Genomic DNA, 57,671 nt, shown 5'->3' with positions numbered 1-57,671 from the left:
CGCCGCCACTGCAATAGCAATTAAAGTCGCGATAACCATGGCAATCCAAGTCCAAATAGTCGCCGTTGATACATTGCCGCTTACATCTTGCTGTAAGTCAAAGGCAAGGACAGTTGCTTGATCAACAAGCTCTTTAAGTTGTTTTAGGGCTTCGGTCGTTGATTTTTCTGCATTGGCTAGTTCAGATTCAGTTTGTGCAATTGCATCAATTAGGCGTTTTTTATTTGCAGATAAACTGTTGTTGCCGCGCACGTTATTGGCAAGGCTTTCAAAATAACCATTTAGGTCATTATATAAGTCAGCATTATTATCAATGATAGCTGGGCGGATAAGGCCAAGGCTTCGTTCAACTTCTTCCAAGTAGTAAACTTGCTCGTTTTTAACAATATCTAACGTGTTAAGGGTTTTAACCGTTAACATATCGGTACTATTAGTGACGACTGACTGGAAGTTGTTTTCCATGTTGTTAGCAGCTTGATAAGCACGTGAGTGGTTTTCTTCAAGGCCATCAATATCAATGATATCTAGCACAACTGAGTTAGCATCTTCAGCGCTGATCTCGATACTTTCAAGCTGCGTGCGTAGCGTTTTATTCAGTTCTAGCTGAGTTTGTTTATCTGCGAAAAGGTTATCAACAGATTTAGCAAAACGTTTATAAGTTTGTTCAACTTCTTGGCTGCTTTGTTTCAGTTTAGGATCGTTACTCACTATCTGCTGTAGCTCTTGATAAGAGCTATCGTAACGCTTTTTCTGTTCAGTAAAATTCTTGCGAAGAGCCGCTAACTCATCTTGTGATGTGGTGTAAAAGCTGGCTTGTGCCGATTTACTCATCAAAATGAATTCAACCTGCAACTCATAACTTTTATCGAGAGCCGGTAATGACAGCTGATTAACTCGCTGCGTTGATTGATCAATGTTGGTAATTCTGATCAACGAGTTACCACCAATAAATAGCAGGAGTAACGTAATAACAATAAAGCCACCCCAAATACGCTGTCTAACGGTTAAGTTCATATGTAATTCCAGAAAATAGTACTAATCAACACTTATCGGCAAGGTTGCCAATTAGTTAAGTATTTAAATTTAATTAGCTTTAAATTAAATTAACTTTAATTGTTATAAATCTAACAGATGTTCAGCTATTTTTCAGTTTATTTAGATAAAAGAGTGGGATTTTTCGACAAAACAGCCTTTTTGGCTGAGTTCCATGAGTGTCATAGCACCTCCCCATACACAGCCGGTGTCGAGAGCGTGAATATTTTTAGCTTTAACTTTACCTTCTAAAGCAGCCCAATGACCAAATGTGATTTGTTGTTTGAGCTTACTAATGTTCGGATGCTCGAACCAAGGGATTATTGAGCTATCTTCACTAATGCTGGTTTTGTTACTGAAATCGAGTTCACCAAGCAAATTAACAAAGCGCATGCGCGTGAAGTAATTAACGATATAACGAAATTTAGCCTCGTTAGGTAATGTTGATTGCCATTCTAATGGATGGGGGTCATACATATTGGCAAAGTAATGACTTGCATCAGCACCTTGATAGCAACGCTCTGCAAAGCGAGCACGCTTTAGTGCTTTTTTTATCGACCAATTAGGGTTTAAGCCAGCATGGCTAATGAGCATGTCATAGCGTTCAAGCCAAATAGCTAATGGCTGTTGTTGCAAAAAGTGAATATATTCAGCGCGTTTTGGGCTATTAAAAACATCAGCAAGTTTATCTTTTGGGTTTGCTGGTTTATTTAGATAATGACAAGCAATAAGGTGTAAATCATGATTACCAAGGGTAATACTGACACTGCCTTGCATTGTATATAGGTGCTCGAGGCAGGCGAGTGAATCAGGGCCTCGAGCGACAATATCGCCGACTAAGTAAAGATGATCTTGGCTTGGGTTAAAATCGATACGTTTTAAGAGCGTATCAAATTCACTATAACAGCCCTGTAAGTCACCAATTGCGTAGTCAGCCATTGTTACCTAGTGCAAAATGTTTGGACGGGCTAAACGAAACACCTCGATTGGTGCTTCAAATTCAGTACCAAACTCGTTGCGCATGGTGTAGTGGCCTTGCATAGTCCCTACAGGGGTATCAAGTACCGCACCGCTGGTGTATTTGTAACTTTCACCAGGGGCAATGGTCGGTGTTTCACCAACAACGCCTTCACCTTGTACTTCCACTTCTTTGCCGTTGGCATCGGTAATTAACCAGTAACGACTCAAAAGCTTAGCACTACATAAACTGTGGTTTTTTATGGTGATTGAGTAAGCAAAAACGTATTTATCTTGTTCAGGCTCTGATTGACCTTCTACATAGAAGGTCTCAACCGACACCTTAATTGGAGAACCTAAATTACTGCTTGTTGTCATAAATCCAATTAGCTATATCAATAAATTGTTGTAAAGACAGGCTTTCTGCACGAAGAGTGATATCAATACCGATACCTGTTAGCTCTTCAGCTGTAAGCAAGTTAGCTAAGCTGTTACGCAGTGTCTTACGGCGTTGATTAAATGCTTCTAAACATACCGTATTTAATAGTTTAGTGCTTTTAGCTGTGCGTTGCTCTGGCTTTTTCGGGATCAAGCGAATAACCGCTGAATCAACTTTAGGAGCTGGCTTAAAACACTCTGGTGGCACATCAATTACTGGCATTGCGTGGCAGTAATATTGTGTCATTACACTTAAACGGCCAAACGCTTTACTACCCGGGCCTGCTACCATACGCTTGACCACTTCTTTTTGTAGCATAAAGTGCATATGCTCAACGTTATCTGCGAACTCAAATAAATGGAATAGCAGTGGGGTCGATACGTTATAAGGTAAGTTACCAAAAATCTTTAATTTTTCGCCAGACTTGATCAGAGTGCTAAAATCAAACTTCATTGCATCGCCTTGATGCACCGTTAATTTTGGCCCTAAGAATGGGTGGCTTGTTAAACGTTCTGCTAAGTCTTTATCTAGCTCAACAACAGTTAGGTGGCCACTTAAATCAGCGACTGGCTCAGTGATTGCACCAAGACCCGGGCCGATTTCTACTAAATTGTCTTCAGGTTTAGGATCGATAGCCGTGACGATTTTGTCGATGATCATGTCATCGTTTAAAAAGTTTTGACCAAAACGCTTACGTGCGCGGTGTCCTAAATGTACTTTATCTGTCATTGATTCTGTGCTTTTTCATGGGCGAGCTTAATTGCTTCGCGGATCGCTAATTCAAAACTACCTACATCAGCAGTACCCGTGCCGGCTAAATCGAGCGCCGTACCATGGTCTACTGAGGTGCGAATAAATGGCAGGCCAAGGGTGATGTTGACCGAATTGCCGAAACCTTTGTATTTTAGCACAGGTAATCCCTGATCGTGATACATTGCTAGCACTGCATCTGCTTGCGAAAGGTATTTATCTTGAAAAAGGGTATCAGCAGGCAATGGTCCAATTAAGTTCATGCCTTGGTTATTTAACAGCTCTAACGTTGGCGCTATGGTATCAATTTCTTCAGTGCCTAAATGACCATCTTCGCCAGCATGTGGATTGAGGCCACAGACGAGGATACGTGGTTTTTCAATACCAAACTTAGTTTGCAAGTCATGGTTTAAAATAGTGGCAACTTTACTTAAACGCTCAACGGTGATTGCGCGCGATACGTAAGCAAGCGGTATGTGCGTCGTGACAAGTGCTACGCGCAAGCCTTCGGTTGCTAACAACATCACGACATCAGCAGTATTCGATTGCTGTGCAAAATACTCAGTGTGACCGCTGAATGAGATACCTGCTTTGTTGATAATTCCTTTATGTACTGGGCCTGTAACAACTGCGGCAAAGGTACCGTCCATATTTTTTTCACTGGCGATACGCAGTGTATCTAGTACATATTGACCATTGGTGTCATTTAGTACACCTACTTCAACGTTTGTGCCTAAATCTACTTGGTGTAAGTAAACACTGCCAGCAGGCGCAATACTAGGCGCTTGGCTATCATCGAAGTCAATTAAGTTAATGTCTAAGCCAAGCAACTTGGCACGCTGTTTTAACAGCGCACCATCAGCAATCACCACCAGTTGGGCATCCCACTGGTGCTGCGCTAACTTGATAAGTAAATCAGGGCCAATACCGGCTGGCTCTCCTGGGGTAATTGCAATTCTAATGGTCATAATTTTTATTCTGTTGGGAAAATATCAACGTGTGCTTGCTCACGCATTTCTTGCTGCCAGTTGAAACTTTCTTCTTTAAATTTACGATTAAACAGGAGTTGGTGAGCGCGGTTACGCTTAGCTTGCTCTGTTTTATCTGCTACACGCTTATCAAGTAGCTGTACAATGTGCCAACCAAACTGTGTTCTGAACGGCTCACTGATTTCATTTTTTTCTAGCGAAAGCAGAGTATTTTTGAACTCTGGTACATAAGTACTTGGGTCTGTCCAATCGTACTCACCGCCTTTTAATGCAGATCCTGGATCTTCAGAGTACTCTTTAGCAAGCTCAGCAAAGTCAGCCTTACCTTCACGAAGGTCTTTTGCAAAGCCTTTAAGCATGTCACGGGCTTTTTCTTCGCTTAAAATAATTGATGGTTTTATTAGGATATGACGAGAGCGAACCTCTGTTGTTTCAACTACTTGACGACCACGAATATCCTGAACTTTAATGATATGGAAACCAGCGCCTGAGCGAAGCGGGCCAACGATATCATCTTTTTTATGGCCTTTAACTGCCTCAGCGAATAGTGATGGCATTTCGTTTATGCTCATCCAACCAAGCTGACCACCTTCAAGTGCTTTTGAACCGCTAGAAGATGAAATAGCAATGCGTTTAAACTCTTTGCCTTCTTTTAAAAATTCGATAACTTTATCCGCGCGAGTTTTGGCACTAGCGATCTCTTCAGCTGTCGCATCTCCTGGAATATCAATTAAGATGTGGCCAATATCATATTCTTCAGCATTCTTGCCTTGTGTTTCCATAATTTTTAAAAGGTTATCAATCTCTTGTTCACTAATATATATACGGCGATCGACATTCATACGAGTAACTTGCTGCGTGGTAATTTCTTTACGGATTTCCTCACGGTAGGCAGGATAACTGTCTCCAGCAGCTTCAATTGTACGACGTAAATCAGCAATTGTACCGCCTTGCTCGCGCGCCATGTTTTCTAGCGTTTGGTCTAACTGAGAGTCTGAAATTTCTAGGCCCATTCTTGATGCAAGTTGCATCATTAATTCTTGACTAACTAAACGTTCAATCGCTTGAATACGAAGCGTGTCATCAGAAGGTAATTCTTGACCTTGCTCTGCAGCTTGAGTTTTTACTCGGTTGATTATGGTATCTACTTCACTTTGTAAAATAACACCTTGGTTAACTACACCAACGACTTTGTCGATTTCGACAGGTTTTGCGAAAACGCTTTGGCAAAGGCCAACTGTTAATAATGCAGATGCAAATAATTTTTTTAAATTCATACTTTTTCTAATACTCTTGCTAATAGTACTGCGGTACTAGTTATTAAGAAAATACGGTCTACGATAGCCAAAAATACCTTGTTGTAATAATTTTTGTGCATCATAACGGCTTTTACTTCCAAGCCCTTTTAATACGATATTGAAGCCAATACTGGTATCAAAGGTTGCTTGCTCTTGACCAATCGCCTGGTTCAAATCTGTTTCGATTTGACGACGGCCTGTGATTTGAAACGCCCAACAGCACGATTCATACTGAAGACCGCTGAAAACCTCAATACTACGACCACTTTCTAAATCGCGGTGATAGCTGCCAACAAACTGCCAATCTTGCGATAGCGGAATGCTAGTAAATAGACCAACTTGCTCGATTGTATTGCCTGAGACATCATTTGCATAGCGATGGTTCAATTGCACGAGCTGTTTATCGTCACCTTTATAATCTAAGGTGATATTTGATTGAATAATTTCTTTACCATCAGTGTCGTATTGAATACCACCTGATAAATACCAGCGACGGTGCCAATGTAACATGGTTTGCGCTGCGAACAAGGCATTGTAGTTAGTATCAACATTAATACCTTGTGATGTAGGTTTAGCATCATCACTTAAATAGAATATTTGGCCAGCGCTGAAATTAAATACTTCTTCGTTTTCACTGCTAAACAGGCGAGTTGTCGCACCTAACGTAAATTGGTTCGCAGTGGCAATGCGGTCGATGCTTGAGAATCGACGGTCTCTAAATAAACCAAAAAAGTCGTCTTGTAATTTTGTTGTATCGTAAAGGCCAATGTTTGATTGGTCTTTATTAGGGGTGTACAAGTACTGAATTTGTGGTTCAAGTGTTTGAATACCATCTTTAAAGAAAAACGCAGTTTCACGCTCAAAATTTAATTGGCTGTATAATCGCACTTTTGGCAGGGTACGGGTGACTTTTTCGTCGTAGTCGGTACCTGTTAAATCACCATGCTGATTATATTCTGTATGCAGTAAACTGAATTCAGATAAAAACGACCAGGCATATTCTTGATAACCAAAACTTGCTTTCGGTTCTATGTGAACACGGCTTGCTTCATCAATGACGGCATCATCATTCGTGAAGTAGCTAAGCTCACCATCTAAGGTTAAATCAACGCCATAAAAGTTATAGGCATCAGTTTGCGAAAAGCTAATTTGTGGCAGCGCCGCGTATGATTCGCGGTGATCACCAAGCACTTCAAAACTTTGCAACTTGATATTAGTACGCCAAGTGTCACCTAAGTGGGAGAGTGAACCTGTGCGGTATAACTGAGTGTCTGTACGGGTCGCATAACCAGAATTTAAATCGGTTAAGTAGTTATCATCACTAACGTTAGTAATATCGATATTACCGCGCCAGTTCTCACCAAAGTAGCTTTGCTGCTGCCAATGGAATAGATAACGCGAGTCAACATTTGGCTCTTCATCATCTTTATCTAAGTATTCAACGGCAATGAGACCGTTGTTTTGCTCAGTTAAATAACGAAACTCACCAATCATTTGTAAGCCGCGCTTCGACATATAGCGAGGCGTAATGGTGGCGTCGTAATTAGGTGCAATATTCCAATAATACGGAGTGATAGTTTCAATACCGTAGCGACCAGAACTTGAGAAATTAGGTGTTAATAAACCTGATTTACGGCGGTCATCTAACGGAAACGTAAAATAGGGAATATAAAGCACGGGCGTATCAAATACTCGTAATACGGTATTGTGGGTTTCGCCCCAGCCATCTTCACTTGATAAGTCAATTTCGTCAGCTTCGATTGCCCACACCGGTGTTTCGCCGGGGCAGGTAGTAAAGCTTGCGTTCATCAGGTTTAGGCCAGACTCGTTGACTGTTAGTTTTTCTGCGCCACCATGACCTAGTTGGTCGGTGAGCTTATAATCAGCACCAAGCAAGCTTAATTCAGAATTATTTAAATCCGCATTGAGCCCAGAGCTATTAATTTGGCTTACTTTATCGCGATAAACGATAGGGCCGGTTGCATTAAGTAACCCACGTTGTTTGTCAATCAGTGCACTTTGTGCGGACAAATTCATCGTTAGGGTGTTAATATCTACATTACCGGTAAATTCTGCGCTTTGGGTACCCAATAGTTCAATATCATCGGATTTGATATCGATCATATTAAGTTCAAGGCCAGGGAGCGGTTGCCAAGCTCTGGTTTGCATTGAAGTGCCACAAAAATTGTGTGTCAGTTCAGTTTCGGCGAACGATGGTGCGCTAAGTACGCTTAGCATCATTATGCCCCAGGTTTTGCTCATTTAATGACCTTAATGCTCTTTGGTTGGATATAAGCTAGACATAATAAAGGAAAACAATGGCAAATACAGTAATTGACTTAGTGAAAAATAGATATCTTACTAAATGAATCGTTATAAAAGTTTACAGCAGTTTTTAAATCCTCACTTTAAAGAGGATGAATATCAATTAGCCGCCATCACTGGGGATGCGAGTTTTCGCCGTTATTTCCGTGTAAATACAGGTGATCAAAGCTATATTGTCATGGACTCAGATCCAGACAAACTAGATAACACACCTTATATAGAACTTAACAAAGTATTTTCTCAGCATGGGTTTAAATTACCAAAAATTCTTCAGGCAGATGAAAAGCAAGGCTTCTTCTTGCTGAGTGATTTAGGCAATACTCATTTGGCTGATTTACTGGGCGACGAAGACCGCACTTTACACTACAAACATCTAATAAAGTTAAGTGCACAGTGGGCGCAAATCCCGCCTGCCCAATATATGAAAGTATTTGATGGCGATTTTTTACAGTTTGAGCTAAGCATTTTTAGAGATTGGTTAGTCGATAACTTTATTGGTGAGCAACTCTCTGCTGATGAGCAGCAAATGTGGCAACAAGCCTGTGAGTTATTAATTAATAATGCGCTTGAGCAACCAATTGTTACGGTGCACCGAGACTTCCATAGCCGCAATATTATGCGCACAGGGCAGCAATGGGCAATCATCGATTATCAAGATGCCGTACAAGGGCCGGTGTGTTATGACCTTGTTTCGTTATTAAGAGATTGCTATTTCAAGCTACCAGAGCAAGAACTCGACTACCTTTTACATTACGCTTATGACGAATTTAGCGAGCAGCAGCTATTGCAAGACACCTCATTTGCGATGTTTAAACGTTGGTTTGACTTAACCGGCGTGCAGCGTCACTTAAAAGCTGCGGGCATATTTTGCCGCTTAAAATTACGTGACGGTAAGTCTGGCTATTTGAATAATGTGCTGCCAACCCTTACGTACATCAGTAATGTCAGTAAAGAATACCCAGAGTTAACAGCCCTTGGTCAGTGGATAGAGCAGACAATTATTCCACAGACCAAGCAGCGTTTAACGAAAGAGTCGAAATGAAAGCAATGATCCTAGCGGCAGGGCGTGGTAAACGCATGATGCCGCTAACCGAAACGCAACCAAAGCCGATGCTAAAGATTAACGGCAAGCCACTATTAGAGCATCATATTAATAACTTACGTCAAGCCGGGGTTACCGATATTGTTATTAACCTTGCCTGGCAGGGCGACAAAATAACAGAGTATTTCGGTGATGGTTCGCAGTTTGGTGTATCGATCACTTACAGCCAAGAGCAGGCTGGGGGGCTTGAAACCGCTGGTGGTATCATTCAAGCATTGCCGTTATTGGGTGAGCAATTTATTGTTATCAATGGTGATGTGTTTACTGATTACGATGTGACTTCGTTAATGCAGTTGCACCTGCAAGTCGGTGAGGCGCATATTGTCCTTGTTGAAAATCCTGCGCATAATCCTGATGGTGATTTTGCGCTGAGTCATCTAAGCCCTGATAGTCAAAAGTATACTTTTTCCGGTATAAGTCGTTATCATGCTGATTTCTTTAAAGGTCTCAGCACTGGTATTCGTCCACTTGGGCCTATTTTGCGAGAAAAGCTCAGTGAGCATCAGGTTTCGACTGAACTTTATTTAGGTCAGTGGGATGACATTGGCACACCAGCCAGACTCGACGAAATCAATCAGCGTTTCGCTGTGTAATAACAACAGAGGTTTGCCAAATTATGTGGGGAAAAGTACTCGGTTTTTGTTTTGGCTTTATGTTTGGCAAATTTATAGGAGCCTTACTGGGTCTTTACCTAGGCCATATGTTCGATCGCAGCTTAAAACAAGATTTTGATAAAGCCGGTGGTTTCTCTGGTTTGTTTAAAGGCGATGATATTAACGAACGCCAAGCACTTTTCTTTTCGAGCTGTTTTGCAGTGATGGGGCATATTGCCAAATCAAATGGCCGTGTTAGTGAAACGCATATTCGTGCTGCCAGTGTCTTTATGGACGAAATGGGGCTCTCAGGCGATGAGCGTCGCGAAGCACAAGATGCCTTTCGTAGTGGTAAAGAAGCTGACTTTTCACTAAAAGAAACGGTTCATGACTTTAAAGAGCGCTTTGCTCGACGTCATGATTTATTGCAACTATTCCTTGAAATACAAATTCAAATGGCCTTTTCTGATGGTCACCTTGCAGAGCAAGAAAAGCAGCTTTTGCAAGAGGTGAGCAAGCAGTTAGGTATTTCGCGTACGCAGTTTGCAATTTTATTAAAACGTTACCAAGCCGAATTTGCATTTCGCCAGCAACAGCAACGTTTTTATGAACAGCAGCGTCAACAAAGCCAGCAAAATCGCAGCACCCATAGTGAAGAACGTGGTCATCGTGTGCCACCTAATAATGCGATGAATCGCGCCCAAGCATTAGCCCTTTTAGGCTTAAACAGTGATGCATCGGCACGAGATATTAAAGTAGCTTATCGAAAACTCATGGCTCAACATCACCCCGATAAGCTGGTATCACAAGGTCTACCAAAACATATGATGGAAGTTGCGGTAAAGAAAAGCCAAGATATTCAAGCGGCTTACGAGTATTTAAAAAAGGCGGCGTAAAAAGCCGTCTACTTCTTTGAGCAGCCGCTGATGCTGCTCAGGCTCTGAAGGAACACCAAATAACTCTCTTTGTCGGTAGTCATATTTAGCGTGTTTTCTTACCCAGCGTTTTCTGTCTTTTACACTTTGCAGCGTGTCAGGGTTACCCTCACTATAAAAAATATCCAGTAGCGGTGGGCTGATAGTCGAAAGCGTGGCATTGAGATGCTGGTTACGAACACTGTTAGGTAAATAACTACCTAGGCTAATAAAAGCGTTTAATTCGTTATTTGGAAAGCTAGCATAATGCTCAATCAATAGCCCCGCACTGGCACCTTGCGCCACGACAATAATATTGCCACCTTCATCCATGGCACTGTTATACAAGGCATTGAATCTGGCAATTAGCTTTAATTTATAATCATCAAGCACGGCTTCACTAATATTAGGTTCACCTGTAACAAAGTGAGGCGCTTGTTGTGTTTCGGCTAGTGGAGCAGGAGCTGCTTGTTCATCACTTTGTGTCGTAGATTCAGTTTTAGAGCTTTCTGATGGCTTAGGCGTTGCCATATCAGCAGGGTGCCAATCAATGTCAGGCATGGTCATGGCAAGTGTTGCATAGCCAATTTCGTTTAACTGCTTACGCAAAAAGTTAATACCGGCATTATTAGTGGGTAGGTGCTGCCAATCAGGAATAATGAGCACAATCCCGCGTTGGCTTGCTGCCATCGATTGACGATATAAGCTAATGAACTCATCTTCACCGGCAAGCAGAGTACGTACTTCATCACTTGGTAAAAAGCGTTGAATATCGTTAGTGACCAAGCTTGACCAAGGGGTCGGTTTAATAAAATCGGCAGCATTCACATTGCCCATCAACGCAAAACAGGCTGCGTAAGCTAAGCGATGTGCGGGTTTTAAATTCATGCCGATATTACCTGAGTCTTTAATTAAATCAGTGATTAATTAACTATCGGCAGTCTTTATTAAATATTTAGCGAATTGTCTTAAAACTCAGGAGCAGCTTCAAAAATCAGTGTTTCGCCGCTGACTGGGTGAGCTAAAGTTAGCATTTCGGCATGCAGTTGTAAGCGAGGAGCCATGGCAAATGCCTCGGGATGCGCATACAACTTATCGCCTAAAATAGGGTGACCTAATGACAGCATGTGCACACGTAGTTGGTGAGAACGCCCAGTAATAGGGGTCAGCTCGACACGAGTTGCATCCTGTTCACGCTCAAGCACTTTAAAGTGGGTTAATGACGGTTTGCCATTGTCGTGATCAACCATTTGCTTTGGGCGGTTCGGCCAATCACAAATAAGTGGCAAATCTACCGATCCTGTTTGTTGCTCAAGCTTACCAAATACACGAGCAATGTAGCGTTTCGCGGTTTTTCTATCTTGAAATTGAATGCTTAAATTACGATGCGCTTCTTTGTGCATGGCTAAGCAAATAATGCCAGAGGTTGCCATATCTAAGCGATGAACAATTTTCGCAGTTGGAAATACACGATTAACGCGTGAAATAAGACAATCGGCGTGTTTCGGATCTTTTCCCGGCACAGTAAGTAAACCACTTGGTTTATTCACAATAAGTAGGTCATCGTCTTGATAAACAATACTTAAATAAGGTGTCATTGGGGGATTATAATTGAGTAACACAGCCAGCCTCGATGATATGCAAGGGCGCTATTTTAAAGGAGTATGAGCGCATACACAATGCCAGTGCAGGTTTTCGAGTATATGCTAACGAGTCGGACTCTCTTTATTTCGGCTTGTTGTAGTTAGCGTAAAAAACGCGATGTGAAAGCACATCGCGTTTTTTGCAGACGTATAAAAATCTTAATCTTTACTACTTATGATAGCTTAAGCACGTTTCCACTTCGTTCTTCGAGCCTAAGATCACCGCAACACGTTGGTGAATTGCATCGGGTTGAATGTCCATGATGCGCTCATCAAGTAGTAAAATGTTGGGCAGCTCGTTACACCAGCAGGCATTAATTTTATCGGCTTGGCAGTGAATGGTTGCTTTGCATAATGAGCAAGTAATGGTTTTCATTTAGTAAAAAGATGCTTTGAGATTGAAAGGTAAGCATAGCAAATATATTGAATAGGAAATTAATTATATTTGTACCTATATTTTGACTAAAATATTTGGTGTATGTATATTGAGCATTCTATTTTAAAAAGGAAATTTAATATGAAAATAAATTTAAAGTCCCTATTTTGTATCTCATTAGTTTTTTCTTCATACAATTCTATGGGATTAGAATTAAGGCCTATGGCAGGTTTTGAAGACACAGGCCCCATAGATTACAGTCAGGCAGTTTCTTGTCTTGATTATATCGGTGCTAATAGGAATGATGATTTAGGCATAAGAAATTGCATCATAGACAAGCCAAGTCAGGAGTGGTTTTTTACTGAGTGGTTTGATGGTAGTTATAGGATTGAAAATGGAGAGGGTGGCTGCTTAGATGATCTCTATGGTAGCAAGTATGTTGGAGTTTGGGGGAAATGCCATACGAAAAGTAACCAGAAATGGAGGTTAATTAAAAATGATGCAAGTTCTACCTACTTGATTAAATCAGAAGAAGGAAATTGTTTAGATTTAGGTGACAATGGAAAGTTATATGCTTGGAAGTGCCATGGTAAACTTAATCAAAAATGGTTAATTACTGACGGTGGTTATATAATTACCGACTTTTAATTGATTATTGCCTATTGGTATATGATCAGCAGGAAACTTCATAAGTCTGAGGTTTCCTGCTCAAATAATCCTTTTCTTACTACTTATGATAGCTTAAGCACGTTTCCACTTCGTTCTTCGAGCCTAAGATCACCGCAACACGTTGGTGAATTGCATCGGGTTGAATGTCCATGATGCGCTCAGTGCCTGTTGAGGCAATACCGCCAGCCTGTTCAATTAACATTGCCATTGGGTTTGCTTCGTATAGTAAACGTAATTTGTTCGGTTTATTTGGATCTTTCGTGTCGGTTGGGTAAGTAAAAATACCACCACGACATAATACACGGTGCACATCACCGACCATTGCAGCAATCCAGCGCATGTTAAAGTTACGACCACGTGGGCCTGTGTCACCAGCAATTAGGTCATTGATGTAATTTTGCATCGCTGGTTGCCAATGACGTTGGTTTGAAGCATTGATTGCAAATTCGCTAGTTTCTTCAGGTACGCTTGCAAAATCTTGCGTTAATAAGAAGGTACCGTGCGTTTTATCTAAGGTGAAAAAGCGTGTGCCTTTGCCGGTTGTTAACGCCAGCACGGTAGATGGGCCATATAATACATAACCCGCTGCAACTTGGTTTTTACCCGGTTGCATAAAAATACTAGGATCAGCCGGATCAGCCCCTTCAGGCGCCGCCATAATTGAGAAAATCGTACCAACGAGTGAGTTGATATCAGTATTTGATGAGCCATCAAGTGGGTCGAATGCAACAATGTAGTTGGCATCTGGATTACCCGCAACGGTGAAGTCCTCTTCTTCAGAGGCAATGGCTTTTACGTAGCCCGATTCTAATAAAATATCTTTTAAAAGTTGGTTAGTTAGAACGTCGAGTTTTTTCTGTGTTTCACCCTGAATGTTTTCGTCTAGGGTTGAGCCTAATACGCCAGATAGGGCGCCTTGACCAACACGAAATGAAATTTCTTTACATGCCGCAAGTACCGTTCTGATCAATGAGATCAGTTCACGAGGGCAACCATCTTCTAACAATACCGGTGGGAGTCTACGCATTCTATTTTCCTGATAACGTTGTAGCCAGACATTTTTAGTGTGAGAGAGAATGTCTTAGCAAGCGCTGAATTTCGTCTTAAATAGCTGATTTTTCTTGGCGGTACTTTATACTGCTTAATACCTATACAGTATTTAAAACGCGAATAACAAAGATAAGATTATGCAAAAAATACCATTACTACGATATCTGCTCTTAGCTGTGCTACTTACTATGATAACTCAAGCACACGCAGCAATTAAGTCTATAAATGATTTTACTGAAAAAATGACTCATTTTTCAGGCTATTTTTCATTTTACTACGACACAGAAAACGGCAAATTGTACCTTGAGGTGGATAAACTCGAGCAACAATTTTTACTACAACAAAGCCTACCTTACGGTGTTGGTTCAAATGATATTGGCTTAGATCGTGGTCAGTTAGGTGACACTCATTTAGTACAGTTTGAGCGTTTTGGCGATAAGGTGATGTTAAAAGCTATCAATACTTATTACCGCGCTAATACTAATAATCTTGCAGAACAACAAAGTATTAAAGAGGCGTTCGCATCGAGTATTTTAGCGGGTTTTAGTGTTGTCGCTCAGTCAGACACTGCGGTACTCGTTGATTACACCCCTTATTTATTAAGCGATGTTCATGGTGTAAGCCGTCGTTTATCGGCAACCGGGCAGGGAAGTTTTAATTTAGATAGCAACCGCAGTGCGGTTTATTTAGCACGTTCAAAAGCGTTTGAAAAAAATACTGAATTAGAAGCCGTGCTTACTTTTCAAGGTAGTAACCCAGGAAAGTATGTTCGCCAAGTGAGCGCAGACCCTTATGCGTTGACAGTACATATGCATCACTCATTAATTGAATTACCTGATGATAACTACACCCCGCGCAAGTTCCACCCTCAAGCAGGTTTTTGGAGCATTGAGCACAAAGATTATGCGGCAGCGCTGGGCGAGTCTATGTATGTGCGTTACATCCCGCGTCATCGTTTAGCGAAAAAAGATCCGAGCTTGCCAATCAGCGAGCCCGTTGAGCCGATTGTTTATTACTTAGATCCGGGCGTACCCGAGCCAGTTAAAACAGCGTTACTTGATGGGGCTAAATGGTGGAATGATGCCTTTAATGAAGCAGGTTATAAGAACGCATTTATCGTTAAAGTGCTCCCTGATGATGCCGACCCTATGGATATTCGCTACAACGTAATTCAATGGGTGCACCGTGCAACACGTGGTTGGTCATACGGTAGCTCCGTGATTGACCCTCGAACTGGCGAAATTATCAAAGGCCATGTGACACTGGGTTCACTTCGTGTACGTCAAGATATCCTAATTGCAGAAGCATTAGCAGCTCCCTATTTTGAAGGCAATGAAGTGGCTAAGCGTTTACAAGCCATGGCACTTGATCGTATTCGTCAATTAAGCGCTCATGAAGTCGGGCATACTTTAGGTATTTCGCATAACTTTGCAGCGTCAGTGGCAGACAGAGCCTCTGTAATGGATTATCCACACCCACTACTGAGCTTTGATGAGCAAGGTAAATTAGATGTAAGCCGAGGCTATGCTGCTGGTATGGGTGTGTGGGACACCCAAGTTATTAAATATGGTTATAGTGATTTCACTAATCAAGATGAAGCACAGCAATTGGCTGCTATTTTAGCTGAGAACAAAAGCAAAGGGTTGGAGTTTATCTCAGACAGTGATGCCCGCGCCCAAGGTGGCGCTCACCCAACTGGGCATTTATGGGATAACGGCAGTTCACCGAGTGATGAGCTAATGCGTGTACTTGATGTTCGTAAACAAGCGCTGACGAGCTTTGGTATTGAGAACATCAAAACGGGCACTGCTTTATCACAATTAGAAGAAATGCTGGTGCCGCTTTATTTGTTCCATCGCTATCAAGTTGAAGCGGCGGTTAAATTAATTGCCGGTGTAAATTACGAATACGAAGTACGCGATGGCTCACAACCAAAAGGGGCGCAGGTTGTTACAAAGCAAACACAACAAGCGGCAGTTGATGCAGTGCTTGCGACACTAAAAGCTGAGAACCTTGTTTTACCTGAGTCGGTATTAGCGCTTATTCCACCAAAAGCGTATGGTGAATCAAAATCACGGGAGAGCATTGTTGGTCGCACAGGCCTCACGCTTGATGCGATGGCGCTGCCAGAGGTTGCTGCAGCACATACCTTGAGCCTACTTTTTAATAGCCAACGCATTAACCGTTTAGCGCAGCAGCAAGCACGAAGCGATGCATTTTATGGTTTAGATGCGCTATTAGCACAAACTTATCAGCAAGTTTTCGAGCAAAAAATTGCTTCTGGGATGGCAGGTAAAATTAGTCAACGTGTGCAACTTTTAACAGCAAAACAATTTGCTGACCTAGTTGCAAGCAATGAGGTAGCACCCGAAGTACAAGCACAGCTTCGTTATTACTTAGCTAAACTTGCAAAGAGTTACCAGCAAGAATCAATGCTAGGCAGTGCATCCGTTGGTAACAGTGCATTTAAGCAATATTTAAGCGAGCAAATCAGTCACTTTTTAGAAAGCGGTGAATGGCCTGCAAACTTTAAAGTACTGCCAATGCCACCAGGCTCACCAATTTAATCCACCTTTCTTTTAAGACGCCTAGCATAGCTAGGCGTTTTACTTGCATAAAATTGGATATTTGCTAATCTAGCGGCCTTCCTTTTTTGTCTTTTTGAGGTGTATATGGCGTTCTTTTCTCGCTCGTTGTTAGCAGCGGCCATTACATTCTCTAGCTTTTCCAGCTACGCAACCCTAGAAAAAAAGCAATGCGATGTAGAGCTAAGCCATGGCTTAATCATCACCGATGATGTCATTCGTATTGTTGATAAAGGTCAAACTCGCGTACAAATCAACAACGATAACCAATTGTTTATACGGGGTTATTGGGTTGATTTAAGCCCTGAAGAAAGCAAAGTTGTGGAGCAGTTCAGTCGAGGGATTAGGCAAACCGTCCCTGAACTTGTTGATCTGGCGACCGATGGTGTAAACCTTGGCTTAAGTGCCATCGAGCAAGTTGTTGAGGGCATGTCAGACAAAGAGCCTGAAGTACTAAAAACTCAGCTGCAATATGTTGAGCGTGCACTGATGGATAAATTTAAGCGTGGTGATGACTTTTTCTTTATTGCCCCGCAGTCACTGTCGAAAATCGATGACTTTTTTACCAAAGAAATCAGTCAAAAAATTCACTCAGCAGTTCACGGTTCACTTGGCGCTATTTTAGTTTCGCTAGGCGATGCTTTTAAATCGCGCGAAGGTAACATCGAAGACCGTATCAATGATATGGGGCAGCGTATGGATATCATCTCAAAAGAAATTGATAAATCACTGCAAAAGAAAGCAGAGCAATTAGAGATGAAGGCCTCAGAGTACTGTGAGTGCTTGAACTCGTTAGATGTCACCGAATCACGATTACAACAAATGGTGCCGGGGATGGCCGATTTTGATTTGGTACAAATAAAGTCTTAATACGAATTTAAAACGAGAAAGCCCAGCAGTTGTTGGGCTTTTTCGTTTTTACTTGTTTGAATTAGCTAAACTTAGCGGTTTCAGTTTCTAAATCGCTAGTAAGGCCTTTGATCAAATCGGTTGCAGTATGAGCCTGATTAGATACATTAGCCGTTTGTGAAGCCGTGTCGGAGATAGTTACGATGCGCTTGGCGGTGTCTTCACCAGCATCAAGCTGTTCTTTTGCAGCAATGGCTATTTGATGGCTCATTTGTGCAATTGCGCTGAGTGAGCTGGCAACCCGTTTTAGTTCTTCATTGGCTTTAGTCGACTTTTCAACGGTTTGTTCGCTGGTACTAATACTAAGCGAAACAGATGATTTGGCATCTTGGGTTGCAGCCTGCAGTTTGCCAATCATATTGCGGATTTCTTCAGTGCTGGTTTGTGTGCGCTGGGCAAGCCCGCGAACTTCATCAGCAACCACTGCAAAACCGCGTCCTTGCTCACCTGCACGGGCAGCTTCTATCGCCGCGTTAAGCGCAAGTAAGTTCGTTTGTTCGGCAATGCCTTGAATAACAGTAAGTACATTTGCGATGTTATTTACTTCATCATCAAGTACTTGAATGTTATTACCAGCGCTGTCAATTTGCTGCTCTAAAAGCGCAATGGTATCAGCAGCCTCGCTAGTTAAGTGGCTAGCACTTTGACCTTGCTGCTCCGCTTCTTGTACTGAGTAAGCCGCTTGCTCAGCATGTTCTACAACGGTTTGTGCTGAGGCTGTTAACTCGGTGATAGCAGAAGCAACCATTTGTGTTTCTTCGTTTAGGCTACGAGTCAGTTTATCGAGCTCAACAGAGCGATATTCGTTATCGACACTTTGGTTTTTTAAGCTATCTGTAACACCTTTAATGCCGCCAACAACGCCACGTAAACCTTGCTGCATGTAATGCATGGCAGCAATAATGCTCTCTGGTGGAGCATCTTGGCGAATATGTGAGTTTAAGTTGCCGCGAGAGACGTTTTTAACAATACCAATTACTTCGTCAATTTCGCCGCCCAAGGCATTGGTGAGCGATGAGCCAAAGCGAGCAATGGCAAAAGTCAGCGCAATGGCTATGAGCATAGATAAGCCCAGCAACCACTTTGCAGTATTCCAATAACGTTCATCAACTTCTTTGGCGCTAATGCCTGTACCAACATACCAGCCAAACAGCGGTGTTTTTTGAACGACAGAAGTTAGATCAACGGTTTCCCCATTACGCACCGAATCCCAGTGATAGGTGATGATTTTTTGGTTGTGTTGCCTACTAGCTTTTCGACCATACGGCCGATGCTGTTGCCGCTAGCATCTTTGAAGTCGTTAAAGCTGGTGCCGTGCAGTTCAGGGTCGTGCGGCGTAGCGACAAAATCTAAGTTGTTGTCGACGACATACACATATTCTGAGTCGTGGTATTTATTTTCTCGAAGTACCTGAATAGCGAGTTTTTTTGCTTGTGCTTCTTCGAGTTGATTGTTTTTAACCATCAACTCAAATTGCTCAACAATATTAGTGGTGCTCTTCATGAGCTGGTTGATACGCGCGATGTTGTCGCTTTCGCTGGCATGGCGTAAAGATTGTAAGCCGAGTAACGCTATCGCAGATAACGCAATAAACATAGCGATAGCAAATAAGGTGATTTTTGTTTTTAAAGCTAATCCTGATAACACAGTCAGCCTCCTTTATTATTTCCCCTGTTAACTTCTACCACGTTTATCTGGTTTTATTAAGGAAAAATGACAGCGTTATCATGATTTTTACTCAAGTACCTATTTAGAGCTTCAGTTCGGCTTCTGTTAGGGCACGATATTCACCGCTTGCAAGGTTTTCATCAAGGGTGATGTCAGCTATTTTTTCACGATGTAATTCAACAACTTTATTACCTACAGCCGCAAGCATCCGCTTAACTTGATGGTATTTACCTTCGCAAATTGAAAGACGTAAGCTGTAGCTTGCAAGTTTTTCAACAATCGCAGGGCGAGTGAGCTCTTTTTCGTTGTGCAATTGCACCCCTTGCTCTAACGCTGCAATCGCTTCATCATCAATAGTGTCTTGAATTTCAACTAAATATGTTTTGAATTTGTTGTGCTTTGGTGCTGTAATTTTATGTGACCAGTCGCCATCATTGGTGATGATCACTAACCCTGTGGTATCGATATCTAAGCGACCTGCAACATGAAAGTCGCTCATATTTGGTTCATCAAGTAAATCAAATACTGTTGGGTGAAGGTCATCTTTGTTGGCACACACATAGCCCGCAGGCTTATTAAGCATGTAGTAGCGCTTACCTAAAAATACCAGAGGCTCGCCTTGCCAGCACACGTCGTCATCTTGGTTGACCGAATAGTCAAATGAGGTGATCACCTCGCCATTAACGGTGGCGTATTTACGTTTGATACCTGCTTTGGTTTTACTGCGAGGTAACTCGGCAATATGGCTGATAAATTTATCTAAACGGCATGGAAATTTCATTGGGATCACATTTTTAGTCGGCTACAATGGCGGCGAGTATAGCGGATACTAGTTACCTATGACAGTACAGCAAGGACAAATATTACAGTATTACCAAGCGCAAATAGCCAAAGGTGATTTGCAAGAAGACCATGCCCAGCGCACAGCGATTAATGCTCTTGATAAACTAGCCTCCGAACTGGCTGCACCAAGCCATTGGTGGCAAAGCACAAAGCCAGTAAAAGGGGTTTATTTATATGGTCCTGTAGGGCGTGGTAAATCCATGTTAATGGACGTGTTTTTTAAGCTTGTTAATATTGACGCTAAGCAGCGTTTGCACTTTCACCATTTTATGAAGCAAGTGCATGAGCGTTTGACTCAGCTGCAAGGGCAGAAAAACCCGCTGACGGTGATTGCTAAGGAGTGGGCAGAGCACATTCGCTTGATTTGTTTTGATGAGTTTTTTGTGTCTGATATTGGCGATGCCATGATCTTAGGTGGCTTATTCAACGCCTTGTTTGAGCAGCAAGTAGTGTTAGTGGCGACCTCAAACTGCCAACCGGAGCAGTTGTATCCTAACGGTTTACAGCGAGCACGATTTTTACCGACAATCGATTTATTAAATGAGTATTGCCATATTTTGAGTGTTGAAGGCGACAAAGATCATCGTTTTCGCTTTGGCAAACAAACCGAACACTACTTTATCGATAACAATGAGGCGCTAACAGAGCGCTTTTTAAAGCAAGAGCAAGCGGTACAAAAGCAAACAACGATAGAAGTTTGCCATCGCAAGCTAAGCTGTATCTTGCTCGCTCAAGACGCCATTATGTTTGATTTTATGGCGCTTTGCTCAGGACCTAGGAGCACCGCGGATTATATTTATTTGGCTGAGCGTTTTCAGCGCGTTTATTTAGTCAATGTGCCGGTCATGGGGCGCGGAGCCACGGGCAAACAAATTGTGCATGGTATTGAAGATAGCTATCAGCGAGAAAAGCAGGATTTACAAGAACACTTTTTAGATGATGAAGCACGGCGCTTTATTGCTTTGGTTGATGAGTTTTATGATCGCAGCCGGTTGCTGGTGATTTCGGCTGAAATGGGTATTAGCGATTTATATCAAGGCCAAAAGCTGGCATTTGAGTATGCGCGTACCGAGTCTCGATTAGTTGAGATGCAAAACTGGTAGAATTCGAAAAGATAAAAGGCGCATTAAAAATGCGCCTTTGTTGTCAGCCTAGCTGGGGATCTTCATATGTGCTTAAAAGCTATATTGAGCACCTACATACACGTAGCGACCTGCACCACCGCCGTATGCGCTATAGTAATTACCGCGTCCTGAAGGGTAGAAATCCCCTTTATTATCGAACACGTTATTTACACCACCGAATACGCGCAGTTGGCTCTGCTCACTCAGTGACATGATGTAAGACGCTGAAATGCTGTGTTTTAAGAACGAGCCATAATCTTGGTAGGCAAGTTTCTCTGGATTACTGATACAGGTATCTTCACCAGCCTCACAGCGGGCATCATTTTCGGCAATATACTCTTGGTAATCCTCTTCAAGACTTTGGCTTGCAATGAATGAGCCTAAGTAATTAGTGCGCCAGCGAATACGTAAGTTGTCGTTACGCCATGTTACTGACATTGAAGCTTTATCTTTGCTGCTACCGTAACCTGCGTAGTGGCTAGTCACTAAGCTGCCATCAAGCCCTTCATAGGTTTGTGAGTTTTCGATTACATGGTTGTAATCTAGTTTAAACGATAACTGACCTAGGTTATCTAAATCGAGTTTGTACTGTGCAACTACATCGTAACCGCGAGCAGTTAGCTCATCGAGGTTATATTGACGTTGTAAGATTTTAATAATATTACCTTCGCTGTTGCGGGTAATGTCATTACAAAATACGTTGTCTTCGCCCCATGCAGCTTCAGAGTTGTAGCACTCACGCATGATGTTTTCATTACTGATCTGCGAAATCGCATCAACAATGGCAATATCGTAGTAATCAACGGCAAGATTAAAGTTTTCTAAAAATGCTGGAGCGACGGTGATACCAAAGGTGTAAGTATCTGCGGTTTCCTCCTTTAGATTTTCGTTACCAGTCCCCGGTGAGTAGCTGTTGTTCTCATCGCTAAATTCAAAGTCTGGATCAGCAGCAAGTTGCGCAGCTAACGTCGGCTCTTTGCGGCAGTTATCGTGACCTGGTTTGGTTGATGTTGCCGTTAAACCGTCACAAATATCATCATAGCTGTCGTAATCGCCACGCGGTGGTGACATAAGCTCTGTGATTGTTGGCGCACGTTGAGCACGGGCGTAGTTTGCTCTAAATGCATAGCCTTCGACTGGCTCCCAAAATACGCCTAGCTTGTAGCTGGCAACGGTATCCACATTATCCATGCTGTAATTTGCTAAACGTAATGAGGTTTCTGCGCTTAGGCTTTTTGCTAAAGGGGCATCTTTTAACAGCGGGATCGCAAGCTCTGCAAAGGCTTCATAGACCTCAACTTCACCATAAAAATTTGGTACATAGTTAAAGGTAATACCGCCTGCTTTCATGTCGTCGCTGGTTGATAGGTCTTGGCTGTCTTTACGGTATTCACCACCAAATACCGCAGATACGGAGCCAGCTGGTAATTCAAATAAATCACCCGCAACGTAGCCAACCACACCGTATTGTTTTATTTCGGTATCAATAATTGGGTTGGTACGGATCCAAGCAGCCATCTCTTCGGTGATAGATCCCTCACCAAATAAGTTAATTGGCACACAGCCTTCAGCACGAGCTGCTTCATCAATACATTGAATGGTGCCATCCGCTAATTCTTCTGCTTGCAAAGCTTGATTAAGTTTTACAGTATTTAATTCATTGCTACGAATTTGGTGTTGGGTAAAACGACCATAACTTGCAGATACATCCCAGTCCCACTCGCCGTTAAATAGGGTGCCTTGAAGACCTGCCCAGCTACGAATCGTTTTACGGGTATTATCGGTGCTGATATTACCCACTTCACTGAAGCGGCGATCCCAATAAATGCGATTTTTATATGGGTTAGCATCAAGGATTTCTTGTGGCACATACGGGTTGTCGATTGGGATATAACCTGGTGCCACATCTGCAAGGGGCTCGCCAGTGGTAGGGTCGTAACGTGGTACATAGGCACCTTCGTATTCATCTTCAGGTGACTTATCGTTAAACGAACCGCTTTCACTGTATTGTACTTGTGCGTAGAACATTACATCGTCAGTTAAGTCGTAATCGATTTTCACTGCCGCTGAAACGTTATCGCTTGGAACATCAAGCATCACGTATTGATTTGAATTCACACCGTAAATTTCTTCGTTGTCTTTCCAATCATTACGTAGAGTTTGACCGTCATACCAAAACTGAGTGTCGTTGTTACTATTTTCTAAGAACACACCGCCCGGAATACCGTCGCTCTTACTCACCCAATCAGCTTGTGTGATATCGCGCATACACTGATAACCATCTTTAGTCAGCATTTGGTTACACATCTGCTCATCATCATAGCGATAAGCGTCTTCTACTTGCGCGCGTTTACGGTCGTAATAGCTCATACCGAAATCACGGTCCCAGTTGGCACTGAAGTAAGCATAACCACGTTCGTCAGCAAACGAGGTACCGTAGTTTAAATCAAGGGTAAACTCTTTACCGCCGCCATCGGTGGTTTCACCTGTGTTTGCTTTAAAATCAAAGCCTTCTTTTTTTGATTGGGTGATGATATTCACTACACCTGCTACAGCATCTGCACCATAAGTTGCAGATGCGCCACCACTGATTATTTCAACGCGCTCAACCATGCCGCTCGGAATGGTATTTAAACTGACATAGTTGCCGCTATAGCTATTAGAAACAACACGACGACCATCAATCAGTGTGAGGGTACGGTTTGCGCCTAAATCTCGAAGTTGAACCGTCGATAAACCGGTCGCTGAAACACTTGATTGGCTGGTGGTATTACCTATGCTCTCGCTAAGAGCAGGCATGTTATCAACCAAAATATCAGATAAGTTGGTTAAACCTGTATCGGCAATGGCTTCACGGTCCATTGTGACCAGCGGTGTCGGAATTGAAAAGCTATCGCGTTTAATACGTGAACCCGTTACAACGATTTTTTCCGGCTCTTCAGTTTGTTCATTGGCTGTTGGGGTGGTGTTGGCAGTGCGGGCAATCTCAGCCTCATTGGCAAATGCATGTTGGCTAAAACCACTGGCAACAGCAAGTGCAATAGCACAAGGTTTGGTTAGTAGATTTCTCACAGGCGTTCCTAGTTGTTTTATTTTTAGTTTTTGGAACCAGAGTGATGCTCTTTTAAGGGCAGTTAAAATATACAGTGAGCAGCACTCTGGTTGGTCGGTATTGACGTGAAAATATTTATAGAAATGTGAACTTAACTACAATATTAGGTGGCTCGTTTATGTCTCTATTTTACATCTATTGAATATCTATTCTTTATAAATCAGTGATTTGAAAGGTTGATGTTGTTAACTGTTTTGCAACGTTAAAGCTGGTGAAAGGGCCATTTTTAAGATAAATTGATAGGGCTTTATACTGCTGTACTTCTAAAATGGGGTTTTATTTAGAGTTAATGGAAACATCTAATCGCGCTTATCAGCTGGGCTCATGCATTGTTAACCCGCTCGAAAATAAACTGATCTGTAATGGCTGTGAACAGCTTTTGCAGCCTAAGTTTATTGAGCTGTTAGCTTGCTTAGTGGCGCGATACCCTGAACCCATCACCCGTGAAGAGCTCATCAATCATGTATGGGAAGGCAATTTTTACGTAGGTGAAAAAGCCCTAACAAATGCAATTTGGCATTTACGAAAAGCATTCAAAGAACTCGATCCAGAACAAACTTACATAGAGACATTACGTAAAACGGGTTATCGCGTTTTGTTAAAGCCCGAGCCAATAGACGCAGCGGATAAAGAAAACCCTATAGGCTTTAGTGTAACAGGGGCGCAAATTCGCCAGCTGTTTGTGGCTTTGTGTGTCATTAGCTTGGTGGTGATGTATTGGTTGTTCTCTTCGCCTGCTAAGCAAACAAATACAAGCTTTGTGCTACCGCTTAATAGCATCGAAAGCGTGACTGCAAGCCCCGGTCGTGAGATTTATCCTTCAATTTCTAATGACCAACACTATTTGGTGTATTCATGGCGACAGCTTGGTAAACAAAATAATCTATATTTGCGGGATTTACATTTTCCTGAGCACCCAGCAAAGCAATTAACAGACTCACCGTTTACCGAAGGACGCTCAGTGTTTAGCCCCGATGCAAATACTTTGTACTATTACCGCACGGCCTCTGATGTTTGTGAAATTGTAAAACTGTCTTTGATAAACGCCACTAGTGTCGTGCTAGGGCAGTGCAGTAATAACTATGCGCCTGATCTTGATATCAGTAGTGATGGTAAAACCTTAGCCTACATTGCTGATCACACTAGCGAGTCTGGTGACTATGTCACTCGTATCAAACTGCTTGATTTACGGGCAAAACAAACAAAAGAAACCGTTATTCCTTGTAATGATGATTGCGGCACTGTGTATGAGTCTGTGTCGTTTTCGCCTGATGCACAGCGAGTTGTGGTTACACGTAATGTTAAAAACAATCAAAAAGCGCTGTTTTTAATTGATGTAAAAACAGGACAAAGCCAACGCTTAACTCATGACTTTGTTGATATTCATGGTGTGGATTGGCATCCATCTAAGGAGCAACTGGCGTTTAGTGCTGTTGAGGGTGGTAAACGTTATGGTTATTTCTACGATATTAATAATCAGACCCTAATCAACACGCAAATTGCTGGCATGAGCTCACCTAATTACAGTAGCGATGGCAGTGTTTATTATCATCAGTGGGATTTAGATAAGGTGATCACGCGGCTGAAAATCGACGAACAAGTGGCCAATTCGCCGTTTTCTATGTTGTCGACCAATTTTAGCTCGCTATTCCCTGAATACAATCAGCAGCAAAATAAACTGCTGTATGTGTCGAATGAATCGGGCAGTTCACAGCTTTGGATTGTTAACCCCGATAGCAGCTCGTGAAAGCAGCTTACTGACTTTGCTCATAACACCGGGGAAATTCGTGATCCAACTTGGTCAGTCGATGGACGCTATATTTTGTTTTCATTGTATGACAATGGCAGCACCCGCTTATATTTTTATGATTTCAAAGTAGAGCAAAGCCAACAAATCAAACTGCCATTTAGTCATGCAGTTAAACCCAAATTTAGCGCGGATAGCCAGCATATTTTGGTGTCTGATGGAGACTATCTTTACCGTTATGACTTAACAGGTAAAAGCCTCGGCAAAGCAATTGAGGTGCCAGCGCAGTATGGCGTTGAAACACAAACGGGCGATTTTTTATTTACTAATTCCCGCCATGCTATTTGGATTAAACATCATGATACGGGTGTTGAAGAAATGCTGGTGAATGATATTAAATTAGCGCGCAGTTATGCCTGGTTGCTGGTGGCAAAGAACGCGTACCATGAGGGGCGTATTTATTATTATAAAGAGCGCCTAGGTGATTACCGGATTAGCTACTACGACTTAGCAAGTAAGCAGCATCATGATTTAATTGCCTTACCTGAGCGAGCTTATAGTCGCTCATCGGGTCTGACCTACATACCCAATGAGCGTTGGCTAGTTTACACTGCGTACTTATCGCCTGAGATAGAAATCAAGCGCTTACCGGCAGCCTATTTGCCAAAGTAATTAACACTTACGGTAAATATCAGCATCCATATCGTAAATATTAACGCTTAGGCTATACGAGCGGCGGCAATATGTTTTTAAGCAACTTAGCAATTGCTCACTGAGCATTTGCTTTTGCTCTATGGTTCTGCCTGCCATGATTGATGCGCCGATGTGGATAAAGCCATCTTTACCTTCTCCTAATTCGTAATGCTGATAAGCAATTGCACGAGTCTTTATGGTCGAAAGTTCAAATAAGCCAGAGTCAAACGCGGCTTTATGGACTTTTTCAACTAACACTTGTGGCAGAATTGGTAAGTCTTCTGAGTGTTCTATAACAATGTGCGGCATGGGGTCTTCCTTAAAAGCGGTAACTAAAACCGATGTTTGTTTGAAATTGGTTTAACACATCACCATCAAAGTGCCATAGACATTGATTGTCTTCTGAGGTTGGCAATGTGCACGATACGTTACTTGCATTATTTACAATAGTTGCCAGCCAGCGAGTTTCAACATAAACCCGGGCTTGTTCGGTAATTAAATAATCTGCGCCGGCATAAAGGCCTGAGGTAAAAAACGTATCGGAGTCGGCAAAGTCAGTACTGACATGATTTGCGCCAATTTGGGCACCCACAAAACCAACTACACGGTCAGCTAATGGCACTTCTACAGCACTTTGAAAGAGCAGGTATTGCATCTCGACTTGCTTGTTGGTTTGGTCTTTCATATCTAGTTCTGTTGCTGAATAAAAGAACCCATAGCGAGCATTATCAATGGTTCTATCTAGGCTGACTGTAAAATGGCTGTCATCCTCAAGCTCAATTTTTAGGTTTTCTTCGGTTTGCACCGAGTTAGTAAAGTTTTTGCCGAAACCAGCGCTAATAGAGTAGCCAGCGTGAGCGGTACTACTTAAGAACATTAAACACAGTAAACCAAGCGATTTTTTCATTGTTTAGGTGCTCGTTGTTGAAGATATTTTGAGATAGTATTGAAACATAGCAAGCAAATCGTTGTAAACGGACAACTATCGCTTTTTAATAAGGAACACTAGGATGAAGTTACTAAAATTAGCGGCACTTACTGCGCCATTGATTTTGTTGAGCGGTTGCTCGGATGACGCTGCTTCGGTGAGTTTAGGATTATTCACGACCAAAGATATTAAAGTGGTATCACAACAAGATCCGCTTATAAGCGGTGTTACTTGCCACATCAGCCATATTGAAGCGAATCTTGATTTTGCTGATCCATCTGATATGTCTATTGCATGTCGTCAAACTGGCCCCATTACCGCTGAACAATTACAGCAAATTGACCGTAGTAAATCGGGCGAAGTGGTTTTTAAGTCATCGAAAAGTATTTTGTTTAAATCGTTAAAAGTACGTCGTATTTATGATGCGCCAACACGTACTCTTTTATATTTGTCTTATTCAACGAAAGAGTCGAGCGGCAGCCATCATCATGCTTTATCAACTGTGCCTCTTTACAATACGGATGCATGGCAATGGGCACAATCACAAGAGTAATTTATGTTAGCGTTATTTAAGTCAGCTCCAGTTGTTGATGAGCAAGAGCAGCAGTGGTTAATCGATACCTTTTTATGGGCAGTTGAGCACTTTGATAGTGAATATTTTTTAAAACACACACAAATCATTTTACCTAACGGGCAGTTCTTTCCGGATAGGGTGTCGAGCGTCAGTGAAATGGCTGAAAAAGTATTTAGTCGAGTTGTTGATTATGCGGGGATGCAGGCGTGGCCAATTAACTTAGTTGCGCCATCTGGGCTTACACCGCAGGTGTTTCCGCATTTTGAGTTTCAAGACAATTTACGCGGTAGCGAGGCAAGTTTAATTGTGCCGGCAAATCATCCGGTGAATATCTCGTTTAACCCGAACCAAATCAATCAACCACAAGATTTAGTGGCAAGTTTTGCTGGTACCTTAGCGACTATTTTGATTCACCATGTAGGTGTCTTACCGCCCGGCGGTAAAGAGTACTTACCGCAAGCGAGCGATGCATTGGCATGCTATTTAGGCTTTGGGGTAATGATGAGTAATACGGTGTATCAATTTAAAGGAGGCTGCGGCTGCGGTTATAACCCTTATGCCAATCGCCAAGCGGCGCTGACTGAGCCACAAACGCTATTTATGCATGCGCTAGTTACGCATTTTAAAGGGGATAATCAGTCGAAGAAGTTTTTAAAACCCCATTTACGCAGCCAATATAAAAAAGCGCAAAAGCAAATTAAAGCATTGGTGAGTGACAGTGCAAATCCGTTGTTATTGGCATTAGATGAACAAGCAGTAGGGTGATATTGAGTGCAGTATTTAGATGAGTTTTTATTGATAGCCATTGCTCACTTTTTTGCAGTAGCAAGCCCAGGCCCTGATTTTGCAATTGTACTCAAGCAAAGTATTCAACAGGGTCGTAAAAATGCGCTGTGGACCAGTGCCGGTGTTGGTGCGGCTATTCTTTTGCATATTGCTTATTGTGTATTAGGTGTGGCGTTAATTTTATCGCAGTCGCCTAGCTTATTTATGGCTTTAAAATACCTTGCAGGGGCTTATTTGGCTTACTTAGGTGTACAAGCATTACGTAGCGCAAAACCTACCGATAGTACGCAGCAAATTCTTGCTCCTGCTGAGCCTGAATCTGTGTATAAAGCATTTCGATGTGGCTTTTTTACCAATGCCCTTAACCCCAAAGCAACACTGTTCTTTATGTCGTTGTTTACTCTTGTGATTAGCCCTGACACACCTGTTTTAGTGCAGGCTGGATATGGCGTGTATATGGCAATGGCGACTTGGCTGTGGTTTTCATTTTTATCATTGGTGTTATCAAAAGCATCAGTGCGAGCATTTTTCTTAAAAAGCGGATACTGGTTTGATAGAGGCATTGGGGTGATCTTAATTGCCTTAGCTATTCGCGTTGTTGTGTGAGGTGAATATGGCGCTGTATAACTTTTCATTTGGTTCAAATATGTCATCGAGTCGATTGCTGGCAAGGTTGCCTGAAGCAAAGCGGGTGGGCACAGCTGTTTTAAAAGGCTATGAGCTGACGTTTGATATGGTGAGTACCGATGGCTCTGCGAAATGCAGCGTGCGTAAAACAGCGCAGCTAGATGCCTTAGTGTATGGCGTTGTGTATCAGTTAAACGAAGCTGAAAAGTCGATTCTAGATGACATTGAAGGGCCGCGTTATGACTGTGTGGATATTACAGTTGAACTCATTGATGGCGAGCAACTTGCTGCCCATTGTTATATTGCTAACACCTTAGATGAGTCTTTACTGCCATTCGACTGGTATCTTCAGCATGTTCATCGCGGAGCGCTTGAAGCAGGTGTACCAAATCATTACAGTGAAGCAATACTCGCAAGACCAAGTTGCGATGATCCAGATAAAACCCGAGCAGCGAGAGAGTTCGCTATTCACAACAATAAAAATCACCAAGGGACATTATGACATTTCGTAAATTAGCCGTTGCCGCGGCGCTGTTATCAAGCTGTTCGTTTTACAGTTATGCTAATATCGATAGTAAGAAAATTGAAAAAGTAATCGAAACTTCAATGGCACGTTTTGATGTGCCGGGTATGGCAGTGGCGATTGTTGAAAATGATAAAGTCGTATTAGCTAAAGGCTTTGGTATCGCAAACCTTGATACGGGTAAAAAAGTAAATAAAGACACCTTATTCGGTATCGCGTCAAACACCAAAGCATTCACCGCAGCAGCGTTAGCTAAATTAATTGATGAAGGTAAGCTGAGTTGGGATGACAAAGTGATTGATCATCTACCAGAGTTTCGTCTTTATGACCCTTATGTCACGCGTGAAATGACCATTCGCGATTTACTAAGCCACCGTAGCGGTTTGGGGTTAGGACAAGGCGACTTAATGATTTGGCCTGATACTGACAAATCAATTGAGGAAATTATCGCAGGTCTAAAATACTTAAAACCAGCGAGTAGCTTTCGCAGTAAATACGCGTATAACAACTTAATGTTTGTAACAGCCGGTGAGGTAGTAGCCCGTGTTTCAGGCATGAGCTGGAATGATTACATCGAGAAGAATATTCTTCAGCCACTTGATATGAAAAACTCACGTGCAGGTTTTTCACGGATTCCTAGTAGCAATAAAAACTGGGCGACAGGTCATATTCCAATGGATGGCCAACTTCATCCATTTTTTGTGAACTACCTTGAAGATTTCCGTGGCGCTGGTGCGATTGCATCAAGCGTGAGCGACATGAGCCAATGGCTACGCACGCAGCTTGCTCATGGCAAAATGCCAAATGGCCAGCAGTTATTCACTGAAAAGCAGCAGCAACAAATGTGGCATCCGCACATTACCTCAATGGCATCAAAAAGTGCTTATGAAGCTTACCACCAACAATTTAGAGGTTATGGTTTAGGTTGGAGCATTGAAGATTTCCACGGCATTAAAAAGCTAGGCCACGGTGGTGGTATCTTAGGTATGGTGTCTCAAGTGACTTTAGTACCTGAGAAAAACCTTGGTATTGTTATTTTGAGTAACCAGCAAGCGTTTAGCGCGCTCTCTGCAGTGACCTATGAAGTGCTCGAAGATGCATTAGATCTTGAAGATAAAGACTGGGTTGAAGATCTTGCTAAAAAGCACTTTGAAGGTAAAAAAGAAGCTTACGCAAACGCAAAACCAGAAACACCTGCGGATTATCAACCAAAATTGCCGAACATCAACTACACAGGCACGCTGCACGATAACTGGTATGGTGATGTGGTTATTGAAGAGTTAAATGGCCAGCTACGTATTGATTTTACACATACAAAGCGTTTGAAAGGTCAGCTTGAGCATTACACAGGGAATACGTTCATTGTTAAGTGGGATGAAAAGTTACTTGAAGCCGATGCTTACATTGAGTTTCAAATGAGCCCTGATAACCGAGTGAGTAGTGCGAAAATGCGCGCTGTCTCAACGGCGGTCACAGACTTTAGTTTTGACTTTAGAAATTTAGATTTACGCGCTAAAAAGTAAACCAAAGTCGCAAAGCCACCGTTAGGTGGCTTTGTTATACTGGGGGAAAATAATTCAAGGAGCGTATTATGAGAACGGCAGTTATCTCACATCCATTTTGTCGTAAACATAAAATGATTGAGGATCACCCCGAATGCCCCGCGCGTTTAGATGTGATCACCGACCGCTTGCTAGCAAGTGGTGTTGATGTGGCAATTACTCACTTACAAGCTCCTAAAGCCAGCCGCGACGATTTTTTACGTGCTCATGATGAATCTTTGGTTAGTCATGTAGAGCAAACAATTCCCGCTGAAGGGCTTGCTGAATTAGACGGCGACACATGGCTGTGCCCAGATTCAATGAAAGCGATTGAACGAGCCGTTGGCGCTGGATTACTCGCCGTTGATGAAATCCTTGATGATAAGCTGGATGCCGCGTTTTGTTCTGTTAGACCACCAGGACATCATGCAAACCGCAGTACCTCTGCAGGATTTTGCGTTTTTAATAACCTAGCCATTGCCGTGAAGTACGCGCAAAGCAAAGGTGTAAAACGCATCGCTATTTTGGACTTTGATGTACACCATGGCAACGGCACACAAGATATCTTTTTAGATGATGACACTGTGTTGTTTTGCTCTTTGTTTCAACACCCGTTTTACCCAAATACCGCCGTTGAAAATAACGCGACGTTAGTGAACTCACCGCTGCCAATTGCCAGTGATGGTAATGACTTAAAAGCTGTTTATCTTGAGCAGTGGTTGCCAAAACTCAATGAATTTAAACCTGAACTATTGTTTATTAGCGCCGGGTTTGATGCTCATCTTGAAGATGACATGGCAAGCTTGAAGTTTGTTGAAGACGATTACGCATGGCTAACCACACAGCTAGCAGAGTTTTGTCAGCAACAAGATTGCAAGGGGATTATCTCTTATCTTGAAGGGGGCTATGCTTTATCAGCCCTTGGTCGCAGTGCCGTTGCGCACATTAAAGCACTGGTGGATGCCCCTTAATCTACCAGCATCGCAAAGGCTTGCGGTGGTGCAAGCCGAGTAACCTTACTTAAGCAGCACACTCCTTCTTGTGCTAGATATTCTGTCACTCTATTCGCAAGTTCAACGTCAGTTAACGCTTTCACGCTTTCTCCCTGCAAGTTGACATACTGCCCTGTTGTTAAAAGCAAGATAGCTTCTTGCTGCTGCTCTTCACTCAAACCATATACAAAGCTTTCTATATCGGCTTCATCTTCTACTAATGCTATTTCATGAGCAGAAAAGATAATCTTAGGAAATGATGAGTGCATTTATTGTCCTGTGTCAAAGTTGCCAAGGTTGAAATGATTATAATTGCCAATTCATGTAAGAACTAGGAAAGTCGACTTATGAATCAACCAAGACGACATCAAAAGGTCAGTGATGTCTTTTCGCAAAAGCTGGTATCGTGTCCTGCGCATACGCCTTTGGTCGATGCGGTGAGGTTGATGCATGTTCACAATGTGACGGCGATTTTTATCAAGCATGAGCAATCCGTGGTTGGGATTTGGACGGAAGCTGATTGTTTGAAAATTGACATCAGTAGCCCGCTTTATAAAAACCTAGCCATTCACGAGGTCATGTCAGCGCCTGTTATTACGGTGCCAAATCAATGCTCAGTCAGTGATGCAACCTTGCGTTTTCAACAGCATGGCATTCGCCATTTATTGGTGATGGATAGCGAGAACCAGCCTGCAGGTATGTTAAACCTTTCAGATATTGTGCATAACCAAGGTTTGGACCACTACCTACAATTTCGGCCTATTCATGAGCAGTATCGCACTGACCTAAAGATAGTTGATGCGCAAACACCGATAGAAGAGGTTGTGCAACTGATGCGGGCAGGCCGCCTTGATAGTGTACTGGTTTATAACCAAGAGCTTGAACTGCACGGTATTATTACTCAGCGTGATATTGTTGAGCTGATCATTCAAACCGAGTGGCTAAATCCTTGTTGGCAATATGCTAGCTACCCGCTCATTGAAATTGATTGTGAAAGCAGTTTATTTGATGCGTATCGCACTATGACAGAGCGTAATGTGCGTCATTTGGTGGTCAGAGATGATGAAATTTGCGGGGTGATTTCATTTGCTGATTTGATCACTGAGATTGAATCAGCTTATTGCTGCGAACTTGAGCGGGCAATTGAGCAGCGTGATATTGCTTTGCAAAAGTCACAACGTAACTTGTTTTTGGCAAATAAAATTATTGATGCTTCACTCGATGGCATCATGCTAACCCGTAAAGACGGCACGATTATTCAAGTTAACCCTGCTTTTACTAAACTGACCGGCTTTGCCGAGCATGAAGTAATTGGTAAACGCCCCAATATTTTAAGCTCTACAAAACATAGTCGCTCGTTTTATCAAAAAATGTGGCATGCCATTGAATACGAAGGGGTCTGGCAAGGAGAGATCTGCAATTGCAAAAAAGATGGTGAAGAGTATGTTGAGTGGCTCACCATTATTCAAATAAAAGATCCTAACTTTGATGAAGTACTTTATGCGGCAATTTTTAGCGATATTACAGAGCGCAAACGTGCAGAAGAAAAAATTGCCCAGCTTGCCTATTACGACGAATTAACAGGCCTGCCTAATCGACGCTTATTTCATGACAGACTCTCTATTGCTCTTAGCACCGCCAAGCGAAACCACGATCTATTAGCGGTGATGTTTATCGACTTAGACCGCTTCAAAGAGGTTAACGACAGTTTAGGGCATGACGCTGGTGATAACTTATTGCAGCAAGTGGCAGAGCGTATTTTATCAATTCTTCCTGAAGGGGATACCCTTGCACGCTTAGGTGGCGATGAGTTTGTTCTTCTATGCGAAGTAAATCGGGTTGAAACACTGCTCAACTTTGCCGAGCAAGTCTTGCAGCAAGTGAGTATGCCGCTTGCTATTAACGAGCACGTGGTTGCGATTACAGCCTCTATTGGCGCGGCGGTTTACCCTGATGATGGCGTAGATAGCGCTACACTGCTTAAGCATGCTGATATTGCTATGTACCGTGCTAAGGAGGTGGGCCGTAATTCATTTCAATTATTCAAACCAGCGATGAATGCACGCTCTTTAGAGCGATTGGCTATGATGAGCCGATTACAAAACGCCATCGAAAGCGATGAGTTTGAGCTTTATTTCCAACCTAAGCAGCAATTAAATTCAGGCAAAATTTTAGGGGTAGAGGCACTGTTACGTTGGCATGAGCCAAACCTTGGAGTGATTTCACCTGCTAAGTTTATCCCTCTTGCTGAAGAGCTAGGCCTAATTGTGAAACTTGATTTATGGGTCATCGAGCAGGCCTGTAAAGAGTTAGAAAAATGGCAGCAACAAGGCATTGAAGCAGGGCGCTTAGCAATTAATATTTCGGCTAATCACTTACGTCAGGGACAATTAGCATCGAATGTTGAGCGCTTACTTGAGCGTTACAATGTAGACCCACACAAGCTTGAAGTAGAGCTTACTGAAAGCTGTTTTATCAGCCACTTTAGTGAGGCTAAGCAAGAGCTACTCGCGCTTAAAAAGCTAGGTGTGCATATTACGTTAGATGACTTTGGAACGGGCTATTCGGCTTTAAGTTACTTAACCAAACTGCCAATTGATACGTTAAAAATAGATGCCAGCTTTATCGCAAAAGTACCCGATGAATACGGTAATAGTGAAATTGTTACGGCGATTATTAGCCTGGCGAAAAGCTTGAGTATTCATGTTGTCGCAGAAGGGGTAGAGAAGGTAGAGCAGTTAAAGTACTTACGTTCACTTAACTGCGATACCATTCAAGGCTATTACTTTTGCCGCCCAATAGCGAAGCAGCAATGGTATGACTTTTATCTTAATACCGAAAAAAGTGCTTAAGCTAGGCTAATTTCGTAAGAAGTAAACTTACGAATATTAATGACGCCAGTATCAAAAATTAAGTACTGGCCTTTAATGCCTTTTAAAATACCCGATACTTCTGGTGCTTTATCAAAATTAAAAGAGCTGATTTTGCTTGGGTATTCACTTACTGGGTAATCTAGCTCAACCACCCCTTCATCGAGCTTTTCAATGGCTGTTGCGCCAAATAGCTCTGCAAGCTCACTCAGCTTAGCATCAATTTGTGGGATCAACTCTCTGGCAGCGGCTTTTAAATCAATCGCTTCAGATTGGCCTTTTAACATGTTTCGCCAATTGGTTTTATCAGCAATAAACTCGGCTAAGGCAACCTCAACTAAACCCGATTGAAGACGGGTTTGTACTTTGAAGATAGGTAAAGCTTGCGTCGCACCTTGGTCAATCCAGCGTGTAGGAATTTGAGTATGGCGGGTAATACCTACTTTTAGGCCTGAAGTGTTGGCTAAATACACGTAATGCGGGATCATGCAGTTTTCTTCACCCCACTGTGGCTCACGACAGGTGCCCTTATCAAAATGGCACGTTTCAGGTTTCATGATACACATGTCACAGCTAGCCAGTTTACGCATACAGACAAAACAGTGGCCTTGAGAGTAGCTTTTCTTGGTTTTTTTACCACAGTTACAGCAAAAAATATTGCCTGTGAAAGTCAGCGTGAGCGGCTTACCAATATAGTCATTTAATGAAACTAGCTCATCACCGATAGGTAGTTGATATTCGACAGGAGAGGTCAGTGTCGACTTTAATTTTCTGATCGTACCTTGCATCTTTACATGGCCCCTAAAGATGTTAAAAAAGGCAGTGTAACACGGCCTATTTAAATTGTGAGGCAATAAAGCTTAGATACTCATTAATCGGCACCGCTTTGCTGTAATAATAGCCTTGCCCTTGATCTGCGCCCATCTTGATCAGCATTTTTTCTGTTTCTTGGTCTTCAATGCCTTCGATGGTGATATTCATATCAAGGTTATGGGCCATATCAATGGCCGTTTTTACCACCACTTGGTTGGTGGTGTTATTCACTAAATCCAGAATAAAGCTCTTATCGACTTTAATCGTGCTAAATGAATAATTTACCAAGTAGTTTAACGACGAGTAACCAGTACCAAAATCATCGAGTACCACTTTGCTACCGAGTTTATTAAGTTCGCTGATAAAGCTAACCATTTCATCATGGTTTTTTATAAGCGCAAACTCAGTTAACTCAAACTTTAACTGACTCGCAGTAATGCCATGTTTTAAAATGGTGTTTTCGACCTTTTCGACAAGCTTAGGGATCGCGAGATTCTTGGCACTTAAATTAACGCTAATGGTATGGTCGCGATAGCCTTGTCGATTAAGCTGGGCTGCGGCTAGGCAAGCCTGATCAATCACCCATAAGCTCAACTCGTTAATTAAACCAGTACGTTCAGCCAATAAAATGAGTTGCTCAATATCCAGGTATTTCCCTGCTGTAGGCCAGCGTAACAATGCCTCTGCGCCACAGATAGCACCGCTGCGCAAATTAATAATGGGCTGTAAGTAAATGGCTAAGGTATTGCTTCGCATTGCTTGTTGTAACTCGGCGGCAAGGCTGACATCCATATCGATATGCGGTGTGTTAAAGTCGATGTTTTGCTGCTTTTGTGACAGACCTAAGTAGCCACGTTGTAGCCAAATATCAAAGCCATCATCACTCACCGGTTCGGTAATGCTATGGCGGTAGTAAAGCTGCAGGTCTAAGCCTGCCACTTTATATTGCTTAGGCAGCTGTTTGCATAAGTTGCTAAGTTCTTGGTGTAGCTCTGCTTGTGATTGAATTTTGGTAGAAATAAAAGCCAGTACACCATTGCCTAAGTCAGCTACTTTTGGACTATTATCTAACGCCGATTCTAAATTAATAAATTGCCTATTCTTATTAATTTGGTGCTCTAGCGATTGGGCAACAGTGATAATTATTTGGCTGCTTTGGCTTGGCTTTAGAATACTCATTAGGGCATTAAATTGCTCGATTTTCACTAAGCAAAGGTTAGCGAGTCTTTGCTCCGAGGTAATTGCCATATAGGCTTGTTTGAGCATTGCTTGGTTAAGTAGCTCAGTCTGTTGAGTATGGGTTGCATGATACAGCGCTTTTTCACGTTGATAACGAACGCGGTCTGCCAGCGCCATTGCCATGAGCACAATCTCACAGAGAATGGCGACTAAAAATATGTGCCTAACGGCAAAGCTGTAGGGAATAAAGCCTGTAAGTTCTAACGGCTGAATGGCTGCGCCTACAATCAGTGGCACCCACGACATGACATAAAACTTTGCCCACCTAAAACCGCTCACCAACTTTTTGTAAATCATGCAAATACATAAAATGTATAACGGCACCATGATGGCAAAAAAGATTTTTGAAGAATGGTATTCCAGCATAAAAAAGCTGATAAGACTGAGACTAAACAGCAGGGCTAAAAAGCTGATACTGAGCTTGTATAGGCGACAATTATCTTTATGGTAGCGTAAGAACATGGTGCAGAACGCGACGGTGAAAAATGCAATCGCATAGTTACTGAAGACCACTTGCTCATTAAAAAAGATTTGCCACGATAACGGCCATAAATAAAAACCAAAGCCGAGCACTGAGCCCATAAGTAGCAGTGCTGAGATGATGTAGCCTATATAAATAAGGTAGACGCGGTCACGGATCCCTAAAAATAATACCAAGTTATACAAAGCTGCCATGATCAGCACACCAATGAAGATCCCCCAAATTCCTGATTGCGAACGTAGTAGGTCTTGAAACTCTTTTTCACCATAAATATTAATAGGTGTTTTGCTAATCCCAACCGTATCTATTTTTATAATGAGGGATGTTTGTTCATAGCCCTGCATTGTAAGCATGCTGTGCGGTGTACTGTACTGAAACAAACTAAGACCAGATACTTTATCACCCAACTCGGTTGTATCTATAAGCTGCCCCTTATCATCAACATGATAAACGCTAAGGTAATCAACCATAGGGTTATCAAAGTGAATTGCCAGCTCCACAGGTTTTGCTTGGCGGTTTTCTAAATCAAGCTTTAACCAATAATCTTGCGCCGCTAAATCCCATTCAACATCTTTAAAAGGGCGATGTTTAAGCTTGTCTGGCTCTGCTAAAAACTGCTCGAGAGTCAGCGCTTTACTGGTATCAATTCGATACGCCGTATTACTGTAGATGGGGGCTGTTTTATCTATGGTGTAGCGGGTAGGGCTGGCTAAATGTGCAGCTAGGGTAGCAATGATAAAAAACAAAATTGTCAGAATAAGAAATGAAACAAAGTTATATTTCAGTGCTTTATTATTCAAAATTAGTTCTTTATCTAGGTAAATGTTCTTAACAGTGTAGCATTAAAAAAGCGCAGATAAACTGCGCTTTTTTCAGAATTAGACTGGTTTGACCTTAATTCTGTTCGCGAGCAATAGCACGGTAAGCGATATCAGTACGATATTCCATGCCTTCCCAGCTGATTTGATCAACCAGTTTATAAGCACGTTGCTGCGCTTCAGTTACTGTGTTGCCAAGTGCCGTAGCACAAAGTACACGACCGCCAGCTGTTACTACGTTGTCGCCGTCTTGCTTAGTCCCTGCGTGGAATACTTTCTCACCTTCAGGGTAAGTAACTTGCAAGCCGCTGATTGCATCACCTTTCGGGTAGCTATCTGGGTAGCCTTTAGCTGCTAATACAACACCGACTGCTGCACGTGGGTCGAACTCGATTGCTGTTTTATCTAGTTCTTCACGGTTAGCCGCTTCGATAAGTTCAACAAGATCAGACTTAAGACGAAGCATCATTGGTTGTGTTTCAGGGTCGCCAAAACGACAGTTGTATTCGATTACTTTTGGCGTGCCATCAGCGGTGATCATTAAACCTGCGTATAAGAAACCAGTGTAAGGGTGGCCTTCTTTTGCCATGCCTTCAACCGTTGGGTAGATCACTTCGTTCATAATACGTTGGTGAATTTCATCAGTCACTACTGGTGCAGGTGAGTATGCACCCATGCCGCCAGTGTTTGGACCTTGGTCACCATTGTAAGCGCGTTTGTGGTCTTGGCTGGTTGCAAATGGCAGTACGTTTTTGCCATCAACCATCACGATGAAAGAAGCTTCTTCACCTTCTAAGAACTCTTCGATAACTACACGGCTACCCGCTTCACCGAAGCTGTTGCCTGCAAGCATATCGCGGATAGCTTCTTCAGCTTCAAGCTCTGTCATCGCAACGATAACGCCTTTACCAGCTGCTAAGCCATCAGCTTTAACAACAATTGGCGCACCTTTTTCTTTTAGGTAAGCCAGTGCAGGGTCGATTTGTTCAAACGTTTGGTAATCAGCTGTTGGAATGTCGTGACGTGCTAAGAAGTCTTTAGTGAATGACTTCGACCCTTCTAGCTGTGCAGCACCTGCTGTTGGGCCAAAGATAGCTAGACCGTTTTCACGGAATGTATCAACTACACCTAAAACAAGCGGTACTTCTGGACCAACAATGGTTAATTCAACGTTGTTTTCTTTAGCAAAAGTAACTAAACCTGCTAGGTCTTCAACATTGATAGCAACGTTTTCTAGTTTTGGCTCAAGTGCAGTACCTGCGTTACCTGGTGCGACGAAAACGGTGTTTACTTTAGTATTTTGTGCAGCCTTAAACGCAAGAGCGTGTTCGCGGCCGCCACTGCCGATGACAAGTACATTCATGGCGTATAATCCTATTTATAGCGGTTTTTTAAACTTCAGCGTCATACGATCACTTTCACCAATTGCTTTATACTTCGCGGCATCTTGCTCGCCTAAACGAAGGCTTGGTGGTAGTGTCCACACCCCTTTAGGGTGATCTGCTGTATCAAGTGGGTTTGCATTAATGTCACTGCTTGCCACCAGTTCAAAGCCAGCTTGCTTTGCAATATCAACTACATAGCTTTGCTTCATATAACCTGATGATTTCTGATCTTCATCACTGCGCGCTTCAGGTAGGCGGTGTTCAACCACACCTAAAGTGCCGCCAGGTTTAAGTGCTTTATAAAATGCTTTAAACGCACTTAACGCGCCTTCTTTATCTTTACCCATGTACCAGTTGTGTACATTTCTAAATGTTAAGACAAGATCTGCGCTACCCGCTGGTGCAATATCAAGATGCGTCACTGGCGCAAACTCAGTCAGTTTTACTTCACTGAAGCGTGCGTCATCGCTCATCTTTTTCTTAAAACCAGCTAATGAGCGTTGGTAATAACCCACGTCAGAATCAGCAGGGAAATGTGCCGCGTAGTAAACACCATGGCCTTTAACAGCCGGTGCAAGGATTTCACTGTACCAACCACCGCCCGGTGCAATTTCAACAACGGTCATGCTTGGCTTGAAGCCAAAAAACTCAAGTGTCTCAACTGGATGGCGATATTGATCACGTGCGCTATTTTTAGCATCACGTTCGCTTGATTGCACGGCTTGTGTAAGCGCTGATTCATGGCCATGGCTTAAAGCCTGTGCTGATGTCAGTGCAAGGCTTGCAACAAGTAACGACTTAACGGCAAATTTCATCATCTGTTCCTTCATTATATGGGTAATTATTATTATTAATCAGAATACGTGAATTTGTGGCAAACAAAAAGGGTTAAGCTATTTGCTTAACCCTTTATGTGATTAGTGGCGGAAATGGCGCATACCTGTAAATACCATTGCCATACCAGCTTCGTCAGCTGCAGCGATAACTTCTTCATCGCGCATTGAACCACCTGGTTGAATAACAGCGGTGATGCCAGCTTCTGCAGCTGCATCAATACCGTCACGGAATGGGAAGAATGCATCCGATGCCATAACTGAACCTTTTACTTCAAGGTTTTCGTCAGCGGCTTTGATACCTGCAATTTTAGCTGAGTAAACGCGGCTCATTTGACCTGCGCCTACACCAATCGTCATACCATCACGTGCATAAACAATCGCGTTAGACTTAACGAATTTAGCTACTTTCCAGCAGAATAATAAATCTTTTAATTCTTGCTCAGTTGGTTGACGCTTAGATACAACTTTAAGGTCGCCTTGCGTTACCATGCCTAGGTCGCGGTCTTGAACTAGAATACCGCCATTAACACGCTTGATGTCGTGACCTGTTGCATTACCCGTCCATTCACCACATTCTAATAAACGAACGTTTTGCTTAGCAGATACGATTTGTGCAGCTGCTTCAGATACTTTAGGTGCAATGATAACTTCAACGAATTGACGAGAAACAATTGCTTCAGCTGTGTCTGCATCAAGCTCTTTGTTGAATGCGATGATGCCACCAAATGCTGATGTAGGGTCAGTTTTGAATGCACGATCATAGGCTTCAAGAATGTTGTCACCAATTGACACACCACAAGGGTTCGCATGTTTTACGATAACACACGCTGGTACGTCGAATTCTTTTACACACTCTAATGCTGCGTCAGTGTCAGCAATGTTGTTGTAAGAAAGAGCTTTACCTTGCAGTTGAACCGCAGTCGCAACAGATGCTTCAGTTAAGTCGTTTTCAACATAAAAAGCAGCGTCTTGGTGTGAGTTCTCACCGTAGCGCATATCTTGCTTTTTAGTGAACTGCATGTTGATAGTGCGTGGGAATTTAGTCTCTTCAGCAGCTTCTTCTGTGTAGTCAGGAACCATTTTGCCGAAGTAGTTTGCAATCATGCCATCGTACTGAGCTGTGTGCTCGTAAGCTGCGATAGCTAGGTCAAAACGTGTTTTATACGTTGTAGAGCCGTTGTTGCTTTGCATTTCGCTGATTACACGGTCGTAATCTTTTGCATTTACCACGATAGTCACGTCTTTATGGTTTTTCGCCGCAGCGCGAACCATAGTTGGACCACCGATATCAATGTTTTCAATCGCATCTTCTAGGCTGCAGTCTTCTTTCGCAACAGTGTTTGCGAAGGGGTATAAGTTAACTACAACGATATCGATAGCAGAGATGTTATTCTCGCTCATTACGTCTTCATCTTGACCGCGACGCGCTAGGATGCCGCCGTGAATTTTAGGATGAAGTGTTTTTACGCGACCATCCATGATCTCAGGGTGACCAGTATGGTCAGATACTTCAGTGACTTTGATGCCGTTATCAGCAAGTAATTTGCAAGTACCGCCAGTTGATAAAATATCCACGCCTTGTGCTTCAAGAGCGCGAGCAAATTCAACGATACCGGTTTTATCTGACACACTTAATAGTGCGCGACGAATTGGACGATGTGTATCCATTGTAGTTTTGATTACCTCAATGTTTGAGCTAGCTTAGAAAGGCGGTATTTTAACTGAATATGCTTTAAAAAACGACGTTTAAAGCGTGAGGATTTTGCATAGTTTTTAACAGCTATAAAAAAAGCACCTTAAGGTGCTTTTTTCAATAACTTATTACCAGTTACTATGAAGCTGTAAGCAATTATAACGATAGCTCGTTAGAATGATTACGGATTCAATATAACGGGTATTAGTTCATGCCGTATTTTTTAAGCTTTTTACGTAAAGTACCACGGTTGATACCTAGTAAGATTGCAGCACGAGTTTGGTTACCACGTGTGTACGTCATTACTTCTTCAAGTAATGGTGCTTCTAGCTCAGAAAGAACAAGGTCGTACACGTCTTGTACGTCTTGACCATTAAGTTGCTTTAAGTAGTGATGAACAGCTTTTTTCACTGCATCACGCAACGGCTGTGGTTTCTCGTGTGACTGTACATGAGGGTTTGTGATAAATGGAGAAGTCACGTTTTGTTCGAACATCGTTATATGTCTCTTTCTTTCTTAGTTAGCTGCTAGTGTTTTAAAGTATTCTTCTAATGCGTCGACTTGTGCCTGTGGGTTATCTAACGCATTAAATACTCGCCTAAACTGACCGTCACTGTCATGGGTTTGCAAATACCAAGATACATGCTTTCGAGCGATACGCGCTCCCATTGGCTCCCCGTAAAACTGATGAAGATTGTCTAAATGCTCCATCAAAATGCTACGCACCTCTGCAATTTCAGGTGCTGGCAAATGTTCTCCAGTTCGCAAATAGTGGTCTATCTCCCTAAAAATCCAAGGGCGACCTTGGGCGGCTCGACCAATCATAATGGCATCTGCACCCGTATAATCCAAAACCTGCTTTGCTTTTTCTGGTGAAGTAATATCACCATTGGCAACTACAGGGATAGACACTGAACGTTTTATTTCCCTAATCGTGGCGTATTCAGCTTCACCTTTATACATACATGCGCGCGTTCGCCCATGTACCGCCAGTGAGGCAATGCCATAACGTTCAGCAATTCTCGCAATCTCGACACCATTACGGTTATCCTGATCCCATCCAGTACGGATTTTTAAAGTGACAGGGACATCAACAGCGTTTACAACGGCATCGAGTATCTCTTGTACTAATTCAGGAAACTGTAATAAGGCAGAGCCTGCGAGTTTCTTATTCACTTTTTTAGCAGGGCACCCCATATTAATATCTATGATCTGTGCACCATTGCTGACATTGAATTGTGCTGCCTGCGCCATAAGCTCAGGATCGGCTCCGGCGATTTGCACCGAGCGAATTCCCGACTCACCGCTGTGATCCATACGGTTCATCGATTTTTCGGTTTTCCATACTTTCGGGTTTGACGAGAGCATTTCAGATACAGCTAGGCCTGCACCTAAGCGACGGCAAAGTTGTCTAAATGGTCTGTCTGTAATGCCTGCCATTGGCGCGACAATTACGTTGTTCTCAAGTTGGTATGAACCGATACGCACGTTATTCAATAGGCCTCTTTTCAAGGGGCGCTAAGTTTACGGTTTTTTTTGCAAAAATCAAAGGCTATAAATTGAACAAAAGTGACTTTTTTTTGCCCTTTTTGTATTGACATTTGATAACAGTTTGACAGAAAGGTTGATTTGTTTGATATTTGAACAAAAATATTTTTGCTGTTGGAAAAGTGAGAATCTACTAACTGTAAAAATAAGGTAAAGCCTGTTAAATACTGGCTTTACCTATTAGATTAGAGTAAATACTCTTTAGCTGTTAAGCGTGCTTAGTACCACTGACTCGGGTCCATTCACCTTCGACTGCAATCTCATCAAGCGCTAAAAATGGCGCATAAACGTCGGCTACAGACTGAGCTTGTTCTTCTAAAATACCCGACATGGCAATTTTACCATTCGGTTTTAAAAGACCTAAGATCACTTCATGTAGTTCGCGAAGCGGTTGCGCAAGAATATTCGCCACGACAATATCAGCTGTAAACTCAGGCTGATCTTCTGGTAAATAGACTTCTAGTTTATCTGCAACGCCATTACGCTGCGCGTTATCTCGGCTAGCTTCAAGAGCTTGAGGATCAATATCGATACCAATCATACGCTCAGCGCCTAGTTTGATCGCTGCTATTCCTAAAATACCCGAGCCACAACCAAAGTCGACCACGGTTTTACCTGTTAAATCTTGGCTTTCTAGCCATTTTAAACAAAGTGCAGTCGTTGCATGGGTACCGGTGCCAAAAGCAAGGCCCGGATCAAGCAATACATTTACAGCATTAGGATCGGGAATATCACGCCAGCTTGGGCAGATCCATAAGCGCTCACCGAATTGAATTGGGTGGAAGTTATCCATCCATTCACGTTCCCAATCTTTATCTTCTAGCTGTTCAATTTTATAAACAAGCTGATCGGCAAGTGTTGCTTCAGCTTTGAGTGTCTCTACAACGCTGTCCATATCGTGGTTTGCGTCATAAAGGCCAATCACAGTGGTATCAGCCCATAGTTGAACTGTACCAAGCTTTGGCTCATAAATTGGGGTATCTTTGGCGTCAACATAGGTTACTGACGCACTGCCAGTGTCCATTAATAAGTCGCTGATTAATTCTGCGTTGTCAGCGTTTGCATTGATGCGAATTTGGATCCAAGCCATGAATATCTCTCGAATAGAAAAAAGGCCGCAACAGCGGCCTTTTAGTTAATAACGCGATACTAAATTACTTAGCATCTAAGAAGCTTTTCAGTAAGTCAGAACGAGAAGGGTGACGTAATTTACGTAACGCTTTCGCTTCGATTTGACGAATACGCTCACGTGTTACGTCAAACTGTTTACCTACTTCTTCTAATGTATGGTCAGTGTTCATATCGATACCGAAACGCATACGTAATACTTTAGCTTCACGGGCTGTTAAGCCTGCTAATACGTCGTTTGTAGCGCCACGTAATGATTCCATTGTTGCAGAATCAATAGGTGAGTCGATAGTGGTATCTTCAATGAAGTCACCTAAGTGCGAATCTTCATCATCACCGATTGGTGTTTCCATTGAAATTGGCTCTTTTGCGATTTTAAGTACCTTACGGATCTTGTCTTCAGGCATTAACATACGCTCAGCTAATTCTTCTGGGCTCGGCTCACGACCCATCTCTTGTAGCATTTGACGAGAGATACGGTTTAACTTGTTGATCGTCTCAATCATGTGCACAGGAATACGGATGGTACGTGCTTGGTCAGCAATCGAACGCGTGATTGCTTGACGGATCCACCATGTCGCATAAGTTGAGAACTTATAACCACGGCGGTATTCGAACTTATCAACCGCTTTCATTAGACCAATGTTACCCTCTTGGATAAGGTCTAAGAATTGTAAACCACGGTTGGTGTATTTTTTCGCAATCGAAATTACAAGACGTAAGTTCGCTTCAACCATTTCTTTTTTCGCACGACGAGCTTTCGCTTCACCGATACTCATACGACGGTTGATGTCTTTAATACGCTCGATGCTAAGACCTGTGCTTTCTTCAATTGCACATAACTTATTAATACAACGAATGATCTCTGGCTTAACTTCTTCAAGTGCTACTGAGTATTTCTCGTTTGCAGCAATTTCAAGGTCAATCCAGCTTGAATCTGTTTCGTTGTTAGCAAAATGCTTGATGAAGTTCTTTTTCGGTAACTTCGCAATTTGTACAGCTTGCTTCATGATGATACGTTCTTGAACGCGAACGCGGTCCATCATATCGCGCATGTTGTTTACCATGCGGTCAAACTGTTTTGGCACTAATTTAAATGTTTTAAATAGTTCGCCGATTTCTGCAATAGCTGCTAGTGAATCAGGGTGTGAGCGACCTTTCTCTTCGAATGTATCACGTGCTTTATTATAAAGGTTACGTAAGTTTTCAAAGTGAATGCGGGCTTCTTCAGGATCAGGGCCTGTATCGCCGTCGCCATCACCGTCACTATCATCATCGCCATCTTCATCTTCGTCTTCGTCATCAGCTTCGTCGTCTTCGTCGTCAAGCTGTTCTTCGTTTAACTCTGAACCGATATGAGTAGCAGAAATTTGTGATTCGTCTTCATTATTAGGATCAAAGAAACCTGAAATAATGTCGCTTAAGCGCATTTCTTCAGCTTCAAATTTGTCCCATTGCTCTAGTAGATAAGTGATTGCTTCTGGGTATTCAGCAACAGAAATCTGTACTTGGTTAATACCTTCCTCAATACGTTTAGCGATTACGATTTCGCCTTCACGTGTAAGAAGTTCAACAGTACCCATTTCACGCATATACATACGGACAGGGTCAGTTGTTCGACCGATCTCTTTTTCTACAGTCGCAAGTGCAGCGGCCGCGGCTTCTGCTGCGTCTTCGTCTGTCGTTGTTTCTTGCATCATTAATTCATCAGCATCAGGTGCGCTTTCGCTTACCTGGATACCCATGTCATTAATCATGCTAATGATATCTTCTACCTGATCTGAGTCGATAATGTCTTGTGGAAGGTGATCATTAACTTCTGCAAAAGTTAAATAACCTTGCTCTTTACCTTTTTGAATCAGAAGCTTTAATTGTGACTGAGGAGTTGGATCCATAGAGATTTATTCTTCCACTCTGAAAGTTGATACAACAGGCGCCAGCTCGCTTATTAATTAAGCGACACGAAAACTAACTAGACGCAGTGAATAGCACAGTATAACAGCATTATTCAATTCTGACTAGCTGTTGCTGCCTTTTAACGCTTGTGTCAGTAAGTGGCATTCTAGCCTTTCTTCGCTGCTTAAGCCTTGGGTTTTGTCTTTTATTAATAGGGTCTCTAGTCGATAATTTAAACACTGGTCTTCAATAAATTTAAAAGTATTTTTAAAAACCGTCTCTAAACGATCGTCATTTATTTGGTGCTGCCAAGTTGCTAACTTCACTAGCGCGTCATATTCAGCGCCACCCCTAAATGACTCTAAAATTTGTGCGGTGGTGACACCTTCACGCTCTAGGGCTAAATGCTGAATGCGTAAAAATAATTCAATACCCGCGATTTTCATTTCTGCTAATTCTGGCATATAGGCTATGCTGGTCGCCAAATTAGGGTGTTGCAATAAAATCCCAATGGCTTGGCGCATCGGTGTGATTTTAAATTTTCGTTCGATAGCATGTTGCTGTTTTGGCGATTTAACGCGGTTATTTAATTGCTCCCGCGTACGACCAATTAAACGGCCAAGATGTTCCAAAATATTTTCTTGGTAAAAATCACTGGGGATTTTTTCAATTAGCGGTAGGGCATCACTGAGTAGTTTTGCTTTACCTGCATCTTGAGTGAGATCAACCTCTTGGCTGAGCTTATTAAACAGCACCTTGGTAAAATCATCTGCTTCACTTAATCTTGCTTCAAAAGCGTCTTTACCTTCTTTTTGTACTAGCGAATCAGGGTCTTCACCGTCTGGTAAAAACACGAACTTCAATGATTTACCATCTGCAAGATAAGGAAGCGCATTCTCAAGCGCTCGCCATGCCGCATCACGACCAGCGCGGTCACCATCGTAACAACAAATCACTTTATCTGTGGTTCTAAATAACGTGTGCATATGCTCTGCAGTGGTGGCTGTGCCAAGGGCTGCGACGGCATATTCAATGCCTTGCTCGGCTAGAGCTACGACATCCATGTAGCCTTCAACAATTAAAATATGGTCGAGCTTTTTGTGAGCTTGCTTTGCTTCGTATAAACCATAGAGCTCAAAGCCTTTGTGGAAGATACGGGTTTCTGGTGAGTTAAGGTACTTAGGACCTTGATCCGCCTGCATAACTCGGCCACCAAACGCAATAACTCGACCACGTTTATCGCGAATAGGGAACATGAGTCGGTCACGGAAAAAGTCAAATTGACGACCTGGCGATTTTTCAGACGCAAGCTTTAGCTCAATGAGCTGCTCTTTTTGATCTTTATTGCGGCCAAGTTGCTGGCATAGCGCTTCCCATTCGCTCGGGGCATAGCCAATCATGAACTTTTTCGCTGTTTCTCCGCTTAAGCCACGACCTTTGATATAGTCGATAACCGTTTTCGAGTTGGCATGATGCTTTAATTGATGCTGATAAAAGCGTGCTGCGTGTAACATTAAATCGTAATCAGAGCGCTTTTGTTCGGCTGTACGTTGTGGGCCTGAGCTGCCACCTTGTTCACGAGGTACGTCTAAATTGAGCATACTCGCTAACTCTTCAATGGCATCAACGAATTCTAATTTGTCGTATTCCATAACAAATGAAATTGCATTGCCATTGGCACCACAACCAAAGCAGTGGTAAAACTGTTTATCTTGAGAAACGGTAAAAGAGGGTGACTTTTCGTTGTGGAATGGGCAACAGGCTTGGTAGTCTTTACCTGCTTTTTTTAGGCCAACTCTCGAATCAATTAACTCAACAATATCTGTGCGGGCGAGTAAATCATCAATAAACTGTCGAGGGATCTTTCCGGCCATAGCTGTTGTTTTTTCCTGCGCTATCTTTGCGTTCTAAAATAAGATTTGAACACAATTACTGTGTTTATGAAAGACTAAAAGCAAGAAACCGAGCACTAGGCTCGGTTTGCTTGAATCATACATCTGTATGTGGGGGTTAGGCAGTTAATCGTTGCTTGATTAAGCCAGAAATCTTACCTAAATCGGCACGACCTTCAGCTTTGCTTTTGATAACTCCCATTACCTTACCCATGTCTTGCATACCCGCTGCATTTGTATCAGCAATAGCCGAGTCAATAAGAGCAATGATTTCTTCTTCACTCAATTGTTGAGGTAAGAATTCTTCAAGTGCTTTAATCTCATTGGCTTCAATTTCAGCTAAATCTTCACGGCCCGCATCAATGTACTGGGTGTAAGAATCGCGACGTTGTTTTACAAGCTTCACTAGAACAGCGGTAATACCGTCGTCATCAAGTGTAATTTGCTCGTCAATTTCACGTTGCTTGATTGCTGCAAGTACCATGCGGATTGGCTTAAGACGTTCTTTGTCTTTTGCCTTCATCGCATCTTTTTGCGCATCTTTTAGCGTTAATAAAAGGCTCATTTATACAAGACCAAATACTGATTAGTATAATTTAACGCGACGTGCGTTATCGCGAGAAAGCTTCTTCATGTGACGCTTTACTGCAGCAGCTTTTTTACGCTTACGCTCAGCTGTTGGTTTTTCATAGTGTTCGCGACGACGAACTTCTGAAAGGATACCTGCTTTTTCACATGAACGCTTGAAGCGACGAAGTGCTACGTCAAACGGTTCGTTCTCTCTTACTTTAATTACTGGCATTAAAAATTCACCTACCTAAATAATGAGCGTTGCTCAAGTTGATCAAATAACGATCAAGTGGTTCAAAAATGGTGCGGTATTGTAATCCGAAGCAACACCACATGTAAAGGATAATATTAACAGAAACTACGTTTGCAAAACAGTGTTAATTTGCCTCTCGCTGATATAAGCGGCAAATCACTTGTCCGGCGGTTTTTTCTTTTAAAAGCATCCAGTTATCTGGAATGTCAAGGCTGTTTAATTCGCTTTCGACTTCAACATATATTAGCGCTTGGGCAGTTAACCAGTTATTTTCTTCGAGTAAAAAACAAGTTTTTTCAGCTAAGTTTTGTCGAAATGGCGGGTCAACAAAAACCAAATCAAATTGCTCGTTTTGCGCATTATTAGCTAATAGAGAAAGGCTATTATCTTGTTTAATCACTGCATTATCTAATTTAAGCGTGCTAATATTTTCTTTTAGCTGAATAGCGGCACCTTTATCGAGCTCAAAAAAGGTAGCGCGTTGAGCAAAGCGAGATAAAGCTTCAAACCCTAAGCCGCCAGAACCGGCAAAGCAGTCAAGAACAGCTGCGCCTCGGGTATCTTGCATTAGCCAGTTAAACACCGTTTCTTTAATGCGATCTGTGGTTGGACGTAACCCTTGCACATCTTTTACAGGGAGTTTCCTACCTCGAAATTGTCCGCTAATGATACGAATAAAGCCATTTGCTGATTTATTGTTCGTTGCTTTCACTAGGCGGTTAGCTGTTGATTTTTTTCTCATTTAATTCACTAATCATTGGTAACTGACCCCTAGCTCAGATAATATTGTATGCAATAGCTAGCGTGTCATTTTTCTACTGCGCTAAAAGTGATAGTATTGCGACCTTAGCGATAGATGGTACCTGTTTATGTTTGGCTAAAATGCTGAACTGTCACCAAACTATTATTCATGTAAGTTTATCAGATTTTTATAAGTGGTTATTAGCAAGTATGGCAAAAAAAAGTAAATTCCTGTCTTGGTTTGGTTTTGGCAAATCAGATAAGCAACAAGCAGAGCAAGCAGCAAAAGAGGCTGATAACCAGAAGCAAATAGAAGAACAACAGCGAATTGAAGCCGAAAAGGCAGAAGCTGAACGTTTAGAACAAGAACGCATTGCGGCAGAAAAGGCAGAAGCTGAACGTGTAGAGCAAGAGCGTATCGCTGCAGAAAAGGCAGAAACGGAGCGTTTAGAACAAGAACGCTTTGCTGCAGAAAAAGCAGAAGCTGAGCGTTTAGAGCAAGAGCGTATCGCTGCAGAAAAGGCAGAAGCGGAGCGTTTAGCTCAAGAGCAGCAAGCGGCAGAACAACAACGTCAAGAACAACAAGCTCGTCTTGCTGAGCAAGAAGCAGCAATGAAATTAGAGCAAGAACGTGCTGCAGCAGAACAGGCGCAGCGTGAAGCCGAGCAATTGCTGCAGAAAAGGCAGAGGCAGAGCGTGTAGAACAAGAACGCATTGCGGCAGAAAAGGCAGAAGCTGAACGTCTAGAGCAAGAACGCATTGCTGCAGAAAAGGCAGAATCGGAACGTTTAGAGCAAGAACGTATCGCGGCAGAAAAGGAAGAAGCGGAGCGCATAGAACAAGAACGCATTGCTGCAGAAAAAGCAGAAGCGGATCGTCTAGAGCAAGAACGTATTGCTGCAGAGAAGGCAGAGGCGGATCGTTTAGAGCAAGAACGCATTGCTGCTGAAAAAGCAGAAGCGGATCGTCTAGAACAAGAACGAATTGCTGCAGAGAAGGCAGAAGCTGCTCGCCTAGAGCAAGAACGTATCGCAGCAGAAAAGGCCGAGGCAGAACGTTTAGAGCAAGAGCGTATTGCTGCTGAAAAAGCACAAGCGGAACGTTTAGAACAAGAGCGCATTGCTGCTGAAAAAGCACAAGCGGAGCGCTTAGAGCAAGAACGTATCGCGGCAGAAAAAGTGGAAGCAGAGCGTTTAGAGCAAGAACGCATTGCGGCAGAAAAAGCGGAAGCAGAGCGCCTAGAGCAAGAGAAAGCTGCTCAAGCAGCTGCTGAAAAACCTAAGAAAGAAGGTTTTTTTGCACGTCTTAAAAAAGGTCTATTAAAAACTCGCGTTAATATCGGTTCTGGTTTTGCGTCTATATTTAGCGGTAAGAAAATTGACGATGAGTTATTTGAAGAACTAGAAACACAATTACTGACAGCCGATTTAGGTGTTGATACAACAATGAAGTTGATTGATAACCTAACCGATGCAGCCGATCGTAAGCAGTTAAAAGATGGCGATGCTTTATACGAGTTAATGAAGCAAGAAATGGCAAGTATGCTTAAAACCGCTGAGCAGCCGTTGGTTGTAAGCGGTGAGAAAAAGCCATTTGTTATCTTAATGGTGGGTGTAAATGGTGTAGGTAAAACCACCACGATTGGTAAATTAGCGAAGCAGTTCCAAAACGAAGGTAAGTCAGTGATGCTTGCTGCGGGTGATACCTTCCGTGCTGCAGCGGTTGAACAGCTGCAAGTATGGGGTGAGCGTAATAGCATTCCTGTGATTGCTCAACATACAGGTGCAGACAGTGCGTCAGTGGTTTTTGATGCATTTCAGGCGGCAAAAGCCCGTAATGTTGACGTGTTAATCGCCGATACAGCAGGGCGCTTGCAAAATAAAGATAACCTAATGCAAGAGCTTGAAAAAATTGCCCGTGTAATGAAGAAAATTGACCCAGATGCACCGCATGAAGTTATGTTAACTATTGATGCAGGTACAGGTCAAAACGCAATTAGCCAAGTTAAATTATTTAATGAATGTGTTGGTTTAACGGGCATTACTTTATCTAAACTAGATGGTACCGCTAAAGGTGGTGTGATTTTCGCCGTTGCAGATAAATTTAATATCCCAATTCGTTACATCGGTGTTGGTGAAGGTATTGATGATTTACGTACTTTTAATAGTAGTGACTTTATTGATGCACTATTTAGCCAAGACGAGGATGACGCATAATTAACTAAAGGGAGCTTGCTCCCTTTTTCGCTGCAAGATGATTGATAACTAAAATGATAAATTTTCAGCAAGTCAGTAAAACATACCCAGGCGGCCATCGTGCCCTTGAAAAAGTCAGCTTTCATATCAAGCCTGGCGAACTGGCCTTTTTAACCGGGCACAGTGGTGCAGGTAAAAGTACCCTATTGAAGCTTATTAGCTTGATGGAGCGCCCATCGGCAGGGCAGGTGTTTATAAATGGTGTTGATTTGAATGCGGTTAAATCACGCCAGATCCCATATGTACGCCGCGATATTGGTATCATCTTTCAGAATCACCGCTTACTAGAACGCTATTCAGTGTTTGATAATGTTGCCTTACCTTTAATTATTGAAGGCACGCACCACAAGCAAATAGCTAAACGTGTTCACGGTGCGCTTGATAAAGTTGGGTTACTTGATAAAGCGAAGTGTAATCCAGCAACCTTATCAGGTGGTGAGCAGCAGCGTGTTGGTATTGCTCGTGCTATCGTCAATTCACCGCCAATTCTATTAGCTGATGAGCCAACCGGTAACTTAGACCCTGAGCTTTCAATGGACATATTACGTTTATTCGAAGACTTTAATAATCATGGCACAACCGTACTGATTGCAACCCATGACATTGGCTTAATTGCGCGTATGCGTTATCGCAGCCTAACACTGAAAGATGGCCGTATGATTGACGATCCGTTAGCTGAGGGGGCACTATGAGTTTATTGTTTAAAAGCCGCAACAGCCAAAACGAACGTCAGAAAAAGTCATTTTTAGCAGCGCCTTATTTCTTCTTTATTAATCTTATTCGTCAAGGTGTGCATAGCTTAGGTGAAATGTGGCGAACACCTCTTGCTTCATTGATGACCATTGCCGTTTTAGGATTAAGCTTAACGCTGCCAGCGACACTTTATTTAGTGGTTAAAAATGTATCGCAAGTAAGCACTGGCTTTGAAGATGCAGCAGAGATTTCGTTGTTCGTAAAAGAAACTATGAGCGAACAACAAACACAAACCTTGGTTAAGCGTTTAGCACTCTACCCTGAAGTAGATAAAGTGGAGTTTGTATCAAAGGGCGACGCCCTCACTGAATTTAAACAAGTATCAGGATTTGGCCAAGCACTTGAATATTTAGATGCGAACCCGTTACCAGATGTTGTTATTGTTACACCGACAGCACGATACCGTCAGCCAAATACGGCAAAACAATTACTGCAAAAGCTTGAAGCCGAAAGAGAAATTGATTTTGGTAAACTCGATATTGCTTGGCTTGAGCGATTAAATGCACTTTTAAGTTTATTAAAAGAAAGCGTGATCACCATTGCTCTACTATTATTAACCTCCGTCACCCTGATCATTGGTAATACTATCCGCTTATCAATCATGGATAAGAAAGATGAAATTCAAGTGATGAAGTTAGTTGGGGCGACAAACACCTTTATTCATGCACCATTTTTATGGACAGGGATTTGGTACGGTATTATTGGCGGTTTGTTCTCTTTTATTTGTGTTGCATTAATGATGTGGTGGCTTGGTGCTGCTGTAAGTGATGTTGCGGGTGTTTATGAAACCAGCTTTGATTTAATTGGTTTAACACTCTCAGAGTTTGGCATTTTAGTCGCGCTTGCAACAGGCTTAGGATTTGTTGGTTCTTACTTATCAGTTAACCGCTACATAAAAGAAATTGAACCCGATAAAGTATAATACCAATCAACTTAAGTATTTAACCAATCTAGCGAGCTAAATAAAGCGCTAACTGCGTTATAAATTTTTCATGTAGAACTACTATATGTCAAAATATATGCCTTGTTATCACTTCATTTATCTGTCGCTATAATTGGTCAGTAACTTAACACGATTGGTATGAATTTTTTGTTACACTGCTCTTTTAGCGATAAATAGTAGTCGCTGTTAATTTATCAAAATATCACTCCAAGCTAGAATTCATCGCTTATTCAGCGTGTTAGCGTAGACTAAAAATAGATACAAAAACCACTTGATTTGAACTTTAAAAAAGTTTTTAATTGAAGTTAGCACTCTCGCTTAAAGAGTGCTAAGATGGTTTCAAATGTTTATCACTGAGGTGAAAAATGAGTAAAGATTTATACGCAATGGCACTTACTGCAGGTCAACAGAGCGCAAGTATGGACGGCTACCTTCAAGCGGTTAGCACTATTCCTATGCTTGATGCAGAGAAAGAAAAGCAGTTGGCGACACGTCTTCAGGAAGAAGGTGATCTTGAAGCTGCGAAGCAACTCATTATGTCGCATCTACGCTTTGTTGCTCATATTGCGAAAAGCTATTCAGGTTATGGCTTACCGCAAGCTGATTTAATTCAGGAAGGTAACATTGGTCTGATGAAAGCGGTAAAACGTTTCGACCCAAGTGTAGGTGTTCGCTTAGTTTCATTCGCAGTACACTGGATCAAAGCCGAAATTCATGAATACGTACTTAAAAACTGGCGTATCGTGAAAGTTGCAACAACAAAAGCGCAACGTAAATTATTCTTCAACCTACGTAAAAACAAAAAGCGTTTAGGTTGGTTTAACCAAGCAGAGGTTAGCACCGTTGCTAATGAGCTAGGTGTAAGTGAAAAAGAAGTACGTGAGATGGAATCACGTATGAGTGGTCAAGATATGGGCTTTGACTTAACGGGCGACGACAATGACGACGCACCGACAAGCACATACTCGCCAGTACAGTATTTAACAGATGGCAGTGCTGACCTTGCTGATGATATCGAAGAACAGCAATGGCAAGAACAGTCTCATGCACGTTTATTCAGCGCGTTAAAAACCCTTGATGAGCGCTCACAAGACATCGTAAGTGCGCGTTGGTTAGCTGACGACAAAGCAACACTGCAAGAGCTTGCTGAAAAGTATAACGTTTCTGCAGAGCGTGTTCGCCAGCTAGAAAAAACAGCGATGAAAAAGCTGCAATCAGCAATGAGCTAATAGCAATCGCTATAGCAAACCATCTTTAGTAGACTACAAAGCCTCGCAAATGCGGGGCTTTTTGTTTTAAAGGACGCGGTATGTCACAGATTGATTATCAACAAGTATTAGATGAAATCACAAGAGAAGTTCAACCATTACTGAGCCAAGGTAAGGTTGCTGATTATATTCCTGCGCTTGCAGAGGTTGAGCCAAACCAGTTCGCTATTGCGATTCATACAGTGGATGGGCAAACCTATTGTGCGGGTGATTGTGGTGCGCGATTCACGATTCAATCTGTGTCTAAGGTAATGACCTTAACCTTAGCACTTCAACGTTATGGTGATGAGCTGTGGCAACGAGTTGGTAAAGAGCCTTCAGGCACTGCTTTTAACTCTCTTACACAGCTTGAATTTGAACAAGGCATACCACGCAACCCGTTCATCAACGCTGGTGCGATTGTTACCTGTGATGCTTTATATAGCCGTTTATCTGCACCGATGCATTCAATGCTTGAGTCATTTCGTCAGTTATCAGGGAATGCTCAGGTTGTTATTGATAAGAAAGTGGCAAATTCTGAGTATGAGTTTCGTCATCGTAATGCCGCGATGGCGCATCTAATGAAGTCATTCGGCAACTTTAATAATGAAGTGGATGATGTGTTATGGGCCTATTTTAACTTCTGTGCTATTGAACTGAACTGCGTAGAATTAGCAAAAGCTTACAATTACCTTGCTAATCAAGGCAAAGATGCCAACGGCAATAAAGTGTTGAGTGCAAGGCAAAATAAACAACTAAACTCGTTATTGTTTACCAGTGGTTTATACGATGCTGCAGGGGATTTTGGCTACCGTGTTGGCATGCCGGGTAAGTCAGGGGTATCGGGTACCATATTAGCTGTGCTACCGAATCAATTTACTGTGGCTGTTTGGGCGCCAAGACTTAACTCGTATGGTAACTCAGTAGCTGGGATAGCGGCCCTTGAGCGTTTATCCCAGAAACTGGATATTTCGATTTTTTAGTGGAGATTACTGATCCCAGTAAACTTGCTCTAAACAATCTTCACGTTCAGGTAAACCACGCGATAAACGTGGCGAATGCTGAACAAGTACTTCATAACTTGCACGGTTAGCGTATTTACTAATTTGTGCAAGCGATGAATACGTCATAGCAGGCTGCTGATGTTTCGCTGAGTTTGCCACATTAAGTTTGTGATAAACGTTTGCTGATAAGTCATGCAGTACCGCAGCTAGCGCACAGTCGCCCGCACCATTGGTATTTTTAATGCTGTCTGGACCACCCATAAACGGTGCTGTGTGGCTGTATGCACGAATTGGGTTTTGGCAGTCCTCTTTACGCATTGCGCGCGAAAATTCATAACGGTTAAAGTCAGCAATAGCGCCTGGCAAGAGCGGGTACTCTGTCTCACGCTTGAAAGATTCGTCTACGTAACCTGCCATAAACAAGCCTTTTTCGCCGGCCGTACAAATAACTAAATCAGTCCAGTCTAGTGCTTTGTCAGCAGCTAGAAGTGGATCTTCAAAGCCAGTGATAGCTAAA

The 57,671-nt window shown here is 42.4% G+C and carries 49 protein-coding genes and 4 pseudogenes (2 of these 53 running past the window's edge); 21 read left to right on the top strand and 32 right to left on the bottom strand.

Annotation, left to right across the window (positions count from 1 at the left end; genetic code table 11):
- The 7 genes from C2M25_RS13600 to lptD all read right to left on the bottom strand — a co-directional run.
- Window positions 1–1,014: the 5' portion of a methyl-accepting chemotaxis protein gene (locus tag C2M25_RS13600; protein WP_105181337.1), read on the bottom strand. It extends 1,002 nt beyond the left edge of the window; the window shows 1,014 of its 2,016 coding nt (coding positions 1–1,014); the start codon lies at window positions 1,012–1,014; its stop codon lies beyond the left edge, outside the window.
- 141 nt (window positions 1,015–1,155) lie between these two features.
- Window positions 1,156–1,971: a symmetrical bis(5'-nucleosyl)-tetraphosphatase gene (locus C2M25_RS13595; RefSeq protein WP_105181336.1), complete on the bottom strand. Its 816-nt coding sequence runs from the start codon at window positions 1,969–1,971 to the stop codon at window positions 1,156–1,158.
- Window positions 1,972–1,977: 6 nt separating this feature from the next.
- Window positions 1,978–2,367 (bottom strand): Co2+/Mg2+ efflux protein ApaG, encoded by a 390-nt coding sequence (apaG, locus tag C2M25_RS13590; RefSeq protein ID WP_054550996.1) that lies wholly within the window; start codon window positions 2,365–2,367, stop codon window positions 1,978–1,980.
- Window positions 2,351–3,157: a 16S rRNA (adenine(1518)-N(6)/adenine(1519)-N(6))-dimethyltransferase RsmA gene (gene rsmA / locus C2M25_RS13585; RefSeq protein WP_105181335.1), complete on the bottom strand. Its 807-nt coding sequence runs from the start codon at window positions 3,155–3,157 to the stop codon at window positions 2,351–2,353. The genes apaG and rsmA overlap by 17 nt, the downstream gene beginning before the upstream one ends.
- Complete coding sequence (gene pdxA / locus C2M25_RS13580; protein WP_105181334.1) at window positions 3,154–4,146, bottom strand: 4-hydroxythreonine-4-phosphate dehydrogenase PdxA; 993 nt, start codon at window positions 4,144–4,146, stop codon at window positions 3,154–3,156. Before pdxA ends, rsmA begins: the two co-directional genes overlap by 4 nt.
- Before the next feature lie 5 nt (window positions 4,147–4,151).
- The gene (gene surA / locus C2M25_RS13575; RefSeq protein WP_105181333.1) at window positions 4,152–5,444 is read right to left on the bottom strand and encodes a peptidylprolyl isomerase SurA; all 1,293 of its coding nucleotides are present in this window, start codon (window positions 5,442–5,444) and stop codon (window positions 4,152–4,154) included.
- A 36-nt stretch (window positions 5,445–5,480) separates the two neighbouring features.
- Entirely contained in the window at window positions 5,481–7,727 is a 2,247-nt protein-coding gene (gene lptD, locus C2M25_RS13570) for an LPS assembly protein LptD (protein WP_105181332.1), read from the bottom strand.
- Window positions 7,728–7,830: 103 nt separating this feature from the next.
- Here lptD and C2M25_RS13565 point away from each other — a divergent pair, with 103 nt between their 5' ends.
- The 3 genes from C2M25_RS13565 to djlA are packed head-to-tail and all read left to right on the top strand — an operon-like array spanning window position 7,831 to window position 10,381.
- Complete coding sequence (locus C2M25_RS13565; RefSeq protein ID WP_063702980.1) at window positions 7,831–8,832, top strand: aminoglycoside phosphotransferase family protein; 1,002 nt, start codon at window positions 7,831–7,833, stop codon at window positions 8,830–8,832.
- On the top strand, window positions 8,829–9,485 hold the full coding sequence (gene murU / locus C2M25_RS13560; protein ID WP_105181331.1) for an N-acetylmuramate alpha-1-phosphate uridylyltransferase MurU: 657 nt from the start codon (window positions 8,829–8,831) through the stop codon (window positions 9,483–9,485). Before C2M25_RS13565 ends, murU begins: the two co-directional genes overlap by 4 nt.
- 23 nt (window positions 9,486–9,508) lie before the next feature.
- Window positions 9,509–10,381: a co-chaperone DjlA gene (djlA, locus tag C2M25_RS13555; RefSeq protein ID WP_105181330.1), complete on the top strand. Its 873-nt coding sequence runs from the start codon at window positions 9,509–9,511 to the stop codon at window positions 10,379–10,381.
- Here djlA and C2M25_RS13550 read toward each other — a convergent pair.
- From C2M25_RS13550 to C2M25_RS22255, 4 genes and pseudogenes are all read right to left on the bottom strand, one after another.
- Window positions 10,364–11,287, bottom strand: coding sequence for a DUF3530 family protein (locus tag C2M25_RS13550; RefSeq protein ID WP_105181329.1), 924 nt, complete (start codon window positions 11,285–11,287; stop codon window positions 10,364–10,366). The genes djlA and C2M25_RS13550 overlap by 18 nt on opposite strands.
- A gap of 80 nt (window positions 11,288–11,367) precedes the next feature.
- Entirely contained in the window at window positions 11,368–12,021 is a 654-nt protein-coding gene (gene rluA, locus C2M25_RS13545; RefSeq protein ID WP_105181328.1) for a bifunctional tRNA pseudouridine(32) synthase/23S rRNA pseudouridine(746) synthase RluA, read from the bottom strand.
- Window positions 12,022–12,211: 190 nt separating this feature from the next.
- Window positions 12,212–12,313 (bottom strand): annotated as a pseudogene (locus tag C2M25_RS13540) (class 1 fructose-bisphosphatase); the annotation flags it as partial.
- 24 nt (window positions 12,314–12,337) lie between these two features.
- Window positions 12,338–12,418 (bottom strand): annotated as a pseudogene (locus tag C2M25_RS22255) (DUF5522 domain-containing protein); the annotation flags it as partial.
- Window positions 12,419–12,559: 141 nt separating this feature from the next.
- Between C2M25_RS22255 and C2M25_RS13535 the strand changes: the two are divergent.
- Window positions 12,560–13,066: an RICIN domain-containing protein gene (locus C2M25_RS13535; protein ID WP_158679725.1), complete on the top strand. Its 507-nt coding sequence runs from the start codon at window positions 12,560–12,562 to the stop codon at window positions 13,064–13,066.
- 79 nt (window positions 13,067–13,145) lie between these two features.
- On the opposite strand, the gene C2M25_RS13530 is transcribed toward C2M25_RS13535, so the two are convergent.
- Window positions 13,146–14,114: a class 1 fructose-bisphosphatase gene (locus C2M25_RS13530; RefSeq protein WP_063702990.1), complete on the bottom strand. Its 969-nt coding sequence runs from the start codon at window positions 14,112–14,114 to the stop codon at window positions 13,146–13,148.
- Window positions 14,115–14,274: 160 nt separating this feature from the next.
- On the opposite strand from C2M25_RS13530, the gene C2M25_RS13525 reads away from it, so the two are divergent.
- Entirely contained in the window at window positions 14,275–16,704 is a 2,430-nt protein-coding gene (locus C2M25_RS13525) for a zinc-dependent metalloprotease (RefSeq protein WP_105181326.1), read from the top strand.
- 105 nt (window positions 16,705–16,809) lie between these two features.
- Entirely contained in the window at window positions 16,810–17,592 is a 783-nt protein-coding gene (locus tag C2M25_RS13520; protein WP_063702994.1) for a YggN family protein, read from the top strand.
- Between the two features lie 61 nt (window positions 17,593–17,653).
- Here C2M25_RS13520 and C2M25_RS13515 read toward each other — a convergent pair.
- Together C2M25_RS13515 and rsuA are read right to left on the bottom strand one after the other, a co-directional pair.
- Window positions 17,654–19,227, bottom strand: a pseudogene (locus tag C2M25_RS13515) (methyl-accepting chemotaxis protein).
- Window positions 19,228–19,381: 154 nt separating this feature from the next.
- On the bottom strand, window positions 19,382–20,080 hold the full coding sequence (gene rsuA / locus C2M25_RS13510; RefSeq protein ID WP_105181325.1) for a 16S rRNA pseudouridine(516) synthase RsuA: 699 nt from the start codon (window positions 20,078–20,080) through the stop codon (window positions 19,382–19,384).
- Between the two features lie 58 nt (window positions 20,081–20,138).
- On the opposite strand from rsuA, the gene zapE reads away from it, so the two are divergent.
- A complete protein-coding gene (gene zapE, locus C2M25_RS13505; protein WP_105181324.1) occupies window positions 20,139–21,245 on the top strand; it encodes a cell division protein ZapE in 1,107 nt (368 codons plus the stop codon).
- A 72-nt stretch (window positions 21,246–21,317) separates the two neighbouring features.
- Here the strand turns inward: zapE and C2M25_RS13500 are convergent, their stop codons facing one another.
- Window positions 21,318–24,338: a TonB-dependent receptor plug domain-containing protein gene (locus tag C2M25_RS13500; RefSeq protein ID WP_105181323.1), complete on the bottom strand. Its 3,021-nt coding sequence runs from the start codon at window positions 24,336–24,338 to the stop codon at window positions 21,318–21,320.
- A 329-nt stretch (window positions 24,339–24,667) separates the two neighbouring features.
- Between C2M25_RS13500 and C2M25_RS13495 the strand changes: the two genes are divergently transcribed.
- The gene (locus C2M25_RS13495) at window positions 24,668–26,125 is read left to right on the top strand and encodes a winged helix-turn-helix domain-containing protein (protein WP_158679724.1); all 1,458 of its coding nucleotides are present in this window, start codon (window positions 24,668–24,670) and stop codon (window positions 26,123–26,125) included.
- Window positions 26,126–26,200: 75 nt separating this feature from the next.
- Complete coding sequence (locus C2M25_RS13490; protein ID WP_105181321.1) at window positions 26,201–26,797, top strand: hypothetical protein; 597 nt, start codon at window positions 26,201–26,203, stop codon at window positions 26,795–26,797.
- Here C2M25_RS13490 and C2M25_RS13485 read toward each other — a convergent pair whose 3' ends face one another.
- Together C2M25_RS13485 and C2M25_RS13480 are read right to left on the bottom strand one after the other, a co-directional pair.
- Window positions 26,798–27,127: a 5-carboxymethyl-2-hydroxymuconate Delta-isomerase gene (locus C2M25_RS13485; RefSeq protein WP_063703004.1), complete on the bottom strand. Its 330-nt coding sequence runs from the start codon at window positions 27,125–27,127 to the stop codon at window positions 26,798–26,800.
- Between the two features lie 10 nt (window positions 27,128–27,137).
- Window positions 27,138–27,725 carry an outer membrane beta-barrel protein gene (locus C2M25_RS13480; protein WP_105174887.1) on the bottom strand — a complete coding sequence of 196 codons (588 nt, stop codon included), beginning with the start codon at window positions 27,723–27,725 and terminating at the stop codon, window positions 27,138–27,140.
- A 103-nt stretch (window positions 27,726–27,828) separates the two neighbouring features.
- On the opposite strand from C2M25_RS13480, the gene C2M25_RS13475 reads away from it, so the two are divergent.
- From C2M25_RS13475 to C2M25_RS13450, 6 genes are all read left to right on the top strand, one after another.
- Entirely contained in the window at window positions 27,829–28,299 is a 471-nt protein-coding gene (locus C2M25_RS13475) for a CreA family protein (protein ID WP_054551027.1), read from the top strand.
- 3 nt (window positions 28,300–28,302) lie between these two features.
- Entirely contained in the window at window positions 28,303–29,085 is a 783-nt protein-coding gene (locus C2M25_RS13470; RefSeq protein WP_105181320.1) for a hypothetical protein, read from the top strand.
- Window positions 29,086–29,091: 6 nt separating this feature from the next.
- On the top strand, window positions 29,092–29,712 hold the full coding sequence (locus C2M25_RS13465; RefSeq protein WP_105181319.1) for a LysE family translocator: 621 nt from the start codon (window positions 29,092–29,094) through the stop codon (window positions 29,710–29,712).
- A gap of 7 nt (window positions 29,713–29,719) precedes the next feature.
- Complete coding sequence (locus C2M25_RS13460; protein WP_105181318.1) at window positions 29,720–30,235, top strand: gamma-glutamylcyclotransferase family protein; 516 nt, start codon at window positions 29,720–29,722, stop codon at window positions 30,233–30,235.
- Complete coding sequence (locus C2M25_RS13455) at window positions 30,232–31,779, top strand: serine hydrolase (RefSeq protein WP_105181317.1); 1,548 nt, start codon at window positions 30,232–30,234, stop codon at window positions 31,777–31,779. Before C2M25_RS13460 ends, C2M25_RS13455 begins: the two co-directional genes overlap by 4 nt.
- A 68-nt stretch (window positions 31,780–31,847) precedes the next feature.
- Window positions 31,848–32,768, top strand: coding sequence for a histone deacetylase family protein (locus C2M25_RS13450; protein WP_063703013.1), 921 nt, complete (start codon window positions 31,848–31,850; stop codon window positions 32,766–32,768).
- On the opposite strand, the gene C2M25_RS13445 is transcribed toward C2M25_RS13450, so the two are convergent.
- Entirely contained in the window at window positions 32,765–33,058 is a 294-nt protein-coding gene (locus C2M25_RS13445; RefSeq protein ID WP_105181316.1) for a hypothetical protein, read from the bottom strand. The two genes, C2M25_RS13450 and C2M25_RS13445, sit on opposite strands and share 4 nt — an antisense overlap.
- A 78-nt stretch (window positions 33,059–33,136) precedes the next feature.
- On the opposite strand from C2M25_RS13445, the gene C2M25_RS13440 reads away from it, so the two are divergent.
- Window positions 33,137–35,641, top strand: a complete 2,505-nt coding sequence (locus C2M25_RS13440) for an EAL domain-containing protein (protein WP_105181315.1) — start codon at window positions 33,137–33,139, stop codon at window positions 35,639–35,641.
- On the opposite strand, the gene C2M25_RS13435 is transcribed toward C2M25_RS13440, so the two are convergent.
- The 13 genes from C2M25_RS13435 to rsmD form a co-directional block, all read right to left on the bottom strand.
- Window positions 35,638–36,447: a DUF2797 domain-containing protein gene (locus C2M25_RS13435; protein WP_105181314.1), complete on the bottom strand. Its 810-nt coding sequence runs from the start codon at window positions 36,445–36,447 to the stop codon at window positions 35,638–35,640. The genes C2M25_RS13440 and C2M25_RS13435 overlap by 4 nt on opposite strands.
- Before the next feature lie 46 nt (window positions 36,448–36,493).
- The gene (locus C2M25_RS13430; protein WP_105181313.1) at window positions 36,494–38,992 is read right to left on the bottom strand and encodes an EAL domain-containing protein; all 2,499 of its coding nucleotides are present in this window, start codon (window positions 38,990–38,992) and stop codon (window positions 36,494–36,496) included.
- A 94-nt stretch (window positions 38,993–39,086) separates the two neighbouring features.
- A complete protein-coding gene (purD, locus tag C2M25_RS13425) occupies window positions 39,087–40,373 on the bottom strand; it encodes a phosphoribosylamine--glycine ligase (RefSeq protein WP_105181312.1) in 1,287 nt (428 codons plus the stop codon).
- Window positions 40,374–40,388: 15 nt separating this feature from the next.
- Window positions 40,389–41,210, bottom strand: coding sequence for a class I SAM-dependent methyltransferase (locus C2M25_RS13420; RefSeq protein WP_105181311.1), 822 nt, complete (start codon window positions 41,208–41,210; stop codon window positions 40,389–40,391).
- A gap of 102 nt (window positions 41,211–41,312) precedes the next feature.
- Window positions 41,313–42,899, bottom strand: a complete 1,587-nt coding sequence (gene purH, locus C2M25_RS13415; protein ID WP_063703027.1) for a bifunctional phosphoribosylaminoimidazolecarboxamide formyltransferase/IMP cyclohydrolase — start codon at window positions 42,897–42,899, stop codon at window positions 41,313–41,315.
- Window positions 42,900–43,128: 229 nt separating this feature from the next.
- Window positions 43,129–43,419, bottom strand: a complete 291-nt coding sequence (gene fis, locus C2M25_RS13410; protein WP_002957804.1) for a DNA-binding transcriptional regulator Fis — start codon at window positions 43,417–43,419, stop codon at window positions 43,129–43,131.
- 21 nt (window positions 43,420–43,440) lie between these two features.
- Window positions 43,441–44,412, bottom strand: a complete 972-nt coding sequence (dusB, locus tag C2M25_RS13405; protein ID WP_171038310.1) for a tRNA dihydrouridine synthase DusB — start codon at window positions 44,410–44,412, stop codon at window positions 43,441–43,443.
- 268 nt (window positions 44,413–44,680) lie between these two features.
- Complete coding sequence (prmA, locus tag C2M25_RS13400) at window positions 44,681–45,562, bottom strand: 50S ribosomal protein L11 methyltransferase (RefSeq protein WP_063703032.1); 882 nt, start codon at window positions 45,560–45,562, stop codon at window positions 44,681–44,683.
- 64 nt (window positions 45,563–45,626) lie between these two features.
- On the bottom strand, window positions 45,627–47,495 hold the full coding sequence (gene rpoD, locus C2M25_RS13395; RefSeq protein ID WP_063703034.1) for an RNA polymerase sigma factor RpoD: 1,869 nt from the start codon (window positions 47,493–47,495) through the stop codon (window positions 45,627–45,629).
- 123 nt (window positions 47,496–47,618) lie between these two features.
- On the bottom strand, window positions 47,619–49,370 hold the full coding sequence (dnaG, locus tag C2M25_RS13390; protein WP_105174885.1) for a DNA primase: 1,752 nt from the start codon (window positions 49,368–49,370) through the stop codon (window positions 47,619–47,621).
- A 136-nt stretch (window positions 49,371–49,506) separates the two neighbouring features.
- Window positions 49,507–49,953 (bottom strand): GatB/YqeY domain-containing protein, encoded by a 447-nt coding sequence (locus tag C2M25_RS13385; RefSeq protein WP_062568695.1) that lies wholly within the window; start codon window positions 49,951–49,953, stop codon window positions 49,507–49,509.
- 21 nt (window positions 49,954–49,974) lie between these two features.
- A complete protein-coding gene (rpsU, locus tag C2M25_RS13380; protein ID WP_002957797.1) occupies window positions 49,975–50,190 on the bottom strand; it encodes a 30S ribosomal protein S21 in 216 nt (71 codons plus the stop codon).
- A 145-nt stretch (window positions 50,191–50,335) separates the two neighbouring features.
- Window positions 50,336–50,953, bottom strand: coding sequence for a 16S rRNA (guanine(966)-N(2))-methyltransferase RsmD (gene rsmD, locus C2M25_RS13375; protein ID WP_105181310.1), 618 nt, complete (start codon window positions 50,951–50,953; stop codon window positions 50,336–50,338).
- A gap of 209 nt (window positions 50,954–51,162) precedes the next feature.
- On the opposite strand from rsmD, the pseudogene ftsY reads away from it, so the two are divergent.
- The 5 genes and pseudogenes from ftsY to glsB all read left to right on the top strand — a co-directional run bounded on the left by ftsY (window position 51,163) and on the right by glsB (window position 57,133).
- Window positions 51,163–53,168, top strand: a pseudogene (ftsY, locus tag C2M25_RS13370) (signal recognition particle-docking protein FtsY).
- A gap of 53 nt (window positions 53,169–53,221) precedes the next feature.
- On the top strand, window positions 53,222–53,899 hold the full coding sequence (gene ftsE, locus C2M25_RS13365; protein WP_105181309.1) for a cell division ATP-binding protein FtsE: 678 nt from the start codon (window positions 53,222–53,224) through the stop codon (window positions 53,897–53,899).
- Window positions 53,896–54,882: a permease-like cell division protein FtsX gene (gene ftsX, locus C2M25_RS13360; protein ID WP_105174883.1), complete on the top strand. Its 987-nt coding sequence runs from the start codon at window positions 53,896–53,898 to the stop codon at window positions 54,880–54,882. Before ftsE ends, ftsX begins: the two co-directional genes overlap by 4 nt.
- Before the next feature lie 386 nt (window positions 54,883–55,268).
- The gene (gene rpoH / locus C2M25_RS13355) at window positions 55,269–56,132 is read left to right on the top strand and encodes an RNA polymerase sigma factor RpoH (protein WP_054551048.1); all 864 of its coding nucleotides are present in this window, start codon (window positions 55,269–55,271) and stop codon (window positions 56,130–56,132) included.
- 80 nt (window positions 56,133–56,212) lie between these two features.
- Complete coding sequence (gene glsB, locus C2M25_RS13350; RefSeq protein ID WP_105181308.1) at window positions 56,213–57,133, top strand: glutaminase B; 921 nt, start codon at window positions 56,213–56,215, stop codon at window positions 57,131–57,133.
- 6 nt (window positions 57,134–57,139) lie between these two features.
- On the opposite strand, the gene C2M25_RS13345 is transcribed toward glsB, so the two are convergent.
- A protein-coding gene (locus C2M25_RS13345; protein ID WP_105181307.1) for an inosine/guanosine kinase crosses the window boundary here: on the bottom strand, window positions 57,140–57,671 show its final stretch. 773 nt of this gene lie beyond the right edge of the window; only the last 532 of its 1,305 coding nucleotides appear in the window; its start codon lies off the right edge, out of view — the gene reads right to left on this strand; its stop codon occupies window positions 57,140–57,142.

The sequence above is a fragment of the Pseudoalteromonas sp. T1lg21 genome (assembly GCF_002964625.1).
Classification (GTDB): domain Bacteria; phylum Pseudomonadota; class Gammaproteobacteria; order Enterobacterales; family Alteromonadaceae; genus Pseudoalteromonas; species Pseudoalteromonas gelatinilytica.
This window is presented reverse-complemented; position numbering and strand designations above follow the sequence as displayed.

Bases quoted from the DNA above. Each gene is read 5' to 3' on its own strand.
- C2M25_RS13595 (WP_105181336.1), bottom strand. From the start codon at position 1,971: ATGGCTGACTACGCAATTGGTGACTTACAGGGCTGTTATAGTGAATTT.
- apaG (WP_054550996.1), bottom strand. From the start codon at position 2,367: ATGACAACAAGCAGTAATTTAGGTTCTCCAATTAAGGTGTCGGTTGAG.
- rsmA (WP_105181335.1), bottom strand. From the start codon at position 3,157: ATGACAGATAAAGTACATTTAGGACACCGCGCACGTAAGCGTTTTGGT.
- pdxA (WP_105181334.1), bottom strand. From the start codon at position 4,146: ATGACCATTAGAATTGCAATTACCCCAGGAGAGCCAGCCGGTATTGGC.
- surA (WP_105181333.1), bottom strand. From the start codon at position 5,444: ATGAATTTAAAAAAATTATTTGCATCTGCATTATTAACAGTTGGCCTT.
- lptD (WP_105181332.1), bottom strand. From the start codon at position 7,727: ATGAGCAAAACCTGGGGCATAATGATGCTAAGCGTACTTAGCGCACCA.
- C2M25_RS13565 (WP_063702980.1), top strand. From the start codon at position 7,831: ATGAATCGTTATAAAAGTTTACAGCAGTTTTTAAATCCTCACTTTAAA.
- murU (WP_105181331.1), top strand. From the start codon at position 8,829: ATGAAAGCAATGATCCTAGCGGCAGGGCGTGGTAAACGCATGATGCCG.
- djlA (WP_105181330.1), top strand. From the start codon at position 9,509: ATGTGGGGAAAAGTACTCGGTTTTTGTTTTGGCTTTATGTTTGGCAAA.
- C2M25_RS13550 (WP_105181329.1), bottom strand. From the start codon at position 11,287: ATGAATTTAAAACCCGCACATCGCTTAGCTTACGCAGCCTGTTTTGCG.
- C2M25_RS13535 (WP_158679725.1), top strand. From the start codon at position 12,560: ATGAAAATAAATTTAAAGTCCCTATTTTGTATCTCATTAGTTTTTTCT.
- C2M25_RS13530 (WP_063702990.1), bottom strand. From the start codon at position 14,114: ATGCGTAGACTCCCACCGGTATTGTTAGAAGATGGTTGCCCTCGTGAA.
- C2M25_RS13525 (WP_105181326.1), top strand. From the start codon at position 14,275: ATGCAAAAAATACCATTACTACGATATCTGCTCTTAGCTGTGCTACTT.
- C2M25_RS13520 (WP_063702994.1), top strand. From the start codon at position 16,810: ATGGCGTTCTTTTCTCGCTCGTTGTTAGCAGCGGCCATTACATTCTCT.
- rsuA (WP_105181325.1), bottom strand. From the start codon at position 20,080: ATGAAATTTCCATGCCGTTTAGATAAATTTATCAGCCATATTGCCGAG.
- zapE (WP_105181324.1), top strand. From the start codon at position 20,139: ATGACAGTACAGCAAGGACAAATATTACAGTATTACCAAGCGCAAATA.
- C2M25_RS13495 (WP_158679724.1), top strand. From the start codon at position 24,668: ATGGAAACATCTAATCGCGCTTATCAGCTGGGCTCATGCATTGTTAAC.
- C2M25_RS13485 (WP_063703004.1), bottom strand. From the start codon at position 27,127: ATGCCGCACATTGTTATAGAACACTCAGAAGACTTACCAATTCTGCCA.
- C2M25_RS13480 (WP_105174887.1), bottom strand. From the start codon at position 27,725: ATGAAAAAATCGCTTGGTTTACTGTGTTTAATGTTCTTAAGTAGTACC.
- C2M25_RS13475 (WP_054551027.1), top strand. From the start codon at position 27,829: ATGAAGTTACTAAAATTAGCGGCACTTACTGCGCCATTGATTTTGTTG.
- C2M25_RS13470 (WP_105181320.1), top strand. From the start codon at position 28,303: ATGTTAGCGTTATTTAAGTCAGCTCCAGTTGTTGATGAGCAAGAGCAG.
- C2M25_RS13460 (WP_105181318.1), top strand. From the start codon at position 29,720: ATGGCGCTGTATAACTTTTCATTTGGTTCAAATATGTCATCGAGTCGA.
- C2M25_RS13455 (WP_105181317.1), top strand. From the start codon at position 30,232: ATGACATTTCGTAAATTAGCCGTTGCCGCGGCGCTGTTATCAAGCTGT.
- C2M25_RS13450 (WP_063703013.1), top strand. From the start codon at position 31,848: ATGAGAACGGCAGTTATCTCACATCCATTTTGTCGTAAACATAAAATG.
- C2M25_RS13445 (WP_105181316.1), bottom strand. From the start codon at position 33,058: ATGCACTCATCATTTCCTAAGATTATCTTTTCTGCTCATGAAATAGCA.
- C2M25_RS13440 (WP_105181315.1), top strand. From the start codon at position 33,137: ATGAATCAACCAAGACGACATCAAAAGGTCAGTGATGTCTTTTCGCAA.
- C2M25_RS13435 (WP_105181314.1), bottom strand. From the start codon at position 36,447: ATGCAAGGTACGATCAGAAAATTAAAGTCGACACTGACCTCTCCTGTC.
- purD (WP_105181312.1), bottom strand. From the start codon at position 40,373: ATGAATGTACTTGTCATCGGCAGTGGCGGCCGCGAACACGCTCTTGCG.
- C2M25_RS13420 (WP_105181311.1), bottom strand. From the start codon at position 41,210: ATGAAATTTGCCGTTAAGTCGTTACTTGTTGCAAGCCTTGCACTGACA.
- purH (WP_063703027.1), bottom strand. From the start codon at position 42,899: ATGGATACACATCGTCCAATTCGTCGCGCACTATTAAGTGTGTCAGAT.
- fis (WP_002957804.1), bottom strand. From the start codon at position 43,419: ATGTTCGAACAAAACGTGACTTCTCCATTTATCACAAACCCTCATGTA.
- prmA (WP_063703032.1), bottom strand. From the start codon at position 45,562: ATGGCTTGGATCCAAATTCGCATCAATGCAAACGCTGACAACGCAGAA.
- rpoD (WP_063703034.1), bottom strand. From the start codon at position 47,495: ATGGATCCAACTCCTCAGTCACAATTAAAGCTTCTGATTCAAAAAGGT.
- dnaG (WP_105174885.1), bottom strand. From the start codon at position 49,370: ATGGCCGGAAAGATCCCTCGACAGTTTATTGATGATTTACTCGCCCGC.
- C2M25_RS13385 (WP_062568695.1), bottom strand. From the start codon at position 49,953: ATGAGCCTTTTATTAACGCTAAAAGATGCGCAAAAAGATGCGATGAAG.
- rpsU (WP_002957797.1), bottom strand. From the start codon at position 50,190: ATGCCAGTAATTAAAGTAAGAGAGAACGAACCGTTTGACGTAGCACTT.
- rsmD (WP_105181310.1), bottom strand. From the start codon at position 50,953: ATGAGAAAAAAATCAACAGCTAACCGCCTAGTGAAAGCAACGAACAAT.
- ftsE (WP_105181309.1), top strand. From the start codon at position 53,222: ATGATAAATTTTCAGCAAGTCAGTAAAACATACCCAGGCGGCCATCGT.
- ftsX (WP_105174883.1), top strand. From the start codon at position 53,896: ATGAGTTTATTGTTTAAAAGCCGCAACAGCCAAAACGAACGTCAGAAA.
- rpoH (WP_054551048.1), top strand. From the start codon at position 55,269: ATGAGTAAAGATTTATACGCAATGGCACTTACTGCAGGTCAACAGAGC.
- glsB (WP_105181308.1), top strand. From the start codon at position 56,213: ATGTCACAGATTGATTATCAACAAGTATTAGATGAAATCACAAGAGAA.